The organism is Micromonospora sp. DT48 (genome assembly GCF_049844495.1).
Classification (GTDB): Bacteria; Actinomycetota; Actinomycetes; order Mycobacteriales; family Micromonosporaceae; genus Micromonospora.
In genome coordinates this window covers 398242-438942 of record NZ_JBNCLE010000008.1, presented here as the reverse complement: position 1 = coordinate 438942, position 40701 = coordinate 398242, and the positions used below count along the sequence as shown (strand labels likewise).

Sequence of the window (40701 nt, the reverse complement as noted above, 5' to 3'; positions counted from 1 at the left end):
AGGGCGGCTGCGTCCACTTCGCACGCCCCACCACCGCATCCTGCCAGGTCAGACCGCCAATGGCGGCTGCCGTACTAACCCGGTGGAACTTCGCTGCGTCTCATTTGAATTCCGAGGTCGAGCACTACCGCAACAATTACTGCGAGTAATGAAAACCCGCCCGCCAATGCCTTCTTCGTCCGAGTCAGGTTGTCGCATCACGCGCCTCTCGTAAGCAGTTCCCGTGCGCCTTGTCGACGCATCAGATGCGTTGGAAATCGATATCGAGCCGGGCGAGTCACTGTTCGACCCCGTAGGCGGTACCCGAGCGACCGTCAGGTGCACTAGCGTTTATCGTCGCCAGCGCGTACGCCGTCGCCGTCGATACGCCACCGGCCGACCCCGATCCGTCCAATCGGTTGGTTCTCGCGGGAACAGCCCCTCACCGGCTTCCGGTTGGGCAGGATCGTCCCCAACGAGGAGGTGCCGCCGTGGTGCAGGACACCCGCGCTCTCACCCTCACCTTCGAGGTGAGCGGCCTGCCACCGGTCAAAACCGAAGCATTGTCCATCTTCGCCGCCGGACATCGGCAGGCGACGAGGGTACGCGCCCTGCTCCAAGCCGCCTGCGCGGCCGCGCAGGAGACAGGCTGGACGCCGCTGTCCGGCCCGATCGAGGTCGACCTGACGTTGCGTTGTCCGCCCGGGCACCGTACTTCCGACGCCAGCACCCTGCTGGGCGGGGTGTGCGCGGTGCTCCAGGACAAGAAGCGGGTCTCCAGCATCGGCCTGGCCCACCTCGGCGTGCTGGTCGACGTCGCCCTCTACGGCGACGACAAGCAGATCCGCCGGTTGTCCTACCTGGAACAACCGGCCGAGGAGTTCTCGTACCAGGTACGCGTCGCCGCCGTACCGGACGGGGTTTGACCGACAGCAGCGGTGGGGTACCGCAGCCGCCGACGAAGGGAGCGCCGATGTCGGAGCCACATGTCACGCTGGAACCCCGTGACCCGGTGCAGGAGAAGCTGCGCGGGCCGCTGGAGGAGCAGCTGACCTCTGCCCTTCAGGCGGCGGCCGATCGAGTCCGCGACAGTTATTCCGGTGAGCCGGTGGAGCAGGTGTGCCAGCGGCTACTCGACGAGACACGCGCCGGGTTGCACCCCGACATCGCGGCCGGGTTCGAACCCGACATGGACGAGTTCTGCCGAGTGGCGGTCGCCATCGTGCGCGGCGAGACCACCTGATCGACGTCGCACCGGGCTGACCAGGCCGGGTCAGGGCCGGAGTGTGTGGCTCCGGCCCTGACCCGACGGGCGACGTCGTCGCCGACGGTGATCAGAAGTGGCGCAGCAGCCCGCACGCGTCCAGCTTGCGCTGCTGTTCCTCGCGCTCACCCTTGGTCAACAGCAGCGGACCGACGACCGAATAATCCTTTGATCGTCTGCATTCCAGTGACTGCCGTATCGGCATGTCGGGTCACTGGAATGCAGACGATCGTCGGGTCAGGTTCTGACCTCCTCTCCACTCGAACGGCGCGTCACCCACCCCAGCCGGTTGATCAAGAAGTTTGCGTCGTCCCGGGTCGCGAAAGCAGACGCAAACTTCTTGATCACCGGGACGAGGGGTGGGGACGGAAGAGGTCTTTGCTGAGCAGGTGTTCGCGGTGGTCCTGGGCCTCGGGGCGCAGGCGGCCGCCCCGGGTGAGCATCACCAGGCCGTGCAGCACGCTCCAACCCAGCTCGGCGAGGGTGTCGACGTCACGGCCGGCGGCCAGGGGTGTCAGCGCGGAGCGTAGTTCCCCGAAGGTGGCCGCCACCGTCTCGGGAACCTGCTCCGCGCCGAGGGTCAGCTCCGGCGTGTGAGAGAACATCGCGTCATAGACCTCGGGGTTCGCGTACGCGAAATCGAGGTAGGCGGCCATCACCGCCGGCCAGACCTCGGTCGGCCGGTCCACCGACGTCCGTGCGGCGGTCAGCGTGGCGGCCAGGTCGGCGAAGCCCCGGACCGCGACGGCGGCGACCACCGCCTCCCGGTCGGCGAAGCGCTGGTAGAGGGCACCGAGGTCGACGGCGGCCCGTTCGGCGAGCCGGCGGGTGGTCACCGCCGCCAGGCCCTCGGCCTCGGCCAGCTGCCAGGCGGTGGCCACGATCGCGTCGCCGTCCCGCCCGGTGTCTGGTTCGTCTGCTCCGGACACGTCGCCGATGCTAGCCCCACCTCACTCAGGGTCATCGCGTCGCGACGGATTGGCGACTGAAGGCGGATACCGGGTCAGCGGCGCAGGGTGAGGATGAGGTCGGCGACCAGGGCGGTCCAGCCCGTCTGGTGCCAGGCGCCCAGACCGGCACCGTTGTCGCCGTGGAAGTACTCCGGGAACGCGATCAGGTCACGCCAGTCCGGGTGGGTCTGGAACAACTGCGCCGCACCGTAGATCGGCCGACGGCCCCAGCCGTCGCGGGTGAACAGCGCGATCAACCGGGCCGACAGGTCGTCGGCGATCTCGTCGAGGGTCCGCTTCACCCCGGACCGGGTCGGATACTCCACCTGGAGGTCGTCGCCGAAGTACGCGGCGTAGTCCCGTAACGCGCTGATCAGCAGGAAATTCGTCGGCATCCAGATCGGACCACGCCAGTTCGAGTTGCCGCCGAACAGGCCGCTGGTCGACTCGGCCGGCTCGTAGCCGACGCAGAACTCCTGCCCGCCCAACGTCACCGCGAACGGCTTGTCCAGGTGGGCGCGGGACAGCGTACGCAGCCCGTACTCGGAGAGGAACTCGTCGGTGTCCAACATCCGGGCGAGCAGCCGGATCACCTGCTCCTGACCGCACATGGACAACAGCCGCTGCTGGCGTCCGTCCGGGCCGAGACGTCGTCCGCCGACCACCGAGGCGTACTCGGGCCGGTTGGTCAGGAACCACCGCAGGCGGGCGCCCAGCTCCGGCAGCCGCCGCAGGGTCCGCGCCGACAGTCGGGTCACTGCGGCCAGCGGCAGCAGACCCACCACCGAGCGCACCTTCAACGGCACCTTCGTGCCGTCGGCCAGCCGCAGCACGTCGTAGAAGAAGGCGTCCTCGTCGTCCCACAACCCCTGGTCGTACGCTGCCGCCGCGATGTAGGCGAAGTGCTCGAAGAACTTCGTCGCGGTGTCCACCCAGGTGCGGTCGTGTTCGGCCAGCACGATGGCGATGTCCAGCAGATTCAGCGCGTACATCGCCATCCAGCCGGTGCCGTCGGACTGCTCCAGCACCCCGGCGACCGGCAACGCGGCCGAGCGGTCGAAGGGGCCGACGTTGTCCAGCCCGAGGAACCCGCCCTCGAAGACGTTGTTGCCGCCGGTGTCCTTGCGGTTGACCCACCAGGTGAAGTTCATCAGCAGCTTGTGCATCACCCGGGCCAGGAAGTCGTGGTCCCGGCGGCCGTCGATCTCGAACACCTTCAACGCCGCCCAGGCGTGCACCGGCGGGTTGACGTCGCCGAAGGCCCACTCGTACGCCGGGATCTGCCCGTTGGGATGCAGGTACCACTCCCGCAGCAGGAGCAGCAACTGCTCCTTGGCGAAGCCGGGGTCGACCCGGGCGATGCTCACGCAGTGGAAGGCCAGGTCCCAGGCGGCGTACCACGGGTACTCCCACGGATCCGGCATGGAGATCACGTCGAAGCTGGTCATGTGCCACCAGTGGCTGTTGCGCCCGTGCCGACGACCGGCCGGCGGGGTCGAGCCGGGGTCGCCTTCCAGCCACCGCTTGACGTCGAAGTGGTAGAACTGCTTGCCCCACATCAGCCCGGCGATGGCCTGCCGGGCGATCAACGCCTCGTCGGCGCTGGCCTTGGCCGGGATGACCGTGTCGAAGAACCGGTTCGCCTCGGCGCGGCGGGCCCACACCACCGCGTCGAAGCCGTCGCCCAGGTCGGCGGGCGGCGGCTCGCCGCCGCCCGGCGGTGGGGCCGTACGGGTCAGCCGCAGCCGGATGCTCCGCTGCTCGCCGGGCGGCACGTCCAGCACGTAGTGCAGCGCTCCCTTGGTGCCCTCCCGGCGCGGGTTGACCGTCTCCGCGCCGTCGACCACGTGGTCGTTGATGCCGTCCTTCGGGTACGGGGTGCGACTCGGCAACCCCCACAGCCGCTCGGCGTTGGTGTCGTTGTCGCAGAGCAGCGGGGTCGGGTCGCCGTCGCCCTCCAGCACGATCTGGCCGAGCACCCAGTGTTCGCCGACCAGCCGCCGCCCGGACCCGACGATCCGGGGCACCCGGTCACCGCCGGGCAGCCCCCACGCCCAGGTGTTGCGGAACCACAGGTGCGGCAGCACGTGCAGCCGGTCGGCCTCGTCGCCACGGTTGGCCACGGTCACCACGACGCACATGTCGGTCGGCCCGGCCTTGGCGTAGTCGACGGTCACCGCCCAGTACCGGTCGTCGTCGAAGATGCCGGTGTCGACCAGCTCGTACTCGGTGTCGTCCCGGCCCCGCAGGCCGTTGACCGCGACCAGCTCGTCGTACGGGAAGGCGGCCTGCGGGTAGTGGTAACGCCACCGCATCCAGGAATGGGTCGGCGTGGAGTCCTCGTACCACCAGTACTCCTTGGCGTCCTCGCCGTGGTTGCCGCCGTCGCCACCGAGGCCGAACATCCGCTCCTTGATGATCGGATCGCGCCCGTTCCACAACGCCAGCGCGAAACAGAACGTCTGCCGGTCGTCGCACACGCCCGCCATACCGTCCTCGGACCACCGGTAGGCTCGGGACCGCGCGTGGTCGTGGGGGAAGTAGTCCCAGGCCGTGCCGTGCTCGCTGTAGTCCTCCCGTACCGTCCCCCAGGCCCGCTCGGACAGATAGGGACCCCATGCGCGCCAGTCCTGCTCACCGGCGTCGGCCTGGGCGAGCCGGAGCCGTTCGGCGTCGGGGGCCGGGGCGGAGGGCGAACCGTCACTGATCACCTGAACATCTTCGACGCCACCCGGGTACTTCACCACAGCGGCCATTGTCGTCGTGTCGTGTTACACCTCGCCGCGATGGAGGAAAGTTGATCGAGATTCGCTACGGTTCGCAGGTCTGCGGCGACCTGACCAGCGCCGCCGACCGCGAGTGGCTGGTGCCCGACGGCCTCGGCGGGTACGCCATGGGCACCGTCGGCGGCCTGCGCACCCGCCGCTACCACGGGCTGCTGGTGATCCCCGGGGAAACCCCGGCCGCCCGCAGGGTGGGACTGGTCAGCCTCGATCCGGCGGTGCTGCTGCCCTCCGGGGCCCGGGTACGCCTGGGCACGCACGAGTGGGCCTCCGGTGATGTGGATCCGCGTGGCTACGAGCTGCTGGAACGCTTCGACCTGACCGACGGGCTGCCCCGCTGGCGGTGGCGCGTCGGCAACGTGGTGATCGAACGGGAGCTGGCCATGCTGCCCGGCCGCTCCTGCGTGGCGGTGGTGCACCGGCTGATCAGCGGTGGGCCGGTGGAGCTGGAACTGGCCGCCGCCTGCACCTGGCGGGACGCGCACGGCGAGCGACGCGGCGACGGGCCACCGCTACGGATGGACCCGGTCGACGGCGGTGCGGTGATCGAGGGGGCGTACCGGCTGTCCGGGCCCGGCTGGTCGCCGCAGGGCCACTGGTGGCGGGGGGTGTACCACCGGGAGGAGGCCGAGCGTGGCCTGCACCCGCAGGAGGACCTGTGGTACGCGGGCCAGTTCCGCGACACCCTGCACCGCCGGGGCGACACGCTGTCGGTGCTGGCCTGGGCGCACGATCCGGCACCAGCGCCGCCACCGGCCGTCGAGGTGGTCGCGGCGGCCCGACGGCGCAACCGGGAGGTGGTGGCGGCGGCGAAGCCCACCGACGACGTGACGGCGACCCTGGCGTTGGCCGCCGACGCGTTCGTGGTGCGGACCAGGGGCAACCCGGTGGAGGTGGTGGCCGGTTATCCGTGGTTCGGCGCCTGGTCGCGGGACACGATGATCTCCTACGAGGGGCTGTTCCTGCGTACCGGCCGGGCTGACCTCGGCCGTGAGCTGCTGCGCGCGTACGCGGCGACGCTGTCGGAGGGGATGCTGGCCAACACCGCCGACACCGGGCGGGTCGAGTACAACACCGTCGACGGCACGTTGTGGTTCCTGCACGCGGTCAGCCGACACGTCACCGTCACCGGTGACACCGACCTCGGCGACGAGTTGCTGCCGGCGCTGCGCGCGGTGGTCGACGCCCACGTGGCCGGCACCCGGTACGGCATCGCCGTCGACCCGGCCGACGGACTGCTCACCTCCGGTGTGCCCGGTGCCGCACTGACCTGGATGGACGCCCGGGTGTACGGGGTGCCGGTCACCGCCCGCCACGGCAAGCCGGTCGAGGTCAACGCGCTCTGGGTCAACGGGGTGGCCGGGGTCGCCGAGTTGGCCGACCTGGCCGGGCAGGACGCCGACGGGCTGCACCGGCTGCACGAGCGGGCGGTCTGCGCGTTCCGGAGCCGGTTCCCCACCCCGGCGGGCTGGCTGTACGACGTGGTCGACGCGCCCGCGCCGACGTACCCGCTCGGTGGCGGTGCCCAGCACGACGACGACCTGCTGCGCCCCAACCAGCTGCTGGCCTGGTCGCTGCCGTTCGCGCCGATGGAACCGGATGCGCGGACGCTGGGCCGCATCGGCGACCGGCTGCTCACTCCGCTCGGCCCGCGCAGCCTCGCCCCCGACTGTCCCGGCTTCCTGGGTCGGCACCGGGGCGGACCGGCCGAGCGGGACACCGCGTACCACCAGGGCACGGTCTGGCCGTGGCTGATCGGCCCGTACGTCGACGCCAGCCGCCGGGCCGGGCTGCCGGTGGACGACGTGTTCACCGGTCTGGAGGCGCACCTGGGCGAGTACGGCCTCGGGTCGGTCAGCGAGACCGCCGACGGCACCGCCCCGCACACCGCCACCGGATGTCCGTTCCAGGCATGGTCGGTCGCGGAGCTGTTGCGCGTACGCCGGTAGCGCTTTACACCCCCGCAACGGCTACGTCTCCACCGGTTATCCAGCCGCGACCAGGATTGGTCCCGATCCAGCCGCAACGCGAACGCCGCCTGTCAGGGGCCTGCTGCGGGGTGCGCGGAGACAACTCAAAGGGGGCGCGTATGTCACCGAACGCCGTCGTCGTCGACATCAACCCCGCACGGTCGCAGCGGGTGTTGATGTTGTCCTGGGAGTACCCACCCGTCCTCGTCGGTGGTCTCGGCCGACACGTGCACGCGCTGTCGGTGGCGTTGGCCGCCGCCGGTCACCACGTCACCGTCGTCACCCGGCACGCCGACGGCGCACCGCTCGAGGAACACGTCGACGGCGTACGCGTCGTCCGCGCTCCCGAGGACCCGGTCACCTTCCCCCTGGCCACCGGTTCGCTGCTGGCCTGGACGATGGCGTTCAACCACACCCTCACCCGCGCCGCGCTGCACGCCGCCACCACCGGCGACTACGACGTCATCCACGCCCACGACTGGCTCGTCGCCCACACCGCCATCACCCTGCGCGACCACCTCGACCTGCCGCTGGTCACCACCATCCACGCCACCGAGGCCGGTCGGCACCAGGGCTGGCTGCCGGAGGAGATGAACCGCACCATCCACGGCGTCGAGCACTGGCTCAGCAACGCCTCACACCGGGTCATCGCCTGCTCCGGCTACATGCGCGACCAGGTCACCACCCTCTTCGGCACGCCGGAGCACCGCGTCGACGTGGTGCCCAACGGCGTCGACGACCGAGCCTGGCGGGCCCGGCCCCGCGCGGTCGCCTCGGCCCGCGCCCGCTTCGCCGGGGACGGCCCACTGGTCGGGTACGCCGGCCGTCTGGTCTACGAGAAGGGTGTCCAACACCTGGTCGACGCGGTGCCGACGTTGCGCGCACAGCATCCCGGGCTGCGGGTGCTGATCGCCGGAGACGGCCCCTTCCGGGGCGAGTTGGAGGACCGGACCCGTCAGCTCGGTCTCGCCGACACCGTGCGCTTCGCCGGCTTCCTCGACAACACCCAGTTGCCGGCGGTGCTCGGCGCGACCGACGCGACGGTGGTGCCGAGCCTCTACGAGCCCTTCGGCATGGTGGCGTTGGAGGCCGCAGCGGCCGGAGCACCGCTCGCCGTGGCCCGTACCGGCGGCCTGGCCGAGATCGTCGAGCCGGGCGTCACCGGCGTCACCTTCCCGCACAGCGACCCGTCGGCGCTGGCCGGAGCCGTCGGGCACCTCCTCGGTGACGAGGTCTTCGCCCGGCGGGTCGCCCGGCAGGCGCGCAGCATGGTCGGTCGACGGTACGGCTGGGCCACCATCGCCGCCCGTACCGCCGACACCTACGCCACGGCCCGCCGTGACCACGCCGCGTCACCGTCCCGGCGCGCCGCCGCCGAGATGCCCGTGCGCCGACAGACGATAGACATCCCGGACGGCAACCTCCTCACCGTCGGAGGGGCTGCCTCCTAATTGGACTCGCGGCATAGGTGGCCCCCGATCCGCTGGCTAGGGTGTAGGCCGGACGGCGGCGGATAGGGGGAGCATGCGAACGGTGATCGCCGGCCGGTACCGGCTGCTCGATCTGGTCGGGCGCGGCGGAATGGGTACGGTCTGGCGGGCCGAGGACGAGCTGCTGCACCGCCAGGTGGCGATCAAACAGGTGGTGTTGCCCACCTGGCTCGGCGGTGACGAGCTGGACCAGCTACGCGCCCGCACACTGCGTGAGGCGCGCACGGCGGCACGCCTCAACCACCCCAACGTGGTCCGCGTCTACGACGTGGTCTCCGAGTCCGACGCACCGTGGATCGTCATGGAGTACGTCCCGTCACGCACCCTCCAGGATCTCCTCGACACCGACGGGCCGCTGCCGCCGCAGCAGGCCGCCCGGATCGGCCTGGCGCTGCTGGACGCGCTGCGGGCGGCGCACGACGCCGGGGTGCTGCACCGCGACGTCAAGCCGGCGAACGTCCTCGTCGCCGACGACGGTCGGGTGCTGCTGACCGACTTCGGGCTGGCCGTCTTCGACGGTGCCGACCAGACGATGACCCGGCCCGGCACCATCCTGGGCTCGCCGCAGTACGTCGCGCCGGAACGGGTGGCCGAAGGGGTGTCCAGTGAACGGGCCGACCTCTGGTCGCTCGGTTCCACGCTGCACGCCGCCGTCGAGGGTCGCGCACCGTACGCCCGCAGCACCGCCATGGCGACGCTGAGCGCGCTGGCGTCCGCGCCACCGGACCCGGCACCGCACGCCGGGCCGCTGGCGGCGGTGCTGGCCGGGCTGCTGCGCCGCGACCCCGCGCACCGCATCGACCACCTGGAGACCCGCCGTCGGCTGCTGATCGCGGTCGGGCCCGAGCCGACCGAGGTGCCCGAGCGGGCAGGTGAGGACACCGCTCCGCTCCCCCCGACCGGCTCGTCCGCCGGATCGGTCGGCAGCGAGGCGAGCGGCCACCCGGGCGACCACGAGCGGACCCGGCCGCCCAGCGGGACCGGCCCGCAGCGAGGTGACGGCCCGCCGTCCGGGACCGGCCCGGTGCGGAGCGACGGACCGCCGCCGCCCGCCGCCGCCCGGGAGGCGACACCGGAGGCCGAGCACCGGCGACGGGTCGGGGCCCGGCCGTGGGCGTTGGCGGCGGTCGCCGTACTGGTCGCGATGGCCGCCGGGATGGGCACCGCGCTGACGGTGGTCGGCACCGGCCCGGACCAGCCCGGTTCGGAAGGGCAGAGCCCACCGGCGTACGACGTGGGCGGGCCGGGCCCCGGCGGCCCGCTCCCCCGCGACGGACGCCGTCCGCCCGGTCGGCACGTCCCCCCGCCGCTGCCCTGCGTACGCCCATGGGTGGACGGTGAGGCGCTGCGCACCGCACCGCCCCGGCCGGACGACGAGTTCCGGCCGCCCGCCGGATGGGTGTGGCACGCCAACACCGGGGGCTTCCGGGTGGCGTTGCCCGCCGACTGGCGGTACTTCCGGGACAACGACGTGGCGTGCTTCCAGGACCCGGCCACCGGTCGCGCGTTCACGGTCGCGGCCGGCACCTACGCCACCGCCGAGCCGACCGGGCGGCTGGCCGCCGTACGGGACCGGGAACTGGCACGCGGCACCCTCCCCGGCTACCAGGAGTTCCGCCTCGGCCGAGTCGGTGACGCCACCGAGTGGGAGTTCGGGTGGCTGACACCGCACGGCGATCGGCTGCACGCCACCCAGATCGTGTCGGACCCGCCGGACGACTCCTGGACGTTGAGCTGGATCACCCACGAGGAGGACTGGGCAGCGGCGGCGAGCGAGCTGGCGACGGTACGGCTCAGCTTCCGACCCGGCGGCTAGGGAGGTGTCGCGGGACGCCGTTAGTCTTCCAGGCGTGGAACCGGACCGCTACGACGACGCTGACCAGCTGAGAGTCTCCGACCGGGAACGGGAGGAGGTCGTGGAGTTGCTCGGCAGGGCGACGGCCGAGGGCCGGCTGACCCTGGACGAGTACACCGAGCGGGCCGGTGTCGCCCACGCCGCACAGACCCGGGGCGAACTGGCCCGGGTGACCCGGGACCTGCCGGACGCGCCGGCCCGACCGGCAACCGGCGCGCTGGTGCCCGCGCCGGAGAAACTCCTGGCCATCTTCGGCAACGAGGTGCGCAAGGGTGCCTGGCCGGCACCGGAGCGCATCGAGGCGCGGGCGGTCTTCGGCGACTGCCGGATCGAGCTGCACGAGGCCCGGCTGCCGGGGCGGGTGACCCGGATCGACGCGAACGCGATCTTCGGCAACGTGACGATCGTGGTGGCGGAGGGCACGGATGTCCGGCTCACCGGCAGTGCGGTCTTCGGCAGCAAGCAGTCCAAGCTGAGCGGCCCCGTCGCGCGGGGAGCTCCGGTGGTCGAGGTGCACTGCCGCGCGATCTTCGGCGACGTGACCGTCCGCGCGCCCCGCAAACGTCGGTGGTGACCCGACCCACCGACAGCCTCGGACGTCCAGGGCGTCCCATGGCCGACAGATCGTGCTGGCCGACCGTCACGCGCTGCCATACTCCCTGGTGATCGGCCCGGCCCGTCGGTCGACGCCGGTCACCGTCTGGAATGGACGCGGCAGGTGGTCCCCCTGCGGCGTCGCCGCGAACTACAGTGACGTAGTTTTGGCGCTCAAGATCCCTGGGGAGGGCGAGCCGAGATGATGGGACCGTCGCACGCGCTGTCCGGCGCGGCGGTATGGCTGAGTGGGTCTTGGGCGCTACAGCAGTTCTACGACTACGAGCAGTCGACGTTGGCGTTGGCCGTGGGCACCGCCGTCTGCGCCGGAGGGGCGCTGCTGCCCGACCTCGACCTGTCCGGCAAGGTCACCCGCAACAAGGGCGGCGCGACCGTGGCCCGCACCTTCGGCGTCTTCTCGCTGTTCGTCGCCGAGGTGGTGGAGAAGATCTCGCTCGGCGTGTACTACGCCACGAAGCTCAGCCGCGACCCGAAGCGCAACAACGGCCACCGGACGCTGACCCACACCATCCCGTTCACCGTGCTGGTGGGTTGGGGCACCACCTCGCTCTGCGCCCGCTACGGCAAGTGGGCGGTCATCGGCATCCTGTTCTTCATGATCGGGCTGGCCCTGCGTGGCCTGTTCGACGAGTGGGCCGAGCGGGCGGGCTGGCTCGTCGTCACCCTGGTCTCCGCCGGTGCCGCCGTGTTCACCGCCGCGAACCTGCCGGGCGACCGGGGCTATCCGATGATCGGCTTGGCGGTCGGCGTGGGCTGCTTCGTGCACATCCTCGGCGACATGATCACCCGAGCCGGCGTACCGATCCTCTGGCCGATCCCGATCAAACGCCGGATGTGGAAACCGATCAGCCTGCCCGACAAGATCGCCCTGCGGGCCGGCGGCAAAACCGAGGTCGTCGTGGTCCGCACCGCGTTGACCATCGTCTCGGTGCTGGCCGCAGTCGGGTTGGTCGCTCCCTCGGTGTTGCAGAAACTTAGTCTCGACCTGTGAGCGTCGAGGCCGTGCAGCCGGCGGTGGTGGCCGCCGACGCGGGTGTGCCACGGTTCTGGCAGCACCTCGGACTGCCCGGCCTCGCCGACGTCCACGTGCACTTCCTGCCGCCGAGGATGCGCCGTCGGGTGTGGGAGCACTTCGACTCCGCCGGCCCGCTGGTCGGGGTGCAGTGGCCGATCCGCTACCGGTGGAGCGACGAGGACCGCGTCGAGCACCTCCGGCGGCTGGGCGTTCGGGCGTTCAGCGCGCTGGCGTACGCCCACCTGCCCGGCATGGCCGAGCAGCTGAACCAGTGGACGCTGGACTTCGCGCGGCACACCCCCGGATGTCTGCCCTCGGCCACCTTCTTCCCGGAGCCGCAGGCAGCGCGCTACGTCGCCGCGGCTATCGAGGCCGGTGCCCGGGTGTTCAAGGTGCACCTCCAGGTAGGCGGTTTCGCACCCACCGACCCGGCCCTGGAGCAGGTGTGGGGTCTGCTCACCGAGGCCGACGTACCGGTGGTCGTGCACGCCGGGCACGCGCCGGTGGGCGCCGCGCACACCGGGCCGGAGCCGTTCGCCGCGCTGCTCGCCCGACACCCTCGGCTGCCCGCCATCGTCGCCCACATGGGCGCGCCGGACTACGCCGCCTTCCTGGATCTCGCCGAGCGCCACGAGCGGGTACGGCTGGACACCACCATGGTGTTCACCTCGTTCTTCGAGCACTTCGTGTCGTTCCCGGCCGAGGAGTTGCCCCGGCTAGGTGAGCTGGGGCTGGCCGGCAAGGTGCTGCTGGGCAGCGACTTCCCGAACATCCCCTACCCGTACGCCGACCAGTTGACCGGTCTGGCCCGGCTCGACCTGGGCGACGACTGGCTGCGGACGGTCTGCTGGCAGGCCGCCGCCGACCTGTTCGACCTGCCCGCACACTGAAAAGAGCCGCCCTGCCGGACCACCCGGCGGCGGGCGGCCCGCCCCCGGGCAGCCGCCGGGGTCAGACGCCGACGCGCTGTTCCGGGACGGAGAGGCCGTAGAGGGCCATCAGCTCGGGGGTGTCGACCCGGCTGCCGTCGGCCACCGCGTCGCAGGCGATGTCGACGATCTGGTCCTTGTGCGCCAGCAGGTAGGGCCGGGCACCCACGTCGGCGCTGGCCAGGGTGGCGATGCCCGGCCAGTGCCGACGGCCGAACAGCATCGGATAGCCGCGCAGCCCGTTGTAGGTGGCGCAGACCAGCACGTCGGGGAAGGGCAGCGCGGCGACCCGCCGCACCGCCGCTGCGGTGAGCCCCGGCATGTCCACCGGCACCACCACCGCCGCCTCGACCCGGTCGTCGTCGATCCCGGCGAGCCCGGCCCGGATGGACGAGCCGACGCCGGTGCCCCAGGCGCGGTTGACCACGACGGTGGCGCGACTCAGGTCAGCGGTCTCGCGGACCTGGTCGGCCGCGGCACCCAGGACGACCACGATCTGCCCGCAGCCCGCCTCCGTCAGCGTGTCGATCATCTGGTCGACCAGTGGCTTGCCACCCTGGTGCAGCAGGGCCTCCGGCCCGCCGATCCGACGGCCACCCCCCGCAGCGATGATCATTCCTGCGATCCGGTTCAGAGCTGCGCTCCCTCCAGCGTGGGAGCGGTCGGGGTGACTCCCGACCCTCCCGTCCTACGCACACCGTTTGCAACGACGGCGGTCGGAGGAGAGTGGCGGGGCAAATGGTCTAAATTGGGTATCTATCAGGCTATCGCCCGGCGACACCCCCCGTCACGTCACTCGACGGGCTCCTGCGTCGACACCCGCGACTCGCAGGTGATGCCGTGCCGGGCGAGGAAGTCCAGCCACCGTCGTACCGCCTCCCCGTCGGCGGCGGCCTGGTGCAGACCGGGCCCGATCCGCCCGGCCAACAGGTCCGCGACGCCAGCGGCCAACGTCACCGAGACCGTCCGGGGTGTCGCGTTCTCCCGACCGTCGCCCTGGATGTCCAGCCTGTACTCGCCGGACCAGCTGCCCCCGTCGGCGGTCGTCACCTCCAGCAGCACGTACATCACCACCCGGTCGTGATCGTCGCCGGTGGTCGGATACCGCTCGGCGAGTTCACCGGCCAGCCGGTCGATCTGCGCGTCGCTGCCGGTCTCCAGCGCGGCGAAGACCGTCTCCCAGGCGTCGCTCCACCCGTCGAGCCGGATCGTGCCCCGGATGAAGGTGTCCACCTTCCACGACGCCGGGAACCGGTACGTCGGGATGAACGGCACGCTGTCCCGGTTCGGGTACACCTCGAACCGCTCCCCGTCCAGGACCACCTCCCGGAGGTCACGGTAGGGCTGGGCGGCGGTCCGCTCCCGACCCTGCTCGACGTAACGCGCCGGGGCACGCAGCGCGGTCAGCACCCCGCGCGGGGCCCAGCTGAACCGGTACCGGAAGTCGTTGGGCACCGCCGGGAAACTGCCGCAGTACGAGGCGAAGCGAACGCTGACCGCACCGGCGTCGGCGGTCGCCCGTTCCGCCAGCTCCACCAGGTGATGGGCCAGCAGGTGATCGATGCCCGGGTCCAGCCCCGCCTCCGTCAACACAATCAGCCCGGCCCGCTCCGCCTCCCGGGCCAGCTCGGCCACCTCCGGCGTGACATAGCTCGAACTCGCGAAATGCGCCGCGCGATCCACGCAGACCCGCAGGACCGCCGGGTGTTCGGTGGCCGGGAGCATCGAGATCACCAGGTCACCCGCACCGACCTCGGCCGCGAGCGCGTCCGGGGTGTACGCCCGGGTGTCGGCGCGCCCGGCCAGGTCCAGCCGTTCGAGGCAGGCCACCGCCTTCGCCTCCGTACGCCCCCAGACCGTCGTCCGCTCCGCCAGGTCGCAGACGATCCGCAGACCGCTTCCGGTCGACAGCCCGGTGCCGAGCCAGTGCACCCGCCCCGTCGGCGGAATCGAGGTAGCCGTCACGATGTCCTCCCAAGTCCCTCGTGCAGCGCCGTCGAGGCCGCCACGAAACGGTCGTACGCGCGCTGCCAGACCGGTGACCCCTCGGCGAGCGCCAGCAGGTGTGGCAGCAGGTCGGCGGAGAACGCCGTGCTCGCCTCGCGCGGCAGCATCGACGGCAGATTGTCGATGGCGATCAGGTCCAGCGGCGACGCCGTGCCGCTGAACCGCCGTACCGGCTGCGCCCAGTCGGTGGGTCGGTCGTAGATCGGCAGCAGGTTGCACTCGGACGTCACGTCGCAGGTGACGTCGCTGATGACGGCCAGCCGACGAGACGGGTCGTCGAGGTCCTCGGGGCGTACGAACGGCGGTGCCGGCACCTGCGTGAGCACGGTGTTGACCAGGATGTCGTGGTCGAGCAGCGCAGCCCGATCGAGCTGACGGGTCTGCGCGATGTCCCAGGCGGTCACCGCCATCCCCGCCACCGACAGCGCCGCCACCGCGCCCTGACCACTACGGCCCAGGGCACCGATCACCAACGCCCGTACCGGGTCGCCGGCGCCCTTGCCCAGGGCCAGGTCCAGGTCGGCCCGGGAGGTCGCCCGCAACGGCGGCGTCAGGTCACCCCGCACGTGCAGGGCCGCCAACGCGGCACCGACGTACCCGGCCCAGTACCCGAAGGCCGCCACCCGCCGACCGGTGTCGTCGGTGAGGTACTCCAGGTCGAGCAGCGCCCCGCCGCCCTCGACGAAACGACGCAGCAGCGCCTCGCCACCCTGCTGTCCCTTGTAGGCGTGACCGAAGAAGACGTGCCGGTGACGCAGCGCCGAGGGCAGCGGGCCGGGCGCCTTCAACCCGACCACGATCTCGTCGGTCGGAGCCTCACCCCAGCTGTCCGCCGGTGCGATCCGCGCGCCCGCCGCCGCGTACTCGGCCGTCGGGAAGATCCGCTGCGGCGACTCCTCGACGGTGAGGGTGACGCCCGCGTCGACCAGCCGCCGCGCGTCGTCGGGTGTGATCACGGCACGCAGTTCCTGCGGACTGGCCTCGTTGCGCAACCGCAGCGCCAAGCCTCCCGGTGAGCCCTCGACCGACCGGAGCACGCGGCGGGGGCCCGCCTCCGCCGACCGCCTGGTCCCGGGGACCGCGCGGCGATGTTCAGCAGGGTTCATCTGGCGTTGCTCCTTCTGGTCGGCACACCGGGTGCGAGCCGTCATCCGCCGGACACCCGCTCGCACCCGCGCGGCGGGTGACAGGTGCGCGATCTCCCCACAGAGCCGCTACCCGGTCGCCGATGCGTGCTCACAAAATAGCCGGTGCCGGTGCGGCGGACAGTCCCGCACGAGTGGCCGGCTCAGGCCGCGTCGGCATAACACTCCACGATGGACAGATCCAGCGGGAACCGGACCGGGGTGTCCCCGAACAGCAGCGCGGTGGCTCGCCGACCGGCCCGGTCCACCGTCTCGGCGACCCACTCGGCCCGCTCCGCCCGACAGTGCACGATCACCTCGTCGTGCTGGAAGAAGACCAGTTCCGCCCCGGTGCCGGCCAACTCGCCACGAAGCACCGCGAGCAGCGTGGACGCCCACTCGGCCGCGCTGGCCTGGATGACGAAGTTGCGGGTGAACCGGCCCCGGGAACGCGCCGCCCGGGCCCGGAGCGACTGACCGTCACCGGCCGCGTCCGGGGCCACCGGGCCCTCCTCGTCGGCACCGAAACCCGCCGTACCCGGCGGGCAGGTCCGCCCGAGCCAGGACCGCACCAACCCACCCGTCTCGCCGGTACGCGCGGCGGCCTCGACATACCCGAAGGCCGTCGGATAGTTGCGCCGCAGCACCGCCAGGGCGGGCACCGCCGACCCGCCGGTCTGCCCGTACATCGCGCCGAGCAGCGCCAGCTTCGCCCGGCCCCGGTCACCGCCGAACGCGTCCCGGGCCAGCGCCGCGTAAAGGTCACCGGTCGCCCCGGCGGCGGCGAGCCGGGAGTCACCGGAGACGGCCGCCAGCACCCGAGGCTCCAACTGCCCGGCGTCCGCCACCACGAACCGCCACCCCGGGTCGGCCACCGCCGCCCGACGGATCACCTTCGGGATCTGCAACGCGCCGCCACCCCGGGTGGCCCACCGCCCCGACACCACACCGCCCGGGACGTACTCCGGCCGGAACCGTCCGTCGCGCACCCAGGCGTCCCGCCACGCCCGGCCGTGCGCCGTCCAGATCCGATACAGCTCCTTGTACTCCAGGACCAGTGGCACCGCCGGATGGTCGACACCGCGCAGCACCCAGGCCCGCGTGTTCGGCAACTCGATCCCGGCCCGCGCGAACGCCCTCAGCAGTTCGGCCGGGCTGTCCGCGTGCACCTGCCGGACCCCGAACGCCTCGGCGATCCGCCCGGCCAACTCCGCCAGCCGACGGGGCGGCCCGCCCACCGGAGACGGCTCACCGAGCAGGTCGGCGAGGACCGCGTCGTGCACGTCGGCCCGCCAGGGCAGCCCGGCCGCACCCATCTCGGCAGCGATCAGCGCGCCCGCCGACTCGGCCGCCACCAGCAGCCGGAACCGCCCCGGGTCGGCGGTCGCCGCGATACGGTCGAGCTGGTCGGCGTACACCCGGGTCAGCGCGGTGATGCCGGGGCCCGGCGGACCGGGCACGGCGTCGAAGAGCGCGACCTGACCGGTGCCGGGCGGAACGGCAGCCCGGGGTGGCGGATCCGGCGGCACCGGCGCACCGGTCAGCCGCGCCCACGCCGCCGCCAGCGCGCGGGGCTCACCCCACCGGCCGGCGTAGCCGAGCAGCAGCGCCTCGGTCAGCTCCACGTCGTGACACCGCCGCACCTCGACCCCGGCGCGCAACAGCGCCGGATAGAGCGACGCGCCGGACGCCCAGACCCAGCGCGGCTGGTCGGCGCGCTCCCGAGCCGCCACCGCAGCCGGCAGGTCGGCGACCACCTCGGGCCCGCCCAGCGGCGCGCCCGCCGGGTCGAGAGGTTGCAGCACTCCCCCGCCCTGCTCGTCGGACACCACCGCCACCAGCACGAACGCGATTCTGCCCGCGCCGTGCGACACACCGGCGTCGGCCCTTGCTGTCGTACCCGGGTGGCAGGCTCCGGGGCGTGGCGACTTTCGTTCTGATCCACGACGGCGGTGGCAGCGCCTGGGGCTGGCATCGGCTGGCCCCGGAGCTGACCGACCCGCACGGGGTCGGCTTCGGCGGTGCCCCACTCGAATGACCAGCCCGGATTCAGGTACCCGATGACAGACAAGACCGACTTCAAGAAGACCGTCGACGCCTACCAGGCACCACGGGGACGGTTCCGGATCGTCGACGTGCCCGACATGCGATACCTCATGATCGACGGTCACGGCGATCCCAACACCTCACCCGCCTTCACCGCGGCGGTCGAGGCGCTCTATCCGGTGGCGTACAAGCTCAAGTTCGCCAGCAAGCGCGACCTCGGGCGCGACTACGTCGTCCCGCCCCTGGAGGGCCTGTGGTGGGCCGACGACATGGCTGCCTTCACCACCTCGCGGGACAAGTCGCTGTGGAGTTGGACCCTGCTGCTCATGGTCCCCGACTGGATCGACCGGGCCATGGTCGACACCGCGGTCGAGCAGGCCGGTGCGAAGAACCGGCCAGCGCGCCTTGATGACATCCGGCTGGAGACCCTGTCCGAAGGACGGTGTGTGCAGACGCTGCACGTCGGCTCCTTCGACGACGAGGCAGCCGTGCTGGCCCACCTGCACGACGAGTTCATCCCGAACCACGGGTTGCGGATGACCGGGAAACACCACGAGATCTATCTGAGTGACTTCCGCCGGGTGGCCCCCGAGAAACGGCGCACCATCCTCAGACAGCCGGTCGTCGCCGACGCCCGGGTGCCCGACGCCGAGACTGCCGAATAGACGCCCCCCTCGTCGGCTGACCGACCGTCGCTGAAGTGTCGGGTCCCGGATCTACAGTGTCGCGGTGCGCAGCCAACTGGTCCGTGATGCCTACTCGTCCGTGTTCGCGCGGTACATCGCGCTCTCCGATGGTGGTTGGCAGGACCACCAGGACGACACGTCCCTCGTCCGGACCCATCTCGCCGGGTTGGACGGCAGGGTGCTCGACCTCGGCTGCGGCCCCGGCCACTGGAGCGGCTACCTGCATTCCCTCGGCGTCGACGTGACCGGCGTCGATCTGGTTCCCGAGTTCATCGACCACGCCCGGGCGAACGTCCCCGGGCCGGTCTTCCAACTCGGCTCGATGACCGAGCTCGACGTTCCCGATCACACGGCGGCGGGCATCCTCTCCTGGTACTCGACGATTCATCTTCCACCGCAGGAACTGGACGACGTGCTCACCGAGTTCCGCCGGATGCTGAAACCGTCCGGGCGGCTGGTGATCGGCTTCTTCGACAGCGACGACGAGGTGGCCGCGTTCGACCACAAGGTGCTCACCGCGTACCGCTGGCCGGTCGACGTGTTCTCCGCCCACCTGACCCGGGCCGGCTTCACCGAGCTTCAGCGCCTGCGCCACCAGTTCCCGGACACCCCGGACCGCAGGTACGCGGCCGTCGCGGCACGCGTCACCTGAACCCTGAACCCCACCGCACAGCGCCCGTGGCCGGGCTCCGATCAACTGCTCGGCTGCTGCCCCGGCCAGAAGGGCCACTCCTCGAACGAACGGCACCGTCCGTCGGCGGCGAAGCACATCACCCAGAGATCGCGGAACTCCTGGTCGACCGGGTCGCCGTAGCGGACCTCCTGGCGCGACACCGCGGTGTCCCCGTCGACCGCGACGATCTCCGTGGTCATCTGGAAGACCTCGTCGGGGCCGTCCCGATGCTCTTCCCACATCCGGGCGATGGCCGGCAGACCGACGACCGGCGTCCAGTACGGCCCCTGCTGGTAGCTCGCGTCCTCGGTGAAGAGTTCTGCCAGCGCCTGCGTGCCCGGCGTCCGCCAGGCCCGCTCGTAGCCGGCGATCCAGTCGGCGACCTGCGTCCTGTCCATGGGCACCACCTTGCCATCGGCGCGGCGTTCGATGGGGACGTCGCAGGCCCGCGTGGCGCGGTCAGGGGACGTTGCCCGTGGCGGGCTCGTCGGACCCGACGTCGGCGGCGTCGATGTACTCGGCGAGCCGGGCGGCACCGGTGAGCATGGCTCGGCCACGGGTGGTGAGTTGTTCCCGCCACTGGCGCAGCGACGCGACGAGCGGTTCGGTGCCACCGGCTTCGCGCAACCGACTCAGCACCCCGGCGATGTGGTCGAGCCGGTATCCGCCACGGCGCAGCAGGTGCGCGAGTTCGGCGTCGCGGACGTCGTCCGGTGAGTAGCGGCGGTAGCCGGTCGCCGGCTCCCGCGCCGGCTGCAGGATGCCAGCCCGTTCCCACTTGCGCAGGGTCGCCGGTCGTACGCCGAGGCGGTGGGCCAGCACGCTGATCGGCACGGCTCGCCGGCTCTGCGGTTGCCGCTGCGAGCCGGTGAGGACGGCGACCGCCGCCTCGACCGCGTCCAGGGTTTCTCGGTCGCGCTGGAGCAGGACGTGGCTGTCGTCGATCGTGCGCAGGGCGGCGTCGATGTCGCCCCGGTTGACGGCACGCATGATCTCGCCGCTGGCCGGGTAGCCGTGGCCCGCGATCAGTGCCAGGTAGGCGCTCAGCGCTCTGGCGTGCACCTCGGTGAACAGGCGGTAGCCGGTGGGGGTGCGCTGGGCCGCCGGCAGGACGCCGTCGCGCTCGTAGTTGCGCACGGCCTGCGCGGAGAGGCCGTGCCGGCGCGCGAGGTCGACTGGTCGGCGTACCCCCGGGTTGGAGGGTTTGGTGGCTTTCACCGCGCTCCGTTGCTCGAAAGTCTCAACCGGAGGTTCAACGATACGGTTAATGGAATGATCTCCCTTCTCGACCTGTTTGCCGTACCACCGGCGCTGCTCGCGCTCGGCGAGCCGACGCACGGCGAGTCCGCCTTCCTCCAGATCCGCAACGAGACCTTCATGTCGCTGGCCGAGCAGGGCTACCGGTCGATCGCGCTGGAGAGCGACCGGGCGGCGGCGCTGATCGCCAACGAGTTCGTCCAGGGCGACACCGCCGTCACCCTCGACCGGGCGCTCGCCGAGGGGTTCAGCCACGGGCTCGGTGCCGCCCCGGCCAACCGTGACCTGCTGCTGCGGATGCGCGAATGGAACGCGGGGCGACCGGCCGCCGAGCGCCTGACGTTCCACGGCTTCGACGCCCCGCTGGAGATCGAGGGTGCGCCCAGCCCTCGGCGCTACCTCAGGTGGGTCTGCGACTTCCTCGGCCTCGATCGATCAGCGGAGATCGACGGTCTGGTCGGGGACGAGGCCCGGTGGAGCGACACGGCAGCGATCTGGGAGCCCGGTAGGTCGATCGGTCGCTCGACCGACGCCCAGCGCCTCCGGGTGATCGCCGACGACCTGCTGACCGAGCTGTACCTGAACGCACCCCGACTGGCCGAGGGCTGGCCGACAGCGTTCGTGCACGCCATGTCCGCTGTCGCGGTGCTGCGCTACCACGCAGCGGCCGCCGCGCCGCTGCGGCAGGAAGAACGCTTCGCCCGCCTGGCCGGGGTCCGGGACGCGCTGATGGCCGAGAACCTGCTCGCGATCCGCTCGGCCGAGGCACACCGCGGACCCACGCTGGTCTTCGCGCACAACACTCACCTCCAGCGTCAATCGAGCACGATGACGATGGCCGGAACGGACGTCTCGTGGGCCGGTGCGGGCGCCATCGTCGCGTCGTTGCTCACCGACAGGTACGCGGTGGTCGTCGGCAGCCTCGGCGCATCCCCCGCGCTGGGCATCGAGGCCCCCGCCCGGTCGACCTACGAGGGCAGACTCCAGCAGGACACCACACTTCCGCGGTACGTCCGGGCAGCCGAGATAGCAGCGGCCGAGCGGAGAACGCACGACTACCGTTACTTCCCACTGGATCAGGCCACCATCGACCACGCCGACGCGGTGCTGCACATCCCGACCGGCGTCGATGCGGCAGTACTCGCCGACCGGATTCTCGCGCTGCCCGGCGTCGAGCAGGTCGTGGCGAGCGAGGAGAACGGGTCACCCGAGGGTGCCTGGGGCGACCGGTTCTTCTACGTCGGCCCCGACCGCCGCCAGCCGTTCGCCACCATCGTCGAGCACGACGTGCCCGGTTTCGACGACGCCTCCCAGCTCGACCGTCCCGGCGTCTTCCGCCTCAACCTGGACCTGGGCCGAACCGAGTTCGAGAACCTGTTCGGCTTCCCACCGAAGGCTTTCGAGGACCACCGGCACGAGTTCGACTTCGCCCGACTGGACACCTTCGTACCGCACCCGGGCTACGCGCTGTACGGCTTCGGCAGCATCGTCATGCCCGGCCCGCACATGCTGCCCGAGATCGATCGGCTCCTCACCATCGCCCACGCCCGAGCAGTGGACCGCCACGAACGCGCCGCGCGTCGGACCGCCGACCAGCAGAACCAAGACGTGCTCTGAGCCCGCCGAGCGTGGTCACGGCGGCCCGGTGGCGTCCGAGAAGCCACCGGCCGCCGCTGCGGGCGTACCGGGGCTACTTTCCCACCCCGGCGGTGAGGCCGGACTGCACCTGCCGCTGGAAGACGATGTAGACGATGAGCACCGGCAGCATCGCCATGGTCACCCCGGCGAACAGCCCCGACCAGTCGGAGCGGTAGCCCTGGTTGACCGACAGCTCGATCAGGCCCTGGGAGATGACCTGGTTCTTCGGTTCACCGGCCACCGACTGCATGAGCAGGGTCGGCAGGTACCACTGGTTCCACTGGCCGAGGACGTTGAAGATGCCGATGCTGATCAGGCCGGGTCTCGCCATCGGCAACATCACGCTGAAGAACAACCGGCTGTGCGACGCGCCGTCGACCATGCCCGCCTCGGCGATCGCGTTGGGCAGGGTACGGAAGAACGAGTGCATGAAGAAGACGGTGAACGACAGCGACCAGGCCACGTAGACCAGGATCAGCATGAAGTGGCTGTTCGGGCCGAGGAACGGCAGTACCACGCCGGTGTTGTAGACGCCCTTGAACAGCGGCACCGCAGCCAGGTAGATCGGCAGGGTCAGCCCGGACAGGAACATGTAGTAGATCAGCCGGTTGCCCCGGAACTCGTAGCGGGCGAGCACGTAGGCGGCCATCGAGCCGAGCAGCATGGTGAGGAAGACGCTGCCGGTCAGCACCAGGACGGTGTTGAGGAAGAACGACCCGATCTGCCCCTCGGTCCAGGCTCGGGCGAAGTTGTCCCACTGCAACCGCTCGGGGATCAGCGACAGCGGCTTGCGGATGACCTCGGCGTCGGTCTTGAGCGCCGACATCACCACCCACAGCAACGGGTAGACCACCATGATCGCCCAGACGGCGAGGAACAGGTGGGAGAAGCCGTTGAAGAACCGTGCCCCGGCGCGGCCTCCGCCGAGGGCGGCGCGCGATGCCGGCGTACGGGTCGGTGGTGGAGTCTGGTCGGGGCCGGCCAGGCCACCCGGGGTGTGGGTCACCGTGCTCATCGTCCAGGTCTCCTCAGTACTCGATCCGCTCACGACGGGTGATCCTCAGCTGGAGAGCGGCCAGCAGGATCGTGAAGATCGCCAACGCCACACCCATCGCGCAGGCGTAGCCGAACTGGCCCTTCTGGAAGGCGGTGAAGTTCAGCACCGACGCGAAGATCTCACTGGCGTGGTTCGGGCCACCCTGGCTCGGCGTCATGACGAACACCAGGGCGTACATGTCCAGGGCGATGAAGCCCAGGTAGACCCAGGCCACCGAGACGGTGTCCCGCAGCAGCGGCAGGGTGATCCGGAAGAACGTGTGGAAGCGGCCGGCTCCGTCCAGGATGGCCGCCTCGTAGACGTCCTTCGGGATGGACTGCATGGCCGCGGAGAAGAGCACCATGTAGAAGCCCGCACCGCTCCAGACCGCGATCAGCAGCAGCCACCACAGCACCGCCGGTACGCCGAGGAAGGGCTCCGGGTCGTGCATGAAGGTGATCGGGTCGTCCTCGCCGACCAGCCCGATCTTCATCAGGATGCCGTTGATCAGGCCCTGGCCGTCGGCGCGGTAGATCTGTTGCCACATCACCGCGATGACGACCAGGGACAGCACCTGCGGGAAGAAGAAGATCACCTTGTAGAGACCGGAGCCGAACACGCCCCGGATACCGGCCTTGTCCTCGCGTCCGCCCACGTTGAGCAGGAACGCGAGGAACAGGGCCAGCGCGATGGTGAACAGCGGCACGGTGATCAGGAAGAAGACGTTGTGCCAGAACGCCTTCCTGATCAGCTCGTCGGAGAAGAGCCGGAGGTAGTTGTCCAGCCCGACGAACTGCTGCTTGTCGGAGTAGCCTCCCCAGTCGGTCAGCGAGTACCCGGCCGCCTGGAGGAAGGGCCACACCACGTAGAAGAGGTACAGCCCGACCGGCAGGGCCAGGAAACCCGTGACGAAACGTGCAACACCGTGCCGCATGGGACTCACTCTTTCGTTCGGATCAGGCGTCGCGGGTCTGCTTGGTGATCGACGAGTCCTTGGCGACCTTGTCGGCGGCGGCCTGCATCTTGTCGACGAACTGCGCGGCGGTCAACCGGCCGGCCATCAACTCGGCGGACAGGTTCTGGCTCTCCTTGTCCAGGTCGGCGTAGAAGTTCCAGAGCTTGATCGAGATCAGGTCCGAGCCCGCGTTCTTCATCAGCTCGTTGGCGCTGGCGAGGGCGGCGTCCTGGACGTTGTCGCCGGAGCCCTTGGTGGAGGCCAGCGACTTGGTCAGCTCGGCGAACTTCGCCGACCCGGCCTTGGAGAGCACCGCGCGCAGGAACTCCTTGGCGGCGGCCTTGTTCGGCGCCTTGGCCGGGACCACGATGCCCTCGCCGGCACCGGCGTAGACGTCGTTGGGCGCCTTGTCGGTGGCGCCCAGGCCCCAGTAGTCGGAGATCTTCATCTCGAAGCCCGGCGGGATGGTCGCCGCCATCTCGTTCTTCAGCCAGGTGCCCACCTGGATGAAGGCGGCCTTGCCGTCGAGCCAGGCCTGCTGCGACTGGGTGTGGTCGAGCTTGCCGGGCAGCAGCAGCTTGTCCTTGACCAGCTTCTCCCACGCCTCCAGCGCCGGCAGGATGCCCTCGGCACGCCAGGCGTTCTCCTTGAGGTTGTCGATGTCGATGACGGCCTGCTTGCCGGCGGACTTCCAGACCGTCGCCATCAGGGCCCAGCGCGGGTAGTAGCCGTGCACGGCGTCGTACACGTAGGGGGCCATGCCCTTGGCCTTGATCTTCGGGGCGAGGGCGAAGAAGTCGTCGAAGGTCTTCGGCGGCGTCCAGCCCTCCTTGCTGAACAGGGCGTCGTTGTACCAGTTGCCCCAGACCGTGTAGGCCACGTTGACCACGAAGAACTTGCCCTGGTAGGTGCCGTCGCCGACGGTGCCGGGCAACAGGCTGTCGGCGACGGTGCCCTCGCCGTCCCAGGCGGGGGCGGCGAGCAGGTCGTCCAGCGGCTCGATGGCGCCCTCGTTGACCAGGGTGCTGATGTCCATCATGTCGGCGCCGGAGTTCATGACGACGTCGCTGGGCTGCGTCGCCATCTTGGGCTGCTCTTCGGTCTTGATCTTCTGGGTGGAGCTCATGTTGACGGTGACGTTCGGGTACTTGGCGTTGAAGATCGCCTGGTCCTCCTTGGCCCAGGCGTCACCCAGCCCACCGTTGAAGATGACCACCTTCACGGAGCTGCCGTCCTGCACGCCGAAGGGGTTGTCGTCGCTCTTCTCCCCGGCGTTGTCGTTGTTCTGGCTCGGCGTGCTGCCGGCGCAGGCGCTGAGCAGACCGGCAGCCGGGGTCACCAGGAGGCCCGCGGCCGCCGCGCGGCGCAGCAGGGTCCGGCGGTCGAGATCGGGGGTAACGGACATCGTGTGACTCTCCTTGTGATGTCGGGGTCAGGCGGTTCGCCGGAGACGTCCGGCGTACCGCGACTCGAGGGCGAGGTTGTGCTCGTCCCCACCGGGGACGTTGGCGGAGAGGTAGACAGGGGGTACCTCTCCGGCCAGGTGGAACCGTCGGACGACCTCCGCGGTCAGCAGCTGCGCCAACAGCGCCGAGGTGACCGAGGAGACCGCACAGACCGCGCCGCCGCCCTCGAGCGGCAGCAGTGCGTCGCCGTACGGCGCGCCGTTGTCCAGCACGACGTCGGCGAGATCGACGAGCCGCCGACCGGAGGGGTGCCGGGGCGCCACCCGTCCGGTGTGCTCGACCGAGGTGACCGCGATCAACGGGTGACCGCGCTCGATGGCCAGCAGGGCCAGTTCGACCACCGATCCGTTGATCCCGGACTGGGACGCCACCACGAAGACGTCCTGCGGCTGGGGAGCGGCGATCGCGTAGAGCTGATGCGCGACGGCCGGGTCGCGTTCCAGCTTGGGGTCGGCGAGCACCTGACGCGATGCCCCGCCGTGCAACACCAGGTCGGGTAGGGAGATCCGGTTGGTGGGCACCAGCCCACCGGCGCGGGCGACCAACTCGGCGGCGAAGACCTCCGAGTGCCCGGCACCGAACGCCTGGAGCACCCCGCCGTCACGCAGGCTGGCGGCGATCAGGTCGGCGGCCCGCCCCAGCGGTTCGGTTCCCCGCTCGACCAGTCGGTCGAGCAGTGGCCGGACCGCGTCCGCGTACCCCTGGGCGCTGATCATGCGTTGGCCTCCCGCGCGGCCTTGTGCCCGTCGACGGCCTGGGCGGTACGCCGGAAGGCCGCGTGGGCGCGGTCGTGGGTGCGTTGGGCGACGGCGATGTAGAGCAGGTCGAGGACGACCAGCTGGGGGTGCCGGGCGGACAGCGCGTCCGGCCGGAAGGTGGTGGCCTGGCTGGCGGTGAGCAGCACGATGTCGGCCAGTTCGGCCAACGGGGAGCGGCGGAACCCGGTCAGCGCGATGGTGGTGGCGCCCCGGCTACCGCCCTCGGCGAGCATCTCGATGGCCTCGCGGGTCTGCCCGCTGTGCGAGATGCCCAAGGCCACGTCGCCGGGGTGCAGCAGCGCGGCGGCGGCCAGTCCTGAGTGCACGTCGTTCCAGGCCCACGCGGCCACGCCGATGCGATGCAGGCTGAACTGCATCTCCTCGCCGACCAGCGCGCTTCCGCTGGCACCGAAGATGTTCACCCGTTCGGCCCCGGCGATCGCCACCGCGGCCCGCTCCACCTCGGCCAGGTCGAGCAGCGCGGCGGTGTCGTGCATGGCCCGGGTGTCGGCCGCGATGATCTGCTCCAGGACTCGTTCCAGCGGATCGTTGGGCTGGATCTCGCGTCCGATGTCGACCGTCCAACCGGCCGATCGGGCCCGGCCGGTCTCGGCGGCGATGCCCAGTCGCAGGTCGGCGTAGCCGTCGAAGCCCATCGCCCGGCAGAACCGGGTGACCGTGGCCGGCGAGGTGCCGCTGCGCTCGGCCAGTTCCACGATGGTGGCACGGGCCGCCGCCTCCGGATCGCTGAGCACATGCTCGGCGACCCGGCGCAGCGCGCCGGTCAGTTCGGCGGCACCGGTGCGGACCCGGGCCAGTGTCCCGTCGGAGGCGACGCCGAGGGCACCTCGCCGGTCGATCCCGTCGGCGTCGGTCGCCGCGGCGACCGCGGCGATGTCCGACTGGTGATCAACCATGAGATGCCTTTCCGAAAAGACTGTTAACTGTTAGTGGTAAAAGTTCTTACTAAAGCCCCCTCGATGTCAAGACCGTGGGCGAAGTTTTCAAACTGTTACCTGGCACACAACCCCACCCCGCCCCGTCAGACCCGGGTTGATCAAGAAGTTTTCGTCGTAGTTGATCTCCCTGACGACGAAAACTTCTTGATCAACCATCCGTGCCTCGGTCCGACCCGCTGCGGTCCTGGCCTACGCTCGGAGGATGCGCCGCCTGGCCCGCCTCGCCGCCCGGACGCCGCCGGATCGGGAGCGCTACCTCGACCTACTCCGGGCGCTGGCCATCATCCTGGTGGTCCTCGGGCACTGGGCGATAGCGGCAGTCGAGTACGACGACAACGGCCGACCGGACGGGCACTCGGCACTGACCACCATCCCCTGGGCCTACCCGCTGACCTGGGCGGTCCAGGTCATGCCCGTCTTCTTCCTGGTCGGCGGGTACGCCAACGCCGCCTCGCTGGCCGCCCACCGACGCCGGGGCGGTGACGCGATCGGATGGCTGCTCGGCCGCAGCGCTCGCCTGCTGCGCCCGACCAGTGCCCTGGTGCTGGTGCTCGCCGGAGGCGCGCTGGTCGCCCGGCTGGCCGGCGCGCAGCCGGACGAGGTCCGCCCGATCGTCTGGTTCGCCACCATCCCGCTGTGGTTCCTCGCCGCCTACCTCGCCGTCCTGCCGCTGACCCCGGTCATGTACGCGCTGCACCGCCGCCTCGGGCTGCTGGTGCCACTGGCGTTGACCCTGCTGGTCGCCGCCGGAGACCTGGGCCGCGCGCTCGGGCCCGCCGGGTTGGCCCTGCCCAACTACCTGCTGGGTTGGCTCGCCGTCCACCAGGTCGGCTTCGCCTGGTACGACGCCCACCGGGGCCACTGCCACCCGGCCGGCCGACCCGCCACCGAGGTGTCGCGCACCGACGACGGCCACGCAGCCGTCGACGGCGATCCAGCACCGAACGACACCGGCCCGGCAACCGGCGTACGCACCCGGTGCCTGCCGATGTCCCGTCGCGCCGCGAGCCTCATGCTCCTCGGCGGTCTCGCCGTGGCGGCGCTGCTCACCGGCCCCGGCCCGTACCCGGTGAGCATGATCAATCTCCCTGGTCAGCGGCTGGCGAACGCCGCCCCGCCCAGCGTGGCCCTGCTCGCGGTCGCCACCGCCCAGCTCGGGCTCATCCTGCTGCTGCGGGAACCGGCACACCGGTGGCTACGCCGCTCCCGCCCCTGGCAGCTGGTGATCGGCGTCAACTCGGTCGTGCTGACGGTCTTCCTGTGGCACCTGAGCGCGGCCGTACTGCTGGTCGGCGCGTTGCACGGGCTCGGTCTGCTCCCCACCCCACAGGCCGGTACGGCCGCCTGGCTGGCCTGGCGCCTGCCCTGGGTGCTGATGTTGGCGGTGGTGCTGGCCGTGCTGGTCGCCATCTTCGGTCCGATCGAGGCGTCCACCAGCCGTCCCCGGCACCTCAGGTCACCGACCGGACGGGCGGGTGTTCGCGCCGTGCTCACCGTCGCCGGGTTCGCCGCCGTCGGGTACGCCCTGGTGGTCAACGCCACGACGGCCAAGACCGCACCCGAGCCGCTCGGCTGGCCGGTGCCCGCGCTGGTGGCGTACCTGGCCGGGGCGGGCACGCTACGCCTGCTCAGAGCCGGGTGGGGCAGCCGAGGGTGACCCCTCCGTGACCGTCGGGGCGGGTGGTCAGGCGGGGACGGTGCTGCGGATCGCCTCGGCGAAGACCTCGGAGCGGTGTTCGAAGTTGCGGAAGCGGCCGTAGCTGGGGGCGGCCGGGGAAAGGAGGACCACGCCACCGGCGGGAGTGACCTGGCGGGCCAACCGGACGGCGTCGACCAGATCGTCGACCAGATCGGTGCGTACCTTCGGCAGCCCGTCGAGCGTTTCGATGATCCGCGCACCACTGTCCGGGATGCCGATCACGTTGAGTTCCCGCTCGGCCAGGTGCTCCCGCATGGGCGTGTAGTCGACGCCCCGGTCGTTGCCGCCGACGATCACGGTCAACGGTCGCCCCTCGTACGCGTCGATGGCGTGAATGGCCGCGTACGGGCTGGTCGCCAGGGTGTCGTCGACGAAGGTCAGGCCGGACGGGTCGGTGATCTCGGTCAGCCGGTGGGCCAGTCCCTGGAACCCGGCGACCGCCACGGCCAGAGCGTCCTTGCGCTCGACCAGGTCGATGCCCAACGCGTTGAGCACCGCCAGGGCCACGCAGAGGTTGCCCTCGTTGTGTCGACCGACCAGCGGCAGCACCGCCCGGGGGAAGAGCGGCTGGTCGACCAGGTGGAACCAGGGCGTACCGTCCGCACCGGCGGCCACGTGCACCGACTCGGGGGTGCCGGCGCGCACCGCCGCGCGGTCACCCAGCTCGAACGCCAACCGTGGGTCCGTGCCGTTGACCACCACCGTGCGTGGCCCGTTCGCCAGCAGGTTGAGCTTGTCCCGGTAGTACTCCCGTTCGCCGCCGTGCGCGTCGAGGTGCTCGGGGAACAGGGCGGTGACCACCGCCACCCGAGGCGAGTCGGTCAGGTCGCTGCACTGGTAGCTGGACAGCTCCAGCACGTACAGCTCGGCATCCGGCAGGTCCAGCGTCGGTACGCCGATGTTGCCGCCGAAGACGTTCGGCCGGTCCACCGCGGTCAGCAGGTGGCTGATCAGGCTGGACGTGGTGCTCTTGCCCTTGCTGCCGGTCACCCCGATGGTGCGTTCGCCGTGGTCGGCCATCCAGAGCGAGGTGCCCTGGGTGACCGTCACGCCCCGGCCGCGCAGCTCGATCAGCCAGGGATGCGTCTGCGGCACACCGGGCGAGCGGACCACCACGTCGGCGGCGGCCAGCCGGGCGAAGCCTTCGTCGCCGGTGACCAGCGGGGCGGCCTCGGCCAGTGGCCCGTCCCAGGGCAGGGAGAGGAAGTTCGCGCTGTCGTCGACGGCGACGAGGTCGGCCGGGCCGTGAGCGGCGATGGCGGTCACCGCGGCCCGACCCTCCCGGCCGGCCCCCCAGACGGCGACTTTACGTCCGCGCAGGTCAGACAGGCGCACAGGCACTCCTCGGATACGACGGCGACAGGTCACGGTCCAGCCGAGCCGGGCACGGCCGGACGAACCAGGGCCTAGTATGGCGTGTGCTCAACACGCAGCTGGCGCGGATGGACGCCTTCACCTTCTCGTCCTACTCGATCGACCTGTCCACCGGCGAGGCGCTGTTCGACTACGCCCTGACCGGGCCCGACGGCGAGCAGCGGTTCACCGAGGTGGTCACGTTCCCGGTGCCGGAGGAGTCCCCGTCGGACGCCGCCGTGGCGGCGCTGGGCCGGGTGTTGGAGCTGCTGCACGTGGTGGCCGGGGTCAGTTACTACAAGACGGCCGCGCCGGGTCAGCTGCTCCTGCCGGCACCGCTCGGCCCGGCCGCCGTCGAGTTCGTCACGGCCGTCTACACCAAGGGCCTCGCCGAGTACGCGTACCGCAACCGGCTGCCGTATGTGCTGGAGCTGGCCCCGCGCGTGCCCGAGGGACGGGTGAAGCCGGCCGCCGAGTACGACAACTCCGACCGACGCCCGCTGTCGGCGGTGGGGGGCGGCAAGGACTCGATCGTCAGTCTGGAGGCGCTGCGCCGGGCCGGTCTGGATCCGGTGCCCTTCTCGGTCAACCCGAACCACGTGATCAACGCGGTGAACGCGGCCTCCGGGCTCACTCCGCTGGCGGCCCGGCGGCGTATCGACCCGGTGCTGTTCGAGCTGAACGCGGCCGGCGCGCGCAACGGGCACATCCCGGTCACCGCGATCAACTCGCTGATCGCGGTCGCCACCGCCGTCCTGCACGGCCTGGGTCCGGTGGTGATGTCCAACGAACGCTCCGCCTCGGACCCGAACCTGATCTGGAACGGTCACGAGATCAACCACCAGTGGTCCAAGGGGGTGGCTGCCGAGGGGCTGCTGCGGGCGGCCCTTGCCGAGCACGCCGGGCTGGTCGAGCCGTACTTCTCGCTGCTGCGCCCGCTGTCGGAGCTGCACATCGCCCGACTGTTCGCCACCATCGACCGCTACGACGACGTGGTCACCAGCTGCAACGCCGCGTTCAAGCTCCGCGACGCCAGCGAGCGGTGGTGCCGCGACTGCCCCAAGTGCCGGTTCGTCTTCCTGGCGATGGCCCCGTTCATGCCCCGCGAGCGGATCAGCCGGATCTTCGGCGGCGACCTGCTCGCCGACGCGACGCAGATTCCGGGCTACCGCGAGTTGCTCGGCATCGACGGGCACAAGCCGTTCGAGTGCGTCGGCGAGGTGGAGGAGTCGGTGGTCGCGTTGAGCCTGCTCGCCCAGCAGCCGGAGTGGCGCGGCACCCCGGTGGTGACCGCCCTGGTCGCCGCCGTACCCGAGCAGGCGTGGTCGACCGCCGCAGCCTCCGACACCTTCACCCCCGCCGCCGCCAACCACCACATCCCCCCCGCCTACCAGAAGACCCTCCAAACCCTCACCCACCCCCAAGCGGGTTGATCAAGAAGTTTTGGTCATTTTCGATCTCCCTGATGACCAAAACTTCTTGATCAACACGGCGGGTCAGGGGGTGCGGATGGCGTCTAGGGCTAGGAGGGCTACGTGGAGGGAGAGGCAGGCGTCGACCGAGTCGAGGTCGACGTTCAGGATCCGGCCGATGCGGGCCAACCGCTCGTAGAACGCCGGGCGGGACAGGTGCGCGGCGGATGCCGCGGCGGACTTGTTCCGGCCCTGCTCCAGGTAGGCCCGTAGGGTGCCGAGCAGCTGCTCCCGGGGGTGCTGCGCGTCGTACGTCAGCAGCGCCCCGAGTTGCCGCTCGACGAAGGTCTGCACCCGGGGCTCATCGCGCAACAGGTGCAGCAGTCCGGCCAGGCCGACGTGCGGCAGCCGGAAGATCGGCAGGTCACGCCGGTCCCGGCGGGCCGCGTCGGCGACCTGACGCGCCTCGATCAGCGACCGGCGGGCCTCCCGCAGACCGCCCACCCCGGATCCGGCGGCGATCAGCAGCCCGGGGCCGGGACGCCGACCCGGCGCGTCCTCGGTACGCCCCGACACCTCAGCGCGTCCGGCCAGTTCCGGGCGGGCGCGGCGCAGCGCGGCGGCGAAGGCGGACAACGCCCGTTCCTCGGTCGCGGCGTCGGGCAGGGCGAGCAGCACACCCACCGTCTGGTCGTCCAGGGCGCTGGTGAGCCCGGTCAGCCCGGCCTCGCGCAGCGCCTGTCCGACGGCCTCGGCGAGGTCGCGCAGCCAGGTGGGCCCGGCGTCCGGTACGTGGTCGGCCGCGTCGCCCGGATGCCCCGGCTCCCCTCCGGCCGCATCCACCCGGTGGCGGACCACCAGCCCGACGAGATGACGGCGCTCCAGCGCCACCCCGAGCGCCCGCGCCCGCAGGGCCACCTCGTCCACCGGCCAGGAGTGGTCGAGCAGGGCGGTGAGCAGGGTCCGGTGGAGTTGGCGTTCCAACCCCTCGGCGTCCCGACGGATCAGCCGGCCGAGGGCCAGCGTGGACGCCGCCCGCTCCACCAGGATGGTCAGCCTGGTCGGCGGTGCCGAGGGCGAGCCGCCACGCCCGGCCGGGGTCGCCACGTCCCGCCCGGTGGCCGGCACCGGGGCGGGCCGCCCGCTGTCCGGCACCGGCGGCTGCCCACCGGCCAGGTGACCGCCGGGCGGCCAGCGCAACAGCAGCCGACCCCAGTCCTGTCCCCGCGCGCCCACCATGGTGACCAGCCACCCTCGGTCCGCGTCGTACGCCGTACGCCCGTCGGCCCGGATCCGCCGTGAGTGCTGCTCCCAGCCGTCGAGCAGCAACTCGGCGTTCTCCCCCACCGGGTCGTACGCGAGCACCTGGCGGGACAGGTTCTCCAACACCACCGGGCAGCCGGACAGCTCGGCCGCCTGCCGGACCACTTCGCCGGGTTCGGCTCCCTCCACCGACAGCTCGGTGAACCGCTGGTGGATCTCCTCGGTGGCCCGCAGCTCGGTGAGCTGGGCGTCCACGATCAGGGCGTGCACCGCCTCGGTGACCCGCACGAACGGGGTGGCCCGGCGCAGCTCCACCAACGGCAGGCCGTGGCGTTCGGCGGCGGCCACCATCACCCGGGGTACGCCGTCGAGATAGCGCCGACCCAACTCGACCACCAGCCCGGAGACGCCGACGCCGGCCAGGTCCCCGATGAAGGCCCGCAGCCCGGCGTCGTCGCCGGGCAGCCCGATACCGGTGGTGAGCACCAACTCGCCGCCGCCGAGCAGGGTGGCGATGTCCGGCACCTCGGCGACGTGCACCCACCGCACCCGACGGTCCAGCCCGACCTCCCCGGCGACCAGGCGCGGCGCGCCGTGGCGGACCGGGTCCAGGGCGAGGACCTCACGCACGGTAGGGAACACTCGCGACACGCTACCGCCCGTGACCACGGATGCCTGCCGGTGCCTCGGCGCGGGTGTGCGGCGGCTCGCTCGTAGCGGTGGCGGGCACAGCAGGGCACGGCCTCCGCACCGACGCGCTCAGAGCGGGTCGTCGCGGCCCAGCTCCCAGCAGGCCACGGCGGTGGCGGCGGCGACGTTCAGCGAGTCGACGCCACGGCGCATCGGGATCACCACCCGTGCGTCGCTGGCCGCCATCGCCGCGCCGGTCAGCCCGGCGCCCTCGGCGCCGAGCAGCAGCGCGGCGCGGGACCGCTGGGCCGGGCCCAACCGCTGGAGGGGCACCGCGTCGGGTGCCGGCGTCATCGCCAGTACGGTGAACCCGGCGGCCCGGACGTCCGCCAGCGCCGCCGGCCACGGTTCCAGCTTCGCGTACGGCACGGCGAAGACCTCACCCATGCTGACCCGTACGCTGCGCCGGTAGAGCGGGTCGGCGCAGGTCGGTGAGAGCAGTACGGCGTCCACCCCCAGCCCCGCCACCGCCCGGAAGATCGCGCCCAGGTTCGTGTGGTTGTTGACGTCTTCGAGGATCACCACACGCCCGGCGGTGGCGAGCACCTCGGCGGCGCTCGGCAGCGGCTTGCGCCGGAACGAGGCGAGCACGCCCCGGTGCACGTGGAATCCGGTCGCCTCGCGCAGCACGTCGGGGGTGGCCGCGTACACCGGGGCCTCGCCGGTGTCGAGGTCGGCCAGTTGGTCGACCCGCTTGGCGTCGACGAGGAAGGACCGGGCCGGGTAGCCGGCCCGCAGCGCCCGCCGCAGCACCAGCTCGCCCTCGGCGATGAACAGGCCGTGCGGCGGCTCCCAGCGGGTACGCAGCTCGACGTCGGTCAGCGCCCGGTAGTCGGCGATCCGCTCGTCGTCGGGCTCGGTGATCAGGTGGACGGGCACCCGCCGATTCTGCCGGACCCCGCCACGCCGGACGCCGCAGGTGCCCCGGTACGCCGACCGGCACGGAACCAGCAGGCCGACCGGCAGCGGGGCCAGCAGGTCGGCGGGCCAGCGACGCGCGGCGGGTTCGCCGGGCGGCTACTTCATGGCGGCGAGTTGGATCAGGTTGCCGCAGGTGTCGTCGAGGACGGCGGTGACCACCGGTCCCAGGTCCAACGCCTCCTGGGTGAACTGGACACCCAGTCCCTTGAGTCGCTCGACCTCGGCGTACACGTCGTCGACGGCGAACTGGGTGACCGGGATGCCGTCGGCGACCAGGGCCCTCTTGAACGGTCCCGCCGCCGGGTGACCGTCCGGTTCCAGCAGCAGTTCGACCCCGTCGGGGTCGGCCGGCGACACGACGGTGAGCCAGCGGGCGTCACCGGCGGGGATGTCGGTCTTCTTGATGAACCCCAGTTTCTCGGTGTAGAAGGCGAGCGCCTTGGCCTGGTCGTCGACGAGAACGCTGGTGAGATGGATGCGGATCATGAGCCTGGTGCCTCTCGGTCGATGTCCCACCGCTCGATGATCGAACGCAGCGGGCTGGTGTCGAGGTAGTGGAACTTGCAGCGACCCTGTCGGCGGGTGTGCACCAGGCCGGCCTGTTCGAGCACCGCGAGGTGTTGCGAGATGGCCTGGCGTGACGAGGTCAGGTTGTGCTTCATGGTGAGTCGGCCGCAGATCTCGAAGAGCGTCTGACCGTCCCTGTCGGTCAACTCGTCCAGGATCGCGCGTCGCGTCGCGTCGCCGATGGCCTTGAACAGGTCGGCGTCCGAATCCACAGACAGAGTTATAGGCAAGTAGTGACTTGCGTGTCAAGCCGACTCACCGAAGGTGATCCAGCGCGGCGGGACGTGGTCGATGAGCCAGACACCGTTGACGGCCCGGTAGAAGACGAACCCGTGCCGGTGCATGCCCGTCGCGTCCACGGTCAGCACCAGCGGGTCACCACAGCGCGCCGACCGTGGCGGCGGTCTCCCGGTCCACCGACAGGTGGACGTGAACACGACCGCGTGGCCGCAGCCCGTCGGCACGGATGCCAGGCAGGTTGCGGGCCACCGTGCCGTGATATAGCAGCGACGGCGGCACGACGGGTTCCAGGCGCAGGTCGACGTCGATCGAGTGGCCCTGCGCGGCCCGGATCCGCCCGGCGTGCAGCTCGAAACGCTGCTTGTCGGTGCCGGCCACCAGTTCGGCCAGCACCTGCCGGGTGACCGGACGGCCGTGTTCGGCGAGCGCGGCGAGCAGCACCTCCACCTCGACCCAGCCGCCCCGGTCGAGGGTGATGCCGACGGCGTCCGGACGGTGGCGGAGCACGTACGCGAGGAGCTTGCTGGCGGAGGTGAGCCGGCCGCTCACCGGGCGGCACCGAACTGGTCGAGCAGGTCCTGCACCACGGTCCGTCGCGGTGGCCGCCAGGTGGCCCAGTACCGGATCTCGGGCAGCCCCTGGATCGGGACCGCACGTAGCCCCTCAGGGAGCCCGACGCAGCCGTTGACCACGGTGGCGCCCACCCCCAACGCGGCCAGATGCACCAACAGGTCCCACCCGTCGACCTCGGCGGCGACCTGCCAGCGCACTCCGGCGTCGAGCAGGGCACGGTCCAGCGCCCGGCGGTGCGGACGCCCGGCCGGGGGTACGACGAGATCCAGGCCGTCGAGATCACCGAGCCGGACCTGTCGGCGCGCGGCGAGCGGGTGCCCGTTGCCGATGACCAGCACCTGCCGGTAGGCGGCGATATGCGTCGCCTCGACGTGTCGGCCGGGCGGATCGTGGGCGACGACGGCCAGGTCGGCCCGCCCGCTGGTGAGTGCGGCGAGAGCGGTGTCCCGGTTCGCGGTGATCACCTGTACCCGACGCCCCTGGCGGCCGACCCGTTGGATCGACTCGCCGATCACCCACCGCAGCGCGCCCCGCCCGGCCGCGATGGTCAACGTCGGCGTGGCCTCGTGGTGCAGTTCGCGCAGGAACTCCTCGGCCCGTCGGCGCGAGTCCAGCGCGTACGCGGCTAGGCGTTCACCGGCGGCGGTCAGGGTCAGCCGGCGGCCGTCGCGTTCGTACAGGTCGACGCTGAGCGCGGTGGCCAGCTTCCGGATCTTCACGTGCAGGGAGGGCTGGCTGATGTGCAGTTCCTGCGCGGCGGTGGTGAAGTTGCGGTGCTCGGCGAAGACCGCGAACGAGCGCAGCGCGTCGGCCTCCAACAGGTCTCGCCCAGTCATAGTGTGTAACTATAGAGCCGGACGTGAACAATAGTTCTGCATGGGGTGAGCGCGCCGCATGCTGAGCGGCATGACCGACAAGCTCCCCCGGCTGGGTATCGACATCGGCCGGGTCATCATCGACGGCGCCGCGCACCCGCGTGGCGGCGACACCGCCTTCTTCAGCGGGGACGAGGCAACCATGCTGGCCACCCCCGAGGTGCCCGGTGCGGTCGAGACCATCGCCCGCCTCGTCCCGCTGTTCGACGGTCGGGTGTGGCTGGTTTCCAAGTGCGGCCCGCGCGTGCAGGCCCGTACCCTGCGGTGGCTCGCCGCCCACGACGTCTACCGACGCAGCGGCATCGCCCGCGACCACGTCCGATTCTGTCGGGCCCGCGCCGACAAGCGGGCGCACTGCCTCGACCTCGCCCTCACCCACTTCGTCGACGACCATCCCGAGGTGCACGCCGCCATCCGGGGCACCGTCGCCCACCAGTACTTCTTCGGACCGCAGCGTCGCCCGGTGCCCGGTTACGGTCGGCCCGCAGCAAGCTGGGCCGACGTCGAACGCCATGTCGTCGCCACGCTGCGCGCCGGGAGCCCGACCAGCCGCGCACCGCAGCGCTGACGCACCGGGCCGCGCGGGCGCCGCCGTGGCGGTGCCACCCACGTGGCACCGCCACGGTGCTCAGGGCGGCGACAGCCGCGCCACCGCTTGGTGGGCGTGCTCGGCGGCCGGGTCACCGAGATCGTCCAGGAGTTGCGCGGCCCGTTGCCACGCGTCGACGGCGCGGGTGATGTCGCTCATCGCCTCCCGTACCTCACCGAGCCGCTGAAGGGTCTCGGCCTCGTGGTACCGGTCCGCGGACTCCCGGAACAGCGCGATGGCCTCCTCGTAGCACTCGGCCGCCCGATCGTGCTCGCCCAGGCGGCCGTGGGCGAAGCCCAGGCTGTCCAGCGTCGCCGCCTGGCCGTTGCGGTCACCGCTGGCACGCTGGCGGGCCAGCGCCGCCGAGCAGCTCTCGATCGCCCGTGGATAGTCGCCCGTGGCGGCGTAGAGCCAGCCGACCGCGTTCATCGCCCGAGCCTCTCCGGCGCTGTTGCCGGCCGACCGGTACAACCGCAACGCCTCCTGCACGTGCCGGAGCCCCTCCTCGGGCCGCCCCCGCATGTAGCAGACCTCGGCGTAGTTGTGCAGCGTCAGCGCCTGGCCGGTCGGGTCGTCCAGTCGCCGGTGCAGGTCCAGGGCGCGCAGCAGTCGTTTCTCGGCCACGTCGAGGTCACCGAGGCGGGTCTCCGCGCGGGACAGCAACCGGTTGGCCACAGCCTGTCCGGCCAGGTCGTCGATACGTTCCGCCGCGGCGAGCGCGACCTGCTGGACGGCGAGCTGATCCCGCCAGAGGCCGTGCGGCGCGAAGAAGGTGGTCAACGCCCAGGCCAGCTGCCAGGCGTACGCCTCGAAGCCGGTCTCCGCGGCCTGGCGCACCGCCCGCAGCAGCACCTGACCCTCCGCCGCGAACCAGCTCAGCGCCGCGTCGTGGTTCTCCGCCGGGGACCTGACGTTCGACGGCAGCGCGGGAATCGGGTCGATCGCCGGCCACTGCGGCTGGAGCAGCAGCGCCGCCGGGTAGGAGCTGTGCAGGTAGTAGTCGAACAGCCGGCGGCGCGCCTCCCGCGACTCCTCGGCCTCCCCGGCGGTGCGGGTCAGTTCGGCCGCGTACGCGCGCAGCAGGTCGTGGAAGGCGTACCGGCCGGGCAGGTGTTCGGTGAGCAGGTGCAGCCGGGTCAGCTCCCGCAACGGCGCGGTGATGGTCGCCGGGGTCTCCCCCGCCAGCGCCGCCGCGGCCTCGGCGGTCAGGTCGGGCCCGGGGTGCAACCCCAACAGCCGGAACAGCCGCGCCGCCGGTCGACTCAACGCCAGGTAGGACCAGGAGAAGACGGCGCGGACGTCGCCGTCGGCCAACGCGTCCAGCATCGCCTCGTCGGGGCGCAGGCTGGCGGCGAAGGCGTCGAGCGGGAAGCTGGGATGCAGCGCCATCCGTGCCGCCACGATCGACAGCGCCAGCGGCAGCCGCCCCGTCGAGTCGATGATGTCCGCCGTGGCGGCCGGTTCGGCGGCCAGCCGACAGGCACCCAGCCGACTGGCGAGCAGACTCATCGACTCGTCGCTGGTGAGCACGTTGAGCCGGATCGGGTGCGCTCCCTCCGCGGCGATCAGCCCGGACAGCTCGTCCCGGCTGGTCACCACGACCATGCAACCGCCGGCACCGGGCAGCAGCGGTCGCACCTGCGCCGAGTCGCGCGCGTTGTCGAGCACCAGCAGCATCCGACGACCGGCCAGGAGGCTGCGGTGCAGCCCGATGCGGGCCTCCAGACCGGCCGGTATCCCGGCGGCCGGCACGCCGAGCGCCTCCAGGAAGCCCCGGAGGGCGTCGCTGGGATCGACGACGTCGGCCTCGTCGTAGCCGCGGAGGTTGACGTAGAGCTGGCCCTCGGGAAACCAGCCGGACGCCCGGTGCGCCCAGTGCAGGGCGAGGGCGGTCTTACCGACCCCGGCCATGCCGGAGATGGTGAAGATCGCGACCGTCGGCTGTGTCGACGCCTCCGTCGGCCGTCCGGCGTCGAGGGTCGCCAGCTCGGCGCAGCGGCCGACGAAGCCGGGCGCGGCCAGCGGCAGTTGCTGGGGTCGCTCTCCCTCCGGCCCGGCCAGGTCGGGGTCGGCGGCGTGGATGAAGTGGACCCGGTCGGCGGCGGACAGGTTGAACGCCTCGGCGAGCAACCGGACCGTCGACTTGCGCGGCCGGGCCACGCGTCCGTTCTCCACGTCCCGGATGCTGCGTACGGCGAGGCCGGTGGCGGCCGCGACGTCCTCCTGGGTCAACCCGAGCCGCCGCCGGTGGGCGGTCACCATCTGACTAAACCGGGCCATACCCATCCACTCATGGCCCACCGGGTCTGAGTAGACCGGCCAGCCCCTCGACGGGAAAAGGATGTCCGGTGATGTTTTCTACTGGATGGAGATCCCCTTGTCGAGCGGAGGCCCGACGGCCGGGACTGCGGTCGGCCGGGCCAGTGGCGGTGGGTGTCCCGGTCTACTCCATAAAGTCGTAGATGTACTCACCGAATTCGGCGTGGTACCGATCCTGGGTCTGCTGCCAGGCGTTCGACAGATTCGTACGGTCGACCGGCCCACCCGTACCGACATAGGGAAGGTGGTGCAGGTAGTAGCCGAAAATCCGGTCACAGTGGGCGAAGTACGCGTACGTGTCGAGGATGTGGCCGTGCCAGAACTCGTCGATGTCGATGTGCGGCGGCAGCAGCTCCCCTTCGTACCTGCGTCGCAGGTACAGCCAGTTCTTGTAGAGCCGTTCGTAGTAGTCCGCCCGGGCCGGGCTCCACGCACCGCCCAGCATGTCGCGTCCCTGGGTGAGTCGGTGCTTGAGCGGTCCGAAGTCGATGGCGTCGATGTAGCGCCGTACCTCGGCGAGGTCGGTGATCCGGTTGGTCGAGGTGTTGGGGGGAACGTCCCAGCGGAGTTCCTCAGCGGGCCTGACGACGGTTTCGGTCATATCGCGTCCAATCTCGCTCGGTCGACTGGAGTTCGCGGTGGTGGGGGGGGGGGGGGGGGCCCCCCGCCCCCCCCGGTGACCGGACGCGGCCGGAGGGCCCCCCCGCACCCCCCCGCGGGCGGGGGCCCGTGACCAAAACAGGAC

Annotated in this window: 38 protein-coding genes; 14 read left to right on the top strand and 24 right to left on the bottom strand. The window is 71.4% G+C overall.

Translation table 11 applies throughout. The features are described 5' to 3' along the window. The first annotated feature begins 473 nt into the window (after window positions 1-473). Both ACLQ2S_RS12055 and ACLQ2S_RS12050 read left to right on the top strand, forming a co-directional pair. Entirely contained in the window at window positions 474-905 is a 432-nt protein-coding gene (locus ACLQ2S_RS12055) for a hypothetical protein (RefSeq protein ID WP_309223356.1), read from the top strand. A gap of 47 nt (window positions 906-952) precedes the next feature. Next, a complete protein-coding gene (locus tag ACLQ2S_RS12050) occupies window positions 953-1222 on the top strand; it encodes a hypothetical protein (RefSeq protein WP_155218299.1) in 270 nt (89 codons plus the stop codon). 91 nt (window positions 1223-1313) lie between these two features. Here ACLQ2S_RS12050 and ACLQ2S_RS12045 read toward each other — a convergent pair whose 3' ends face one another. The 3 genes from ACLQ2S_RS12045 to ACLQ2S_RS12035 all read right to left on the bottom strand — a co-directional run bounded on the left by ACLQ2S_RS12045 (window position 1314) and on the right by ACLQ2S_RS12035 (window position 4949). After that, the gene (locus ACLQ2S_RS12045; protein ID WP_255456646.1) at window positions 1314-1448 is read right to left on the bottom strand and encodes a hypothetical protein; all 135 of its coding nucleotides are present in this window, start codon (window positions 1446-1448) and stop codon (window positions 1314-1316) included. 139 nt (window positions 1449-1587) lie between these two features. Then, window positions 1588-2172 (bottom strand): TetR/AcrR family transcriptional regulator, encoded by a 585-nt coding sequence (locus ACLQ2S_RS12040; RefSeq protein ID WP_309223300.1) that lies wholly within the window; start codon window positions 2170-2172, stop codon window positions 1588-1590. A 74-nt stretch (window positions 2173-2246) separates the two neighbouring features. Continuing rightward, window positions 2247-4949: an MGH1-like glycoside hydrolase domain-containing protein gene (locus ACLQ2S_RS12035; protein ID WP_425701689.1), complete on the bottom strand. Its 2703-nt coding sequence runs from the start codon at window positions 4947-4949 to the stop codon at window positions 2247-2249. A 41-nt stretch (window positions 4950-4990) separates the two neighbouring features. Between ACLQ2S_RS12035 and ACLQ2S_RS12030 the strand changes: the two genes are divergently transcribed. The 6 genes from ACLQ2S_RS12030 (at window position 4991) to ACLQ2S_RS12005 (ending at window position 12811) form a co-directional block, all read left to right on the top strand. Next, window positions 4991-6925 carry an amylo-alpha-1,6-glucosidase gene (locus ACLQ2S_RS12030; protein WP_425701688.1) on the top strand — a complete coding sequence of 645 codons (1935 nt, stop codon included), beginning with the start codon at window positions 4991-4993 and terminating at the stop codon, window positions 6923-6925. 140 nt (window positions 6926-7065) lie between these two features. Then, entirely contained in the window at window positions 7066-8397 is a 1332-nt protein-coding gene (locus ACLQ2S_RS12025) for a glycosyltransferase family 4 protein (RefSeq protein WP_425701687.1), read from the top strand. 82 nt (window positions 8398-8479) lie between these two features. Further along, on the top strand, window positions 8480-10252 hold the full coding sequence (locus ACLQ2S_RS12020) for a protein kinase domain-containing protein (protein ID WP_425701686.1): 1773 nt from the start codon (window positions 8480-8482) through the stop codon (window positions 10250-10252). A 34-nt stretch (window positions 10253-10286) separates the two neighbouring features. Continuing rightward, window positions 10287-10865, top strand: coding sequence for a DUF1707 SHOCT-like domain-containing protein (locus ACLQ2S_RS12015; protein ID WP_155218309.1), 579 nt, complete (start codon window positions 10287-10289; stop codon window positions 10863-10865). Between the two features lie 222 nt (window positions 10866-11087). Continuing rightward, window positions 11088-11897, top strand: a complete 810-nt coding sequence (locus ACLQ2S_RS12010; protein ID WP_155218311.1) for a metal-dependent hydrolase — start codon at window positions 11088-11090, stop codon at window positions 11895-11897. Further along, window positions 11894-12811, top strand: a complete 918-nt coding sequence (locus ACLQ2S_RS12005; protein WP_425701685.1) for an amidohydrolase family protein — start codon at window positions 11894-11896, stop codon at window positions 12809-12811. Before ACLQ2S_RS12010 ends, ACLQ2S_RS12005 begins: the two co-directional genes overlap by 4 nt. A 61-nt stretch (window positions 12812-12872) precedes the next feature. Here the strand turns inward: ACLQ2S_RS12005 and ACLQ2S_RS12000 are convergent, their stop codons facing one another. The 4 genes from ACLQ2S_RS12000 to ACLQ2S_RS11985 all read right to left on the bottom strand — a co-directional run bounded on the left by ACLQ2S_RS12000 (window position 12873) and on the right by ACLQ2S_RS11985 (window position 17855). After that, window positions 12873-13466 carry a nucleotidyltransferase family protein gene (locus ACLQ2S_RS12000; RefSeq protein ID WP_155218313.1) on the bottom strand — a complete coding sequence of 198 codons (594 nt, stop codon included), beginning with the start codon at window positions 13464-13466 and terminating at the stop codon, window positions 12873-12875. Window positions 13467-13642: 176 nt separating this feature from the next. Continuing rightward, window positions 13643-14815: a saccharopine dehydrogenase family protein gene (locus tag ACLQ2S_RS11995; protein WP_425701684.1), complete on the bottom strand. Its 1173-nt coding sequence runs from the start codon at window positions 14813-14815 to the stop codon at window positions 13643-13645. Next, window positions 14812-15963, bottom strand: coding sequence for a saccharopine dehydrogenase (locus tag ACLQ2S_RS11990; RefSeq protein WP_155218315.1), 1152 nt, complete (start codon window positions 15961-15963; stop codon window positions 14812-14814). The genes ACLQ2S_RS11995 and ACLQ2S_RS11990 overlap by 4 nt, the downstream gene beginning before the upstream one ends. A 182-nt stretch (window positions 15964-16145) precedes the next feature. Beyond that, a complete protein-coding gene (locus tag ACLQ2S_RS11985; protein ID WP_309223304.1) occupies window positions 16146-17855 on the bottom strand; it encodes a bifunctional 3'-5' exonuclease/DNA polymerase in 1710 nt (569 codons plus the stop codon). Between the two features lie 186 nt (window positions 17856-18041). Here ACLQ2S_RS11985 and ACLQ2S_RS11980 point away from each other — a divergent pair, with 186 nt between their 5' ends. Continuing rightward, window positions 18042-18692, top strand: coding sequence for a GyrI-like domain-containing protein (locus tag ACLQ2S_RS11980; RefSeq protein ID WP_155218317.1), 651 nt, complete (start codon window positions 18042-18044; stop codon window positions 18690-18692). 64 nt (window positions 18693-18756) lie between these two features. Further along, entirely contained in the window at window positions 18757-19365 is a 609-nt protein-coding gene (locus ACLQ2S_RS11975; protein ID WP_425701683.1) for a class I SAM-dependent methyltransferase, read from the top strand. 41 nt (window positions 19366-19406) lie between these two features. On the opposite strand, the gene ACLQ2S_RS11970 is transcribed toward ACLQ2S_RS11975, so the two are convergent. Both ACLQ2S_RS11970 and ACLQ2S_RS11965 read right to left on the bottom strand, forming a co-directional pair. Next, window positions 19407-19784: a YybH family protein gene (locus ACLQ2S_RS11970; RefSeq protein ID WP_155218319.1), complete on the bottom strand. Its 378-nt coding sequence runs from the start codon at window positions 19782-19784 to the stop codon at window positions 19407-19409. A gap of 61 nt (window positions 19785-19845) precedes the next feature. Further along, a complete protein-coding gene (locus ACLQ2S_RS11965) occupies window positions 19846-20604 on the bottom strand; it encodes a TioE family transcriptional regulator (protein WP_309223306.1) in 759 nt (252 codons plus the stop codon). Window positions 20605-20658: 54 nt separating this feature from the next. Between ACLQ2S_RS11965 and ACLQ2S_RS11960 the strand changes: the two genes are divergently transcribed. Continuing rightward, window positions 20659-22260: a DUF6194 family protein gene (locus tag ACLQ2S_RS11960; protein WP_425701682.1), complete on the top strand. Its 1602-nt coding sequence runs from the start codon at window positions 20659-20661 to the stop codon at window positions 22258-22260. Window positions 22261-22333: 73 nt separating this feature from the next. Here ACLQ2S_RS11960 and ACLQ2S_RS11955 read toward each other — a convergent pair whose 3' ends face one another. The 5 genes from ACLQ2S_RS11955 to ACLQ2S_RS11935 are packed head-to-tail and all read right to left on the bottom strand — an operon-like array spanning window position 22334 to window position 27413. Continuing rightward, entirely contained in the window at window positions 22334-23296 is a 963-nt protein-coding gene (locus tag ACLQ2S_RS11955; RefSeq protein WP_155218609.1) for a carbohydrate ABC transporter permease, read from the bottom strand. Between the two features lie 13 nt (window positions 23297-23309). Then, window positions 23310-24251, bottom strand: a complete 942-nt coding sequence (locus tag ACLQ2S_RS11950) for a carbohydrate ABC transporter permease (protein WP_155218323.1) — start codon at window positions 24249-24251, stop codon at window positions 23310-23312. A gap of 22 nt (window positions 24252-24273) precedes the next feature. After that, window positions 24274-25677 (bottom strand): N-acetylglucosamine/diacetylchitobiose ABC transporter substrate-binding protein, encoded by a 1404-nt coding sequence (ngcE, locus tag ACLQ2S_RS11945; protein ID WP_155218325.1) that lies wholly within the window; start codon window positions 25675-25677, stop codon window positions 24274-24276. Window positions 25678-25704: 27 nt separating this feature from the next. Next, complete coding sequence (locus ACLQ2S_RS11940) at window positions 25705-26454, bottom strand: sugar isomerase domain-containing protein (RefSeq protein WP_425701681.1); 750 nt, start codon at window positions 26452-26454, stop codon at window positions 25705-25707. Next, window positions 26451-27413 (bottom strand): MurR/RpiR family transcriptional regulator, encoded by a 963-nt coding sequence (locus tag ACLQ2S_RS11935; RefSeq protein ID WP_155218329.1) that lies wholly within the window; start codon window positions 27411-27413, stop codon window positions 26451-26453. Before ACLQ2S_RS11935 ends, ACLQ2S_RS11940 begins: the two co-directional genes overlap by 4 nt. A gap of 244 nt (window positions 27414-27657) precedes the next feature. Here ACLQ2S_RS11935 and ACLQ2S_RS11930 point away from each other — a divergent pair, with 244 nt between their 5' ends. Then, window positions 27658-29112, top strand: coding sequence for an acyltransferase family protein (locus ACLQ2S_RS11930; protein ID WP_155218331.1), 1455 nt, complete (start codon window positions 27658-27660; stop codon window positions 29110-29112). A gap of 27 nt (window positions 29113-29139) precedes the next feature. On the opposite strand, the gene murD is transcribed toward ACLQ2S_RS11930, so the two are convergent. Further along, window positions 29140-30489, bottom strand: a complete 1350-nt coding sequence (murD, locus tag ACLQ2S_RS11925; protein ID WP_309223307.1) for a UDP-N-acetylmuramoyl-L-alanine--D-glutamate ligase — start codon at window positions 30487-30489, stop codon at window positions 29140-29142. An 83-nt stretch (window positions 30490-30572) separates the two neighbouring features. On the opposite strand from murD, the gene ACLQ2S_RS11920 reads away from it, so the two are divergent. Continuing rightward, on the top strand, window positions 30573-31940 hold the full coding sequence (locus ACLQ2S_RS11920; protein WP_309223308.1) for a hypothetical protein: 1368 nt from the start codon (window positions 30573-30575) through the stop codon (window positions 31938-31940). Between the two features lie 63 nt (window positions 31941-32003). On the opposite strand, the gene ACLQ2S_RS11915 is transcribed toward ACLQ2S_RS11920, so the two are convergent. From ACLQ2S_RS11915 to ACLQ2S_RS11885, 7 genes are all read right to left on the bottom strand, one after another. Beyond that, entirely contained in the window at window positions 32004-33917 is a 1914-nt protein-coding gene (locus ACLQ2S_RS11915) for a PucR family transcriptional regulator (RefSeq protein WP_425701696.1), read from the bottom strand. Between the two features lie 24 nt (window positions 33918-33941). Continuing rightward, a complete protein-coding gene (locus ACLQ2S_RS11910; protein WP_230462627.1) occupies window positions 33942-34826 on the bottom strand; it encodes a TrmH family RNA methyltransferase in 885 nt (294 codons plus the stop codon). Between the two features lie 63 nt (window positions 34827-34889). Next, entirely contained in the window at window positions 34890-35276 is a 387-nt protein-coding gene (locus ACLQ2S_RS11905) for a VOC family protein (protein ID WP_309223357.1), read from the bottom strand. After that, window positions 35276-35572 (bottom strand): ArsR/SmtB family transcription factor, encoded by a 297-nt coding sequence (locus tag ACLQ2S_RS11900; protein ID WP_309223310.1) that lies wholly within the window; start codon window positions 35570-35572, stop codon window positions 35276-35278. Before ACLQ2S_RS11900 ends, ACLQ2S_RS11905 begins: the two co-directional genes overlap by 1 nt. A gap of 33 nt (window positions 35573-35605) precedes the next feature. Further along, window positions 35606-35728: a hypothetical protein gene (locus ACLQ2S_RS11895; RefSeq protein ID WP_425701680.1), complete on the bottom strand. Its 123-nt coding sequence runs from the start codon at window positions 35726-35728 to the stop codon at window positions 35606-35608. Between the two features lie 7 nt (window positions 35729-35735). Then, window positions 35736-36149, bottom strand: a complete 414-nt coding sequence (locus ACLQ2S_RS11890) for an RNA 2'-phosphotransferase (RefSeq protein ID WP_425701679.1) — start codon at window positions 36147-36149, stop codon at window positions 35736-35738. Further along, window positions 36146-37009: a LysR family transcriptional regulator gene (locus ACLQ2S_RS11885; RefSeq protein WP_425701678.1), complete on the bottom strand. Its 864-nt coding sequence runs from the start codon at window positions 37007-37009 to the stop codon at window positions 36146-36148. Before ACLQ2S_RS11885 ends, ACLQ2S_RS11890 begins: the two co-directional genes overlap by 4 nt. Window positions 37010-37079: 70 nt before the next feature. Here ACLQ2S_RS11885 and ACLQ2S_RS11880 point away from each other — a divergent pair, with 70 nt between their 5' ends. After that, on the top strand, window positions 37080-37616 hold the full coding sequence (locus tag ACLQ2S_RS11880; RefSeq protein WP_425701677.1) for a hypothetical protein: 537 nt from the start codon (window positions 37080-37082) through the stop codon (window positions 37614-37616). A 60-nt stretch (window positions 37617-37676) separates the two neighbouring features. Here ACLQ2S_RS11880 and ACLQ2S_RS11875 read toward each other — a convergent pair whose 3' ends face one another. Both ACLQ2S_RS11875 and ACLQ2S_RS11870 read right to left on the bottom strand, forming a co-directional pair. Beyond that, window positions 37677-39938, bottom strand: coding sequence for an ATP-binding protein (locus tag ACLQ2S_RS11875; RefSeq protein WP_425701676.1), 2262 nt, complete (start codon window positions 39936-39938; stop codon window positions 37677-37679). A 142-nt stretch (window positions 39939-40080) separates the two neighbouring features. Further along, entirely contained in the window at window positions 40081-40557 is a 477-nt protein-coding gene (locus ACLQ2S_RS11870; RefSeq protein WP_155218340.1) for a glycine-rich domain-containing protein, read from the bottom strand. Between the last annotated feature and the right edge of the window lie 144 nt (window positions 40558-40701).

Bases quoted from the DNA above. Each gene is read 5' to 3' on its own strand.
- ACLQ2S_RS12050 (WP_155218299.1), top strand. From the start codon at position 953: ATGTCGGAGCCACATGTCACGCTGGAACCCCGTGACCCGGTGCAGGAG.
- ACLQ2S_RS12045 (WP_255456646.1), bottom strand. From the start codon at position 1,448: ATGCCGATACGGCAGTCACTGGAATGCAGACGATCAAAGGATTATTCG.
- ACLQ2S_RS12035 (WP_425701689.1), bottom strand. From the start codon at position 4,949: ATGGCCGCTGTGGTGAAGTACCCGGGTGGCGTCGAAGATGTTCAGGTG.
- ACLQ2S_RS12025 (WP_425701687.1), top strand. From the start codon at position 7,066: ATGTCACCGAACGCCGTCGTCGTCGACATCAACCCCGCACGGTCGCAG.
- ACLQ2S_RS12010 (WP_155218311.1), top strand. From the start codon at position 11,088: ATGATGGGACCGTCGCACGCGCTGTCCGGCGCGGCGGTATGGCTGAGT.
- ACLQ2S_RS12000 (WP_155218313.1), bottom strand. From the start codon at position 13,466: ATGATCATCGCTGCGGGGGGTGGCCGTCGGATCGGCGGGCCGGAGGCC.
- ACLQ2S_RS11990 (WP_155218315.1), bottom strand. From the start codon at position 15,963: ATGAACCCTGCTGAACATCGCCGCGCGGTCCCCGGGACCAGGCGGTCG.
- ACLQ2S_RS11980 (WP_155218317.1), top strand. From the start codon at position 18,042: ATGACAGACAAGACCGACTTCAAGAAGACCGTCGACGCCTACCAGGCA.
- ACLQ2S_RS11970 (WP_155218319.1), bottom strand. From the start codon at position 19,784: ATGGACAGGACGCAGGTCGCCGACTGGATCGCCGGCTACGAGCGGGCC.
- ACLQ2S_RS11960 (WP_425701682.1), top strand. From the start codon at position 20,659: ATGATCTCCCTTCTCGACCTGTTTGCCGTACCACCGGCGCTGCTCGCG.
- ACLQ2S_RS11955 (WP_155218609.1), bottom strand. From the start codon at position 23,296: ATGAGCACGGTGACCCACACCCCGGGTGGCCTGGCCGGCCCCGACCAG.
- ACLQ2S_RS11950 (WP_155218323.1), bottom strand. From the start codon at position 24,251: ATGCGGCACGGTGTTGCACGTTTCGTCACGGGTTTCCTGGCCCTGCCG.
- ngcE (WP_155218325.1), bottom strand. From the start codon at position 25,677: ATGTCCGTTACCCCCGATCTCGACCGCCGGACCCTGCTGCGCCGCGCG.
- ACLQ2S_RS11940 (WP_425701681.1), bottom strand. From the start codon at position 26,454: ATGATCAGCGCCCAGGGGTACGCGGACGCGGTCCGGCCACTGCTCGAC.
- ACLQ2S_RS11935 (WP_155218329.1), bottom strand. From the start codon at position 27,413: ATGGTTGATCACCAGTCGGACATCGCCGCGGTCGCCGCGGCGACCGAC.
- ACLQ2S_RS11930 (WP_155218331.1), top strand. From the start codon at position 27,658: ATGCGCCGCCTGGCCCGCCTCGCCGCCCGGACGCCGCCGGATCGGGAG.
- ACLQ2S_RS11885 (WP_425701678.1), bottom strand. From the start codon at position 37,009: ATGACTGGGCGAGACCTGTTGGAGGCCGACGCGCTGCGCTCGTTCGCG.
- ACLQ2S_RS11880 (WP_425701677.1), top strand. From the start codon at position 37,080: ATGACCGACAAGCTCCCCCGGCTGGGTATCGACATCGGCCGGGTCATC.
- ACLQ2S_RS11870 (WP_155218340.1), bottom strand. From the start codon at position 40,557: ATGACCGAAACCGTCGTCAGGCCCGCTGAGGAACTCCGCTGGGACGTT.